Annotated in this window: 50 protein-coding genes (2 of these 50 only partly in view); 28 read left to right on the top strand and 22 right to left on the bottom strand. The window is 54.4% G+C overall.

The features are described from left to right. From ACLGE8_RS07085 to nagB, 7 genes are all read right to left on the bottom strand, one after another. Positions 1 to 636 carry the 5' portion of an oligogalacturonate-specific porin KdgM family protein gene (locus ACLGE8_RS07085; RefSeq protein ID WP_410997474.1) on the bottom strand. The gene continues 69 nt to the left of window position 1, outside the view, so only the first 636 of its 705 coding nucleotides appear in the window; the start codon lies at positions 634 to 636; its stop codon lies off the left edge, out of view. Positions 637 to 704: 68 nt separating this feature from the next. Next, positions 705 to 2174 carry an MFS transporter gene (locus ACLGE8_RS07080; RefSeq protein WP_410997471.1) on the bottom strand — a complete coding sequence of 490 codons (1470 nt, stop codon included), beginning with the start codon at positions 2172 to 2174 and terminating at the stop codon, positions 705 to 707. An 83-nt stretch (positions 2175 to 2257) separates the two neighbouring features. Further along, a complete protein-coding gene (locus tag ACLGE8_RS07075) occupies positions 2258 to 4279 on the bottom strand; it encodes an alpha-glucuronidase (RefSeq protein WP_410997468.1) in 2022 nt (673 codons plus the stop codon). 283 nt (positions 4280 to 4562) lie between these two features. After that, complete coding sequence (locus ACLGE8_RS07070; protein WP_106924677.1) at positions 4563 to 5315, bottom strand: HAD-IIA family hydrolase; 753 nt, start codon at positions 5313 to 5315, stop codon at positions 4563 to 4565. Between the two features lie 68 nt (positions 5316 to 5383). After that, positions 5384 to 6604, bottom strand: a complete 1221-nt coding sequence (locus ACLGE8_RS07065) for an N-acetylglucosamine repressor (RefSeq protein ID WP_410997466.1) — start codon at positions 6602 to 6604, stop codon at positions 5384 to 5386. Positions 6605 to 6612: 8 nt separating this feature from the next. Continuing rightward, entirely contained in the window at positions 6613 to 7761 is a 1149-nt protein-coding gene (nagA, locus tag ACLGE8_RS07060) for an N-acetylglucosamine-6-phosphate deacetylase (RefSeq protein WP_410997464.1), read from the bottom strand. Positions 7762 to 7818: 57 nt separating this feature from the next. After that, positions 7819 to 8619 (bottom strand): glucosamine-6-phosphate deaminase, encoded by an 801-nt coding sequence (gene nagB, locus ACLGE8_RS07055; RefSeq protein ID WP_185669358.1) that lies wholly within the window; start codon positions 8617 to 8619, stop codon positions 7819 to 7821. Positions 8620 to 8960: 341 nt separating this feature from the next. On the opposite strand from nagB, the gene nagE reads away from it, so the two are divergent. The 4 genes from nagE to chiQ all read left to right on the top strand — a co-directional run bounded on the left by nagE (position 8961) and on the right by chiQ (position 15012). Then, positions 8961 to 10910, top strand: coding sequence for a PTS N-acetyl glucosamine transporter subunit IIABC (gene nagE, locus ACLGE8_RS07050; protein ID WP_185669357.1), 1950 nt, complete (start codon positions 8961 to 8963; stop codon positions 10908 to 10910). A 186-nt stretch (positions 10911 to 11096) separates the two neighbouring features. Next, entirely contained in the window at positions 11097 to 12755 is a 1659-nt protein-coding gene (gene glnS, locus ACLGE8_RS07045; RefSeq protein WP_270501505.1) for a glutamine--tRNA ligase, read from the top strand. A gap of 465 nt (positions 12756 to 13220) precedes the next feature. After that, the gene (gene chiP / locus ACLGE8_RS07040) at positions 13221 to 14627 is read left to right on the top strand and encodes a chitoporin ChiP (protein WP_410997461.1); all 1407 of its coding nucleotides are present in this window, start codon (positions 13221 to 13223) and stop codon (positions 14625 to 14627) included. A 49-nt stretch (positions 14628 to 14676) separates the two neighbouring features. Beyond that, a complete protein-coding gene (gene chiQ / locus ACLGE8_RS07035) occupies positions 14677 to 15012 on the top strand; it encodes a ChiQ/YbfN family lipoprotein (RefSeq protein ID WP_035892691.1) in 336 nt (111 codons plus the stop codon). 113 nt (positions 15013 to 15125) lie between these two features. Here the strand turns inward: chiQ and fur are convergent, their stop codons facing one another. The 4 genes from fur to ybfF form a co-directional block, all read right to left on the bottom strand. Further along, complete coding sequence (gene fur, locus ACLGE8_RS07030; protein ID WP_035892692.1) at positions 15126 to 15578, bottom strand: ferric iron uptake transcriptional regulator; 453 nt, start codon at positions 15576 to 15578, stop codon at positions 15126 to 15128. A gap of 291 nt (positions 15579 to 15869) precedes the next feature. Continuing rightward, entirely contained in the window at positions 15870 to 16400 is a 531-nt protein-coding gene (fldA, locus tag ACLGE8_RS07025; RefSeq protein WP_061283436.1) for a flavodoxin FldA, read from the bottom strand. Positions 16401 to 16550: 150 nt separating this feature from the next. Beyond that, entirely contained in the window at positions 16551 to 16844 is a 294-nt protein-coding gene (gene ybfE, locus ACLGE8_RS07020) for a LexA regulated protein (protein WP_185669352.1), read from the bottom strand. Positions 16845 to 16973: 129 nt separating this feature from the next. Further along, positions 16974 to 17738: an esterase gene (ybfF, locus tag ACLGE8_RS07015; protein WP_410997459.1), complete on the bottom strand. Its 765-nt coding sequence runs from the start codon at positions 17736 to 17738 to the stop codon at positions 16974 to 16976. A 182-nt stretch (positions 17739 to 17920) separates the two neighbouring features. Here ybfF and seqA point away from each other — a divergent pair, with 182 nt between their 5' ends. Then, positions 17921 to 18493: a replication initiation negative regulator SeqA gene (seqA, locus tag ACLGE8_RS07010; RefSeq protein WP_410997457.1), complete on the top strand. Its 573-nt coding sequence runs from the start codon at positions 17921 to 17923 to the stop codon at positions 18491 to 18493. 38 nt (positions 18494 to 18531) lie between these two features. Continuing rightward, positions 18532 to 20172: a phosphoglucomutase (alpha-D-glucose-1,6-bisphosphate-dependent) gene (pgm, locus tag ACLGE8_RS07005; protein ID WP_410997455.1), complete on the top strand. Its 1641-nt coding sequence runs from the start codon at positions 18532 to 18534 to the stop codon at positions 20170 to 20172. A 161-nt stretch (positions 20173 to 20333) separates the two neighbouring features. On the opposite strand, the gene potE is transcribed toward pgm, so the two are convergent. From potE to kdpF, 9 genes are all read right to left on the bottom strand, one after another. Next, positions 20334 to 21650: a putrescine-ornithine antiporter gene (gene potE, locus ACLGE8_RS07000; RefSeq protein ID WP_410997453.1), complete on the bottom strand. Its 1317-nt coding sequence runs from the start codon at positions 21648 to 21650 to the stop codon at positions 20334 to 20336. Continuing rightward, positions 21647 to 23842 (bottom strand): ornithine decarboxylase SpeF, encoded by a 2196-nt coding sequence (speF, locus tag ACLGE8_RS06995; protein WP_410997451.1) that lies wholly within the window; start codon positions 23840 to 23842, stop codon positions 21647 to 21649. Before speF ends, potE begins: the two co-directional genes overlap by 4 nt. A 368-nt stretch (positions 23843 to 24210) precedes the next feature. Then, positions 24211 to 24315, bottom strand: coding sequence for a leader peptide SpeFL (gene speFL, locus ACLGE8_RS06990; protein WP_106875989.1), 105 nt, complete (start codon positions 24313 to 24315; stop codon positions 24211 to 24213). Between the two features lie 278 nt (positions 24316 to 24593). Beyond that, positions 24594 to 25271, bottom strand: coding sequence for a two-component system response regulator KdpE (gene kdpE, locus ACLGE8_RS06985; protein ID WP_410997449.1), 678 nt, complete (start codon positions 25269 to 25271; stop codon positions 24594 to 24596). Then, complete coding sequence (gene kdpD, locus ACLGE8_RS06980; protein ID WP_410997546.1) at positions 25268 to 27955, bottom strand: two-component system sensor histidine kinase KdpD; 2688 nt, start codon at positions 27953 to 27955, stop codon at positions 25268 to 25270. Before kdpD ends, kdpE begins: the two co-directional genes overlap by 4 nt. A gap of 2 nt (positions 27956 to 27957) precedes the next feature. Beyond that, positions 27958 to 28533: a potassium-transporting ATPase subunit KdpC gene (gene kdpC / locus ACLGE8_RS06975; protein WP_410997447.1), complete on the bottom strand. Its 576-nt coding sequence runs from the start codon at positions 28531 to 28533 to the stop codon at positions 27958 to 27960. A gap of 10 nt (positions 28534 to 28543) precedes the next feature. Beyond that, positions 28544 to 30592: a potassium-transporting ATPase subunit KdpB gene (gene kdpB, locus ACLGE8_RS06970; protein ID WP_410997445.1), complete on the bottom strand. Its 2049-nt coding sequence runs from the start codon at positions 30590 to 30592 to the stop codon at positions 28544 to 28546. Positions 30593 to 30612: 20 nt separating this feature from the next. After that, positions 30613 to 32292, bottom strand: coding sequence for a potassium-transporting ATPase subunit KdpA (gene kdpA / locus ACLGE8_RS06965; RefSeq protein WP_410997443.1), 1680 nt, complete (start codon positions 32290 to 32292; stop codon positions 30613 to 30615). Then, positions 32292 to 32381, bottom strand: a complete 90-nt coding sequence (kdpF, locus tag ACLGE8_RS06960; protein ID WP_035892707.1) for a K(+)-transporting ATPase subunit F — start codon at positions 32379 to 32381, stop codon at positions 32292 to 32294. Before kdpF ends, kdpA begins: the two co-directional genes overlap by 1 nt. Before the next feature lie 306 nt (positions 32382 to 32687). On the opposite strand from kdpF, the gene ACLGE8_RS06955 reads away from it, so the two are divergent. Then, positions 32688 to 32894, top strand: a complete 207-nt coding sequence (locus ACLGE8_RS06955; protein ID WP_410997441.1) for a YbfA family protein — start codon at positions 32688 to 32690, stop codon at positions 32892 to 32894. Positions 32895 to 33122: 228 nt separating this feature from the next. Further along, a complete protein-coding gene (phrB, locus tag ACLGE8_RS06950) occupies positions 33123 to 34544 on the top strand; it encodes a deoxyribodipyrimidine photo-lyase (protein WP_410997440.1) in 1422 nt (473 codons plus the stop codon). A gap of 60 nt (positions 34545 to 34604) precedes the next feature. Here phrB and dtpD read toward each other — a convergent pair whose 3' ends face one another. Next, positions 34605 to 36086, bottom strand: coding sequence for a dipeptide permease DtpD (gene dtpD / locus ACLGE8_RS06945; protein WP_185669341.1), 1482 nt, complete (start codon positions 36084 to 36086; stop codon positions 34605 to 34607). Between the two features lie 281 nt (positions 36087 to 36367). On the opposite strand from dtpD, the gene ACLGE8_RS06940 reads away from it, so the two are divergent. The 6 genes from ACLGE8_RS06940 to nei all read left to right on the top strand — a co-directional run bounded on the left by ACLGE8_RS06940 (position 36368) and on the right by nei (position 40783). Further along, complete coding sequence (locus ACLGE8_RS06940) at positions 36368 to 37111, top strand: type 2 GTP cyclohydrolase I (RefSeq protein ID WP_333013137.1); 744 nt, start codon at positions 36368 to 36370, stop codon at positions 37109 to 37111. A 15-nt stretch (positions 37112 to 37126) separates the two neighbouring features. Further along, the gene (gene pxpB / locus ACLGE8_RS06935) at positions 37127 to 37783 is read left to right on the top strand and encodes a 5-oxoprolinase subunit PxpB (protein ID WP_410997438.1); all 657 of its coding nucleotides are present in this window, start codon (positions 37127 to 37129) and stop codon (positions 37781 to 37783) included. Further along, the gene (gene pxpC, locus ACLGE8_RS06930) at positions 37777 to 38709 is read left to right on the top strand and encodes a 5-oxoprolinase subunit PxpC (protein WP_410997436.1); all 933 of its coding nucleotides are present in this window, start codon (positions 37777 to 37779) and stop codon (positions 38707 to 38709) included. The genes pxpB and pxpC overlap by 7 nt, the downstream gene beginning before the upstream one ends. Beyond that, positions 38699 to 39433 (top strand): 5-oxoprolinase subunit PxpA, encoded by a 735-nt coding sequence (gene pxpA / locus ACLGE8_RS06925; RefSeq protein ID WP_410997544.1) that lies wholly within the window; start codon positions 38699 to 38701, stop codon positions 39431 to 39433. The genes pxpC and pxpA overlap by 11 nt, the downstream gene beginning before the upstream one ends. 274 nt (positions 39434 to 39707) lie before the next feature. Next, positions 39708 to 39845 (top strand): Hok/Gef family protein, encoded by a 138-nt coding sequence (locus ACLGE8_RS06920; protein ID WP_410997434.1) that lies wholly within the window; start codon positions 39708 to 39710, stop codon positions 39843 to 39845. Positions 39846 to 39991: 146 nt separating this feature from the next. Continuing rightward, positions 39992 to 40783: an endonuclease VIII gene (gene nei / locus ACLGE8_RS06915; RefSeq protein ID WP_410997432.1), complete on the top strand. Its 792-nt coding sequence runs from the start codon at positions 39992 to 39994 to the stop codon at positions 40781 to 40783. 156 nt (positions 40784 to 40939) lie between these two features. Here nei and gltA read toward each other — a convergent pair whose 3' ends face one another. Then, the gene (gene gltA, locus ACLGE8_RS06910) at positions 40940 to 42223 is read right to left on the bottom strand and encodes a citrate synthase (protein WP_410997430.1); all 1284 of its coding nucleotides are present in this window, start codon (positions 42221 to 42223) and stop codon (positions 40940 to 40942) included. A 636-nt stretch (positions 42224 to 42859) separates the two neighbouring features. On the opposite strand from gltA, the gene sdhC reads away from it, so the two are divergent. The 14 genes from sdhC to tolQ form a co-directional block, all read left to right on the top strand. Next, positions 42860 to 43264 carry a succinate dehydrogenase cytochrome b556 subunit gene (sdhC, locus tag ACLGE8_RS06905; RefSeq protein ID WP_185669335.1) on the top strand — a complete coding sequence of 135 codons (405 nt, stop codon included), beginning with the start codon at positions 42860 to 42862 and terminating at the stop codon, positions 43262 to 43264. Beyond that, on the top strand, positions 43258 to 43605 hold the full coding sequence (gene sdhD, locus ACLGE8_RS06900) for a succinate dehydrogenase membrane anchor subunit (RefSeq protein WP_410997428.1): 348 nt from the start codon (positions 43258 to 43260) through the stop codon (positions 43603 to 43605). The genes sdhC and sdhD overlap by 7 nt, the downstream gene beginning before the upstream one ends. Next, positions 43605 to 45371, top strand: coding sequence for a succinate dehydrogenase flavoprotein subunit (gene sdhA / locus ACLGE8_RS06895; protein ID WP_410997426.1), 1767 nt, complete (start codon positions 43605 to 43607; stop codon positions 45369 to 45371). Before sdhD ends, sdhA begins: the two co-directional genes overlap by 1 nt. 15 nt (positions 45372 to 45386) lie before the next feature. After that, positions 45387 to 46103: a succinate dehydrogenase iron-sulfur subunit SdhB gene (gene sdhB / locus ACLGE8_RS06890; RefSeq protein ID WP_035892722.1), complete on the top strand. Its 717-nt coding sequence runs from the start codon at positions 45387 to 45389 to the stop codon at positions 46101 to 46103. Between the two features lie 294 nt (positions 46104 to 46397). Then, entirely contained in the window at positions 46398 to 49199 is a 2802-nt protein-coding gene (sucA, locus tag ACLGE8_RS06885; protein WP_410997424.1) for a 2-oxoglutarate dehydrogenase E1 component, read from the top strand. A gap of 13 nt (positions 49200 to 49212) precedes the next feature. Next, the gene (gene odhB, locus ACLGE8_RS06880) at positions 49213 to 50433 is read left to right on the top strand and encodes a 2-oxoglutarate dehydrogenase complex dihydrolipoyllysine-residue succinyltransferase (protein WP_410997422.1); all 1221 of its coding nucleotides are present in this window, start codon (positions 49213 to 49215) and stop codon (positions 50431 to 50433) included. Between the two features lie 133 nt (positions 50434 to 50566). Beyond that, positions 50567 to 51733, top strand: a complete 1167-nt coding sequence (gene sucC, locus ACLGE8_RS06875; RefSeq protein ID WP_003022927.1) for an ADP-forming succinate--CoA ligase subunit beta — start codon at positions 50567 to 50569, stop codon at positions 51731 to 51733. Then, on the top strand, positions 51733 to 52602 hold the full coding sequence (gene sucD / locus ACLGE8_RS06870; protein ID WP_035892726.1) for a succinate--CoA ligase subunit alpha: 870 nt from the start codon (positions 51733 to 51735) through the stop codon (positions 52600 to 52602). The genes sucC and sucD overlap by 1 nt, the downstream gene beginning before the upstream one ends. 851 nt (positions 52603 to 53453) lie before the next feature. After that, on the top strand, positions 53454 to 55016 hold the full coding sequence (cydA, locus tag ACLGE8_RS06865; RefSeq protein WP_410997542.1) for a cytochrome ubiquinol oxidase subunit I: 1563 nt from the start codon (positions 53454 to 53456) through the stop codon (positions 55014 to 55016). 15 nt (positions 55017 to 55031) lie between these two features. After that, entirely contained in the window at positions 55032 to 56171 is a 1140-nt protein-coding gene (cydB, locus tag ACLGE8_RS06860) for a cytochrome d ubiquinol oxidase subunit II (RefSeq protein ID WP_410997419.1), read from the top strand. 14 nt (positions 56172 to 56185) lie between these two features. Beyond that, positions 56186 to 56299, top strand: a complete 114-nt coding sequence (gene cydX, locus ACLGE8_RS06855) for a cytochrome bd-I oxidase subunit CydX (protein ID WP_003858598.1) — start codon at positions 56186 to 56188, stop codon at positions 56297 to 56299. After that, positions 56299 to 56595, top strand: coding sequence for a cyd operon protein YbgE (gene ybgE / locus ACLGE8_RS06850; protein WP_035892729.1), 297 nt, complete (start codon positions 56299 to 56301; stop codon positions 56593 to 56595). The genes cydX and ybgE overlap by 1 nt, the downstream gene beginning before the upstream one ends. A gap of 145 nt (positions 56596 to 56740) precedes the next feature. After that, positions 56741 to 57145: a tol-pal system-associated acyl-CoA thioesterase gene (ybgC, locus tag ACLGE8_RS06845; RefSeq protein ID WP_035892730.1), complete on the top strand. Its 405-nt coding sequence runs from the start codon at positions 56741 to 56743 to the stop codon at positions 57143 to 57145. Next, positions 57142 to 57671, top strand: partial view of a Tol-Pal system protein TolQ gene (tolQ, locus tag ACLGE8_RS06840; protein ID WP_185669329.1) — the 5' portion only. Its footprint extends 163 nt past the window's final position; only the first 530 of its 693 coding nucleotides appear in the window; it begins with the start codon at positions 57142 to 57144; the stop codon falls past the right edge of the window. The genes ybgC and tolQ overlap by 4 nt, the downstream gene beginning before the upstream one ends.

Here is a 57671-nt window from a genome sequence, read left to right as displayed (position 1 = left end):
GGCGACATCAATGTACGGTGTGAAATGGTCGTCAATTTTGTAGCTCAGGGCGACCGTATGCTCGTAGTTTTCCGTTGAACCGTTGCCGTAGCGATAGTCCTCATCGCGTTTATGGTAGGTAAAGTTGTACTCCATCCAGATGCGGTCGGTGACGTTCAGATCGGCCCAGATGTTCACTTCCTGGTTGGAATCCTCCGTGTAGTTACCGTTATAGTCATAGCTCTGGTAGTTGTTCTGGTTATAGCGGTAGCCGGCAATCAACATAAAGTTATCGGTGACCTGCACACCGAGCTTCACATAGGGGTCAAAGGCGCTGCCGTTAGCCCCCCAGTTAAAGACAAAACCCGGCCAGAAGAAGAGTCGCGAGGCGAGTGGAATTTTGTAGTTGCTTTCAATCTCGTTGTAACGGTTATTAAATTCGTCAAAATGCTTACCCTGCCCGGAGGTATTCTGGATGCTGAAATAGAGGTCGTTATCCAGCTTCATGCCGTATTCCATTTTGGTCTGAAACTGTTCGCTGCCTGACATATAGGCTTCACGGAAATTAACCCAGGAGTCGGTAATTGTCATTGCCGGGACGGAGGTGCTGACGAGGGCTAACCCCACGGCGGTTGATAACCAGGAGATTTTATTCATTTGATTTATCCATTATTAATTTGAATTATATTTCCGATACGGCTTAATTCGGGTAAGAAGCATTATCGTTATTTTTCAGGCCACAGTTTTTCGTGTGGAATACCGGTTAATGTGTGGAGCACGGATTTTGTTTCAGGATCCGTCTCGGTTAATGAGCCTCCATTTTTCAGTCGGGCAATTTCGTTTTTGACAAGCTGATGGTTTTCTTTCGAGAGCTTAAAGCGAAAGGCAATGAGCGTGCTGAACAGCAGCAGCATGACGTTGCCGAAGAAGAACAGGCTGGTAATGCCGTGGATGGTGGTGACCGATTGAGTGGTACTGGCGGCATCGAAATGCACAAACTGCAGCACTACCCCAATTAGCATACCGGCGAGCGCTGAGGTGCTTTTACGGGCGAGTGTCATCACGCCAGCAAAGACCCCTTCACGACGCTGGCGGGTTACCAGTTCATCGACATCGGGAATAAACGGATAAATATTCCAGATGATATAGACGTAGCCGCCCTTAAAGAATTGATAGACCAGCGAGGTGGCGTACATGATGGGCAGCATCAGCAGCGGCTTCCAGAAATAGAAACCGGCAAAGACGAAGAAGCACAGCATACTGATGGTCAGGCAGATCCTCAGGCACCAGGTCTGGCCGTAGCGGATCACCATCCACGCCATCAGCGCGTTGCTCCACCCGGTCAGGAAGATACCCACCGCCAGCAGGTTTGAGGCCATAACGGCGGTGCTGTTAAGAGAGTAGATAATGAAATAGATAAAGACGGTGTAGAACAGGTCGAGTGAGGTAAACGACAGTACGTACATCGTCAGATGCTGACGGAAGCAGCGAACACGCAGCGTTGAGGCCATATCGGTGAAGATATGCTTTATATTGAACCCGCGCGGTTTGGGGCCTTCCTCCGTAACGTCCTGCTTACGCTCCCAGGTGGTAGACCAGGTTACCAGCAGCGCAAACATAAAGATGATGGAGAAGATTACGCCGTTGATGAAAAAGACTTTACTGTCGGAGGTGCCGAAATGAGCAAACAGGCGGCCTGGAAGAAAGGTGGCAAGCCAGGTGCTAAAGCCGCCATAAAACAGACGCATCGCGGAAAGAATGCTGCGTTGCTTATAGTCGTCGGTCATCTCTGAGGCCAGTGTTTCCCAGGGGATAATCACCAGCGCCGCGATGATCTCGACGGAAATATAAACCACCAGATAGTAGAGGTAGGGCATGCCGGGGATCCACAGCAACGAATAGATGTAGACCAGTACCGCCCCTAGTAGTAAAAAAAGGCGGCGGCGGCCAAACTTGCGGCCAAGTCGGGTGTTGCCAATATTATCGGTCAGGTACCCTACGCAGGGGCTAACAAAGGTATCAATAATTTTGGCAACAAAAAGAATTGATCCTGCTTCAATCGGCGTTAGCCCCGAGAAATTGGTAAAAAAATACATTAACCAGGCAGCAATAATAGCGAAGGCTCCGCTGGAAAATAGATCGGTCATGCCATAACCGATATAAGTTTTGAGTTTAATAGGTATAGGGGTGCTCATAGGGTATCTCCAGGAATACACCATATCAGTGAAGTAATTGATGGGCTGACGTCTGTATAAACGTCAGCTTTGTTTTTTATTTATCAGGGGTAAATGTTTCTGTTACGAGAGTCTTTAATTCCAGATTTACGGTAAAAATAGGTATTAACCTGATCGCGCCATTCTTGAGCGTTATTCAGCTGTTTATTGAGGCGTGTTTTAACCTCGTTGAAAATACATTCTGGAATTTGGCTGTCCGCAGAAAGCGCATCCCACTGTTGGATAAAGTCCTGCACCTGATTAACTCCGTTAAAGTGGCTATCGTAGATATGCTGGATAACGGTTTTACCGGAAGGCAACACGTGGCGATATTTCAGGTGATGGAAGAACAGTAGCAGTTCCTGTGGGCAGCGGTTAGGGTTGTTGTACATCTGGCAGTTGATCGGGTGATATTGTTTAACGTAGCCCGTGCCGCTGGCCTGACTGCGGTCAACGCCCAGACCAAAGCGGTTGGCGTAATGGTAGGTTCCCCAGCTGTCATATTCGTAACCGTCGATTGACGGGCCATAGTGATGATGAGGCTGCACCATCCAGCCTACGCCGAGCGGGGCGGTGTAATTTTCATATACCTGCCAGCTGCTAAGCAGCATCTGGGCAACCGTTTCAATGGTTTTTGGCTCGCTGGAGAGCGTCAGCCTACACCACTCTTCGGCAAGTTCGCGCTCATCAATGTCCGGCTCCCACAGCAGGCGTCCATAGCCGTAGAGGTTCGCCTGCGCTAGCGGGTGCCCGGTCCACAAGGGGTGGTCGCCAACGTTCACTACGGCGGTGATTCCGCTGTGGCGCATCCGCTGCTGCTGACAGCGCCCGGCGAGAATATCGCTAATGAGCGCATCGTGTCGGCCGGGCTGAGTGTCGAAGTTCAGGATGGTTTTCCACTGTGGTACCAGCCAGCAGAGGTCGACTTGTTGACCGGTGTACTCCTGAGTTATCTGCAATTCCATGACTTTGTTGGTATCAGGCATGGCGCCGAGCAGCGGCGATACAGGCTCCCGGACCTGGAAATCCATCGGGCCGTTTTTAATCTGCAGGATCACATTGTCATCGAACTGCCCGTCCAGCGGCGAAAAATGGTCCCAGGCGGCTTTTGCCCGATCGGTGCTACGGTCGTACCATTTCTGCTGGCAGTTGTAGACGAAGCAGCGCCAGTACAGTAATCCACCGTGTTTATTGAGGGTACGAGCAAGCATATTGGCCCCGTCGGCGTGCGTGCGCTGATAGGTAAAAGGGCCTGGGCGGTGCTCTGAATCGGCTTTGACCACATAGCCGCCGAAATCGGGAATGTGCTGATAAATGCGCTCTGCCCGCAGCTCCCACCAGGTGATAACATCCGGGTCGAAGGGGTCTGCTGTGGTGAGGTCGCCAGTTTCTATCGGTGCAGCGAAGTTGACGCTCAGGAAAAGCTGAATGGCGTATTGGCGAAAAATGGCCGCAATGCGTGCGACTTCGGCAAGATGTTCATCACCAATCAGCGCCGTTTCGTGGTGATGGACGTTAACGTTATTGATAGTGAGCGCGTTAATGCCCACGCTGGCAAGCAGGCGTGCGTATTGATGCAGACGCGAGGCATCATAGGCGATTTTATTATCTGCAAAGAACAGCGAGCGCCCGGCATATCCACGCTCGATTGAGCCATCCATATTATCCCAGTGGTTAATCATGCGGATGGAAAAGGTCGGTTTTCGTTTTTTCGCGGTAATAAAATATTCAGGATGGTGCCTATTCCGTAAAAGATGGAACCAGGCGTAGAGAAATCCCCGCCAATCGCAGGCGGTAATAGTTATGGAGTGACTATCCTGCGTAATAAAATATTCTCCGGGCACGGCATCGTTATTGGTTTCAGCCAGTAGCGTAAATCGCAGTGTGGCATTCTCTGCTGATGTTAATGCGACTGGGGAATTCGCTAATTGTTTGATCTCCGCAAGTAATGTTTCGCGTAAAACGTTATCATCTTGTGGAATATGGACTGCATGTAAATAGCGTATGAGCCACGTCTCATCGAGGCTGGAAGGCAGCCAACAATCTGCAACATGACCAGTGGTGTTCGCGCTAAGGTTGGCATTCATTAATGACCCCTATTATTACCATACAAGTATTTAATTGAGGGTAATTAGCCGCAGAAAAGAAATCTATTATAAAAATCGACTGCGGGTTTACGAGAATTCCTTTTTACTCAGTGGATCACATTTTTAATCGTTGCTGGATGAATGTGTTGCGGACGATGGTATATAAGTCGCGCGGGTGCGGTGAGGAAAGCGGGGGATTTACGAATAGTTACGAATTTATTGATTTGATGGGTGAATGAATGTAACGATTGGCGACGCTCATTCACCCTCTGCGGATTGGCATTTAGATAATATCAATTTCCGCCACGGACGGATAAATCCACGACGGCCGGAACGGCATATTATCGATGTCATCAACGGTGGAGACGCCGGAAAGAACCAGGATCGTCTCCAGCCCCGCCTGGAAGCCTGCCAGAATATCGGTGCGCAGGTTATCGCCGACGATCACCGTCTGCTCTGAGTGCGCCTGCATTTTGTTCAGTGCGGCACGGATGATCCACGGGCTTGGCTTGCCCACGACAAACGGTTTGCGGCCAGAGATTTTTTCAATGCCGGCGCACAGTGCGCCACAGGCTGGATAATAGCCGCGGCCGTGCGTGTCCGGGTTGGTCGCGATGAAGCGAGCGCCATTAGCTACGAAAAATGCCGCTTTGTGCATCATTTCCCAGTTAAAGGAGCGTGTTTCACCCACGATAACGAAGTCAGGGTTGACGTCGGTGATGGTGAATCCGGCTTTATAGAGTTCGTGGATCAATGCCCCTTCGCCAACAACATACGCTTTTTTTCCTTCCTGGCGACGCAGAAAATCGGCAGTTGCCATGGCGGAGGTATAAAACACGCTGTCAGGCACGTCGATGCCTGCGGTAGCGAAGCGGTTCGCCAAATCCTGACCCGTCTGTGAAGGGTAGTTGGTCAGACAGAGGAACGGCATACCTTTATCCAGTACGCGGGCGACGAATTCTGCCGCGCCCGGCACGGCAACGTTGTCGTGCATCAGCACGCCGTCAATATCACAGATTACATTCTGAATGGTCATGGACTACCTGGCGTTTGTTTTTAAAGAGGCGTAATTATACACGTTATCCCCGGCATTGCCTCTTAGGTCTAACCTTCCAACAAATGTTGCAGCAGGATACCGTTGAGCATCGCGCGCTTAACCAGCGCGAAAGCGCCGATCGCGGAACGGTGATCGAGGGTCGAGCGCACCACCGGCAGGTTCTTGCGGAAAGCCTTTAAAACCTGAGTGTTGATGCAGCCTTCAATAGCGGGTAGCAGCACACGGTCAGCCTCGATGATTTCACCGGCAATCACCACTTTCTGCGGGTTAAACAGGTTAATGGCGATAGCGATGGTTTTACCGAGATGACGGCCGACGTGCTCAATCACTTCGGTAGCCAGCGCATCGCCTTTATTGGCGGCTTTGCAGATGGTTTTGATGTGGCAATCATCAAGCGTAACGCGGCTATGGTAACCCTGCTCCAGCAGGTGGCGCACGCGCTGCTCGATGGCGGCATTGGCAGCGACGGTTTCCAGACAGCCAAAGTTACCGCAGTGGCAGCGTTCGCCGAGCGGGTCGACCTGAATATGACCAATTTCCCCGACGTTGCCGTTACGGCCGATAAAAATACGCCCGTTAGAGATGATTCCCGCGCCGGTGCCGCGGTGTACGCGCACCAGAATGGAGTCTTCACAATCCTGACTTGCACCAAAGTAGTGCTCCGCGAGCGCCAGGCTGCGGATATCGTGGCCGACGAAGCAGGTCACTTTGAAGCGTTTTTCCAGCGCTTCGACCAAACGCCAGTTTTCCACTGGGATGTGCGGCATGTAACGGATGACGCCGCTCTCCGGGTCAACCAGACCAGGCAGAATCACTGAAATGGCGATCAGTTCACGGATTTTACGCTGGCACGATTCAATAAAGGTGCCGATAGTGTTCAGCAGGGCGTGCTCCAGCGTCTCTTGCGTGCGTTCTGGCAGCGGATAATGCTCTTCAGCAACCGCTTTACTGCTCAGGTCGTACAGCGTGAGGGTGGTGTCGTGACGGCCCAGACGAACGCCGATGGCGTGGAAATGGCGGGTTTCGGTGACAATCGAGATAGCGCGGCGGCCCCCGGTGGAGGCCTGCTGATCGACTTCTTTGATCAATCCGCGCTCAATGAGCTGACGCGTGATTTTAGTCACGCTGGCGGGAGCAAGCTGGCTCTGCTCGGCAATCTGAATACGCGAGATTGGCCCATGCTGGTCAATCAGGCGGTATACGGCCGCGCTGTTAAGCTGTTTTACGAGGTCAACATTACCAATTTGAGCTTGTCCGCCTGGTGTCATACTTTCTCTTACTCAGTAACGACCTCGTTGCCATTAACGATGGTCTTGATGATTTTATAATCGTGCGTGAATGCGGTCAGGTTGGCGACCTTGCCAGGCGCGATGCTACCAAAATGTTTTTCAACGCCAATCGCGCGAGCAGGGTAGAGCGTTGCCATGCGCAGCACTTCGTCCAGCGCAATATTGGCATGCTCAACCAGGTTACGAACGCCTTCGATCATCGTCAGTGATGACCCGCTCAATGTGCCGTTTTCATCAACACAGAGTCCATTGCGGTAGTATATTGTTTTACCAGCAAAAATGAACTGATCAATATTGGCACCCGCCGGAGCGGTGGCATCGGTCACCAGACACAGCTTATCGCCTTTCAGGCGTTTGGCGTTACGGATATTGATGTAATCCACGTGCAGGCCATCAGCAATAATGCCGCAGTAGATTTCGTTCGCATCCAGGATAGCGCCGGTCAAACCAGGTTCGCGGCCCGACATATAAGGCATGGCGTTAAACAGGTGCGTCGCAAAGGTGATACCCGCGCGGAAACCTACGCGTGCTTCTTGCGCCGTGGCGTTGGAGTGGCCCGCAGAAACCACGATGCCGGCATTCGCCAGCGCGGTGATAACTTCCGGTGCGACCATTTCTGGTGCCAGGGTCACTTTGGTGATGACGTCTGCGTTATCGCAGAGGAACTTCACCAGTTCAGCGTCGGGTTTACGCACGAAGCTTGGGTTGTGAGTGCCTTTTTTCACCAGATTCAGCCACGGCCCTTCAAGGTGCAGACCCAGCGCCTGGTTAGGATGCTTCGCCAGGTATTCACGCATCACGCGTACGCCCTGTTTCATCAGGTCGTCGCTGGTGGTGATAAGCGTTGGCAGATAGTTGGTGCAGCCCGATTTCTCGTTAGCTTTCTGCATGATTTCCAGCGTTTCAACGGTGACGGCTTCAGCGGTATCGTTAAACTGCACGCCGCCGCAGCCGTTGAGCTGAACGTCGATAAAACCAGGGGCGAGAATGGCGCCATTAACGGAACGTTGTTCGACGTTCGCTGGTACATCGGCCAGTGGGCAAATACGTTCAATAAGGCCATTGGCGATGATAATCGCATGGTCATCCAGAATTTCGTGGCCGGTATAAATTCGGCCATGGGTTAATGCATACATTACGACCCCCGGTGTTCTAAAATTTTGTCCCGCAGCAGGCCACGGGACGGTAAGACATTACAGACCTTTAATATTTTCAGCTTCTAATTCATTGAAATATTTCAGGGTCTTGACCTTCAACTCCATGGTAGAAGGTTCATCGCAGACGATCAGCGATTTTGGATGCAGTTGCAGACAGGTGATGGTCCACATGTGGTTGACGTTACCTTCAACCGCTTGCTGCAGCGCCAGCGCTTTTGTCGCGCCCTGCACCAGAATCATCACTTCTTCCGCATCCAGCAGCGTACCAACGCCAACGGTCAGCGCGTATTTTGGTACCAGCGCAACGTCGCCGTCAAAGAAACGGGAGTTAGCGACGCGGGTTTCATGCGTCAAGGTTTTGATACGGGTACGGGAAGACAGTGAAGAGGCCGGTTCGTTGAACGCGATGTGACCATCGTTGCCTACGCCACCCATAAACAGGTGAATTTTGCCGTAAGAGCGAATTTTTTCTTCATAACGGCGACATTCTGCGTCAACATCCGGCGCGTTGCCGTTCAGCAGGTTGATGTTTTCTTCTGGGATATCAATGTGGTCGAAGAAATTGCGGTGCATGAAGCTGTAGTAGCTTTCCGGATGCTCTTTTGGCAACCCAACATATTCGTCCATATTGAAGGTGACGACGTGCTTAAAGCTCACCTGGCCCGCTTTATGCATTTCAACTAAAACTTTATAGGTCGCCAGCGGAGTACCGCCGGTTGGCAGGCCGAGGACAAACGGACGGTCCGCGGTAGGTTTAAAGGCATTGATGCGGTTAACGATGTGGCGGGCAGCCCATTTGCCGACTTGTTCAGCGTTAACGAGAGGAATCAGTCTCATTCTTCACCTCAAAATGTAAAATATAAGAAGTTGGCGGATGGCATCTCCGTGCACTCTTTAAGCGTAACCTGTTTGCATCGTCAGGGAGCAATCCGTTTTGATTTTTTGAATGATAAAATAAGTTTTCATGGTTAGCCAGTGGAAGGGAGTGGTGAGAACAATATTTGGTGACTATAGTCACAAAAAACACGTGTTTAATTTGCGATACGAATTAAACTTCCACACACTCATAAGCCTTAGAGTTGTGATTGCAGTTTACAAGACATCGCAGTGTCATGCTTTTTTGCACAATAAAAAAATGGCTTAAATGAGCCGTATCGGGGTCTCGTAGGGGGAATAAGATGAATATTTTAGGTTTTTTCCAACGGTTAGGTAGGGCGTTACAGCTCCCTATCGCCGTGTTGCCAGTGGCGGCGCTGTTGCTGCGATTTGGTCAGCCAGATTTACTGAACGTGCCTTTCATCGCGCAAGCGGGTGGGTCCATTTTTGATAACCTGGCGCTGATTTTCGCCATCGGTGTGGCATCCAGCTGGTCTAAAGACAGCGCGGGTGCGGCAGCACTGGCGGGCGCAGTCGGTTATTTCGTACTGACTAAAGCAATGGTCACCATCAACCCAGCCATTAACATGGGTGTCCTGGCGGGTATCATTACCGGTCTGGTCGGCGGTGCCGTTTATAACCGTTGGGCGGGTATCAAACTGCCTGACTTCCTGAGCTTCTTCGGCGGCAAACGCTTTGTGCCAATCGCCACCGGCTTCTTCTGTCTGGTGCTGGCAGCCATCTTTGGCTATGTCTGGCCACCGGTACAGAACGCCATCCACGCAGGTGGTGAATGGATCGTAGGCGCTGGTGCGCTGGGTTCCGGTATCTTTGGTTTCATCAACCGTCTGCTGATCCCAACCGGTCTGCATCAGGTGCTGAACACCATCGCCTGGTTCCAGATTGGTGAGTTCACCAACGCGGCCGGTGCGGTCTTCCACGGTGACATCAACCGCTTCTATGCGGGTGACGGCACTGCGGGTATGTTCATGTCCGGCTTCTTCCCAATCATGATGTTTGGTCTGCCGGGTGCGGCGCTGGCGATGTACTTCGCAGCACCGAAAGCGCGTCGTCCAATGGTTGGCGGTATGCTGCTGTCCGTTGCTATCACCGCGTTCCTGACAGGTGTTACCGAGCCGCTGGAATTCCTGTTCATGTTCCTGGCTCCGTTACTGTACCTCCTGCATGCGATTCTGACCGGTGTGAGCCTGTTTATCGCGACGCTGCTAGGTATCCACGCTGGCTTCTCCTTCTCCGCAGGTGCTATCGACTACGTGTTGATGTACAGCCTGCCGGCAGCAAGTAAGAACGTCTGGATGCTGGTGGTAATGGGTCTGGTCTTCTTCGTTATCTACTTCGTGCTGTTCAGCGTAGTTATCCGCATGTTCAACCTGAAAACGCCGGGTCGTGAAGATAAAGACGACAGCGTGGTAACGGAAGAAGCGAATAGCAACACCGAAGAAGGTCTGAATCAACTGGCAACCAACTACATTGCAGCGGTCGGCGGTACTGACAACCTGAAAGCGATTGATGCCTGTATTACCCGTCTGCGTCTGACCGTAGGCGACTCCGCGAAGGTCAGCGACGCGATGTGTAAACGTCTGGGCGCTTCCGGTGTGGTGAAACTGAACAAACAAACCATCCAGGTTATTGTGGGTGCGAAAGCCGAATCTATCGGTGACGCGATGAAGAAAGTGGTTGCGCGTGGCCCGGTTGCCGCCGCAGCAGCGGAAAGTGCAGCACCAGCAGCGCCAGCGGCGGCAAAACCTCAGGCTGTGGCTAACGCCGCGACCGTAGAAACCCTGGTTTCTCCAATTACCGGTGACGTGGTTGCGCTGGAGCAGGTTCCTGATGAAGCCTTCGCTAGCAAAGCGGTCGGTGACGGCGTAGCGGTAAAACCAACGGATAAAACCGTGGTTTCCCCAGCGGCGGGCACCATCGTGAAAATCTTCAACACCAACCACGCGTTCTGCCTGGAAACGGATAAAGGCGCGGAAATCGTTGTCCACATGGGTATCGATACCGTTGCACTGGAAGGTAAAGGCTTCAAACGTCTGGTTGAAGAGGGTGCAGAAGTGAAAGCGGGTGAGCCAATCCTGGAAATGGATCTGGACTTCCTGAACGCCAATGCGCGCTCCATGATTAGCCCGGTTGTTTGCAGCAACAGCGATGATTTCGGTGGTCTGGTGATTAAAGCCGAAGGTCATGTGGTTGCCGGTCAAACGCCACTGTATGAGATTAAAGGTAAGTAACTGCTCCTGAGTAAAGTGAGTTAAGTGCCTTAAGCGGCGGGGGAGTTCCTCCGCCGCTTTTTTTTGCCGCAAATTCCCCCACATTCATTATTCCATCGCTTTTTTTGTGCAACTAATAGTTGTCTAGAAGCGCGGCTTATAAGATCATGTGCCGTTATACGTTGTTTACGCTTTGAGGAATCTACGATGAGTGAGGCTGAAGCCCGCCCGACTAACTTTATTCGTCAGATCATTGATGAAGATCTGGCTACCGGTAAGCACAACACGGTGCATACCCGTTTTCCGCCGGAGCCGAATGGCTATCTGCACATCGGCCACGCGAAATCTATCTGCCTGAACTTCGGTATTGCGCAAGATTATCAGGGCCAGTGCAACCTGCGTTTCGATGACACCAACCCAGTCAAAGAAGACATCGAATACGTTGAGTCCATCAAAAACGACGTCGAGTGGTTAGGTTTTCACTGGTCTGGCAACGTTCGCTACTCCTCTGATTACTTCGATCAGCTGCATGCCTATGCGGTTGAACTGATCAACAAAGGTCTGGCGTACGTTGATGAACTGACGCCTGAGCAGATCCGCGAATATCGCGGCTCGCTGACCGCGCCGGGCAAAAACAGCCCGTACCGCGATCGCAGCGTAGAAGAGAACCTGGCGCTGTTCGAAAAAATGCGTACCGGCGGTTTTGCCGAGGGCACGGCTTGCCTGCGCGCGAAAATCGACATGGCATCACCGTTTATCGTGATGCGCGATCCGGTGTTGTATCGCATTAAATTTGCCGATCACCACCAGACCGGTACCAAGTGGTGCATCTACCCGATGTACGACTTCACCCATTGCATCAGCGATGCGCTGGAAGGTATCACGCATTCCCTGTGTACGCTGGAGTTCCAGGACAACCGTCGTCTGTACGACTGGGTGCTGGATAACATCACCATTCCGGTTCACCCGCGCCAGTACGAATTCTCGCGCCTGAATCTGGAATACACCGTGATGTCCAAGCGTAAGCTGAACCAGCTGGTAATGGAAAAACACGTAGAAGGCTGGGATGACCCACGTATGCCGACCATCTCCGGTCTGCGTCGTCGTGGTTACACCGCCGCGTCCATCCGTGAGTTCTGTAAGCGCATCGGCGTCACCAAGCAGGACAACACCATTGAGATGGCTTCCCTGGAATCCTGCATTCGCGAAGATCTCAACGAAAACGCCCCGCGTGCGATGGCGGTTATCGACCCGGTTAAACTGGTTATCGAAAACTACCCGCAGGGCGAAAGCGAGTTGGTTTCTATGCCTAACCATCCGAATAAGCCGGAGATGGGTAGCCGTGAAGTGCCGTTTAGCGCTGAGATCTGGATCGACCGCGCGGACTTCCGTGAAGAAGCCAACAAGCAGTACAAGCGTCTGGTGATGGGTAAAGAAGTTCGTCTGCGTAACGCCTACGTGGTGAAAGCAGAGCGCGTAGAGAAAGATGCGGAAGGCAATATCACCACCATCTTCTGTACCTACGATGCCGACACTCTGAGCAAAGACCCAGCAGATGGCCGTAAAGTGAAGGGCGTGATTCACTGGGTTAGCGCAGCACATGCGCTGCCGGTTGAAATTCGTCTGTACGACCGTCTCTTCAGCGTGCCAAACCCAGGTGCCGCAGAAGACTTCCTGTCGGTGATGAACCCAGAGTCACTGGTTATCAAGCAGGGCTACGCTGAGCCTTCTCTGCAGGCCGCTGAGGCCGGTAAAGCGTTCCAGTTCGAGCGTGAGGGTTACTTCTGCCTCGACAGCCGTTATACCACCGCAGAGAAGCTGGTATTTAACCGCACCGTCGGTCTGCGTGATACCTGGGTAGGTTAATTCCTTACCCTGATAAAAACGCCGCGCTTGCGGCGTTTTTTTTCGCCTGCCGCCAGAGGTTCTCTTTCACTGAATGATAATGTTACTTTCGGATGAAAAATACGATCTCTTATAGTTTCGCGAAGCGAATTAATGCAATTATTCTACCTCTAAGTATCCCCGCGCTTTTAATCCCGCTTGTTACAAAAGTCTAATGTAAACGGTCTCATTCACATTTTTATCAGGCCCGGCAAGGCTTGGCGCGAAGATGTTGCAGTAACGCACCCTGTTACAAATGGAAACCAAATATGTGCGCTTTGTCATAATCCTGCACTCTCGTTGCGGAAAAGGATTGATAATTCGCGTCGCGAAAAATAGTCTGTAGGTGTAGTGAAACACAATTTCTTAGCAGTACCTTTTTATCAGTTTTATTTTTTTGCCTTCTGCTTTGCAGCGGCATTTTTAAAAGTCAAAGAGGATATAACTATGCGTACGTTTAGTGGCAAACGTAGTACGCTGGCGCTGGCTATCGCCGGTGTGACAGCAATGTCAGGCTTTATGATGACTCCGGAAGCAAAAGCAGAAGGCTTCATCGACGATTCTACACTGACCGGCGGCATCTATTACTGGCAGCGCGAACGTGACCGTAAAGACGTTACCGATCACGATAAATATAAAACCAACCTTTCTCACTCCACCTGGAATGCCAACCTCGACTTCCAGTCTGGCTATGCTGCCGACATGTTCGGTATTGATATTGCTGCGTTCACCGCGATTGAAATGGCGGAAGATAACGGCAGTGGTCACCCGAACGAAATTGCGTTCTCTTCTAAGAACAAAGGCTACAGCGAAGACTACAGCGGCGATAAGAGCGGTATCAGCCTGTACAAAGCGGCAGCTAAATTTAAATTAGGGCCAACATGGGCTCGCGCAGGTTACATCCAGCCAACCGGTCAAACGCTGCTGGCACCACACTGGAGCTTTATGCCTGGTACCTATCAGGGTGCTGAAGCCGGTGCTAACTTCGACTACGGCGATGCTGGCGCGCTGAGCTTCTCCTACATGTGGACGAACAACTACAAGGCGCCATGGCACCTTGAAATGGACAACTTCTATCAGAACGATAAGAAGACCAAAGTCGATTACCTGCACTCCATCGGTGCGAAATACGATTTCAAAAATGACCTCGTGCTGGAAGCCGCATTTGGTCAGGCGGAAGGCTATATCGATCAGTACTTCGCCAAAGGTAGCTACAAATTTGATATCCCTGGCGGCCCGCTGACCACCAGCTATCAGTTCTACGGTACGCGTGACAAGGTGAGCGATCACGGCGTCAACGATATCTATGACGGTACCGCGTGGCTGCAAGCGTTAACCTTCGGCTACAAGCTGCAAGAAGTGTTCGACTTCCGTCTGGAAGGGACCTGGGTTAAAGCAGAGGGTCAGCAGGGTTACTTCCTGCAGCGTATGACGCCAACCTACGCGTCCTCTAACGGTCGTCTGGATATCTGGTGGGATAACCGCTCTGACTTCAACGCCAACGGCGAAAAAGCGGTCTTCTTTGGCACCATGTATGATCTGAAAAACTGGGATCTGCCGGGTTGGGCGGTGGGTGCTTCTTACGTTTACGCATGGGATGCTAAGCCAGCGACCTGGCAGATGAGCCCGGACGAGTTCTACGACAAGAATAACAAGATCAAAGAGTCTGCCTACAGCCTCGATGTGGCCTACACCGTACAGGATGGCCGCGCAAAAGGCACGCTGTTCAAACTGCACTTCACTCAGTATGACAACCACTCCGATATTCCAAGCTGGGGCGGCGGTTACGGCAACATCTTCCAGGATGAGCGTGACGTGAAATTTATGGTTATCGCACCGTTCACTATTTTCTGATGCTAACGCGGCAGGGGGAGACCTCTGCCGCTGTTAAGAGGCTCATCGTATGAAAAAATTGATTATTGTTGCGCTGATGGCCGCTGGGTTAACCGCCTGTGCGCAATCACCTGCACCGAAGGAAGATAGCAAGCTGAAGGATGCCTACAGCGCCTGTATTAACACTGCAGAAGGCAACCCGGATAAAATTCAGGCCTGCCAGAGCGTGCTAAATGTGCTGAAGCAAGAGAAAGCGCACGAGCAGTTCGCAAACCAGGAAAGCGTGCGCGTTATTGATTACCAGAAATGCATTAACGCCAGAAAAATGGGTAATGACGAAGCGGTAGCGAAGAACTGCGATAAGATTTGGCAGGAAATTCGCAGCAACAACACGCCACAGAAATAAGCTTATGCTGACAACAAAAAACCGCTGCTTGCAGCGGTTTTTTTATGGATATCGTAAAGCAGGGCATAAAAAAACCAGCGCTTAGGCTGGTTTTCGAGACGCACACAGTACGCTTATTTTGCTACCGCGTCATGCGCGTGTTCATCTTCACGGCAGTCGCCTTCAGCGCAGTGACCGTAAAGATAAAGACTGTGGTTCGTTAAGCGGATACCGTGCTTCGACGCGATTTCACGCTGGCGAGCTTCAATGGAATCATCGCTGAACTCGATCACTTTGCCGCAGTCGAGGCAGATCAGGTGATCGTGGTGATGCTGTTGGGTCAGCTCGAAAACGGATTTACCGCCTTCAAAGTTGTGACGGGTGACGATACCGGCGTCATCAAACTGGTTCAATACGCGGTAAACCGTGGCTAAACCAATCTCTTCACCCATGTCGATCAGGCGTTTGTATAAGTCTTCCGCGCTGACATGGTGGTTATCCGGTTCCTGAAGGACTTCCAGAATCTTTAACCGTGGAAGTGTGACTTTCAGGCCAGCCTTCTTTAATGCGGTGTTATTGTCAGTCATGCGGAATCTGTCCTGTTGCTAAACGATTAACTTCCATCAGCGAAAGTATCACAGAGAATGCACCCGAATTAATGCGTCTCATTATAGAATGACCCTATTGAAATGAAAACAGCAAGAGCCGGGTAAACTAAGCTTTCAAAAACGAGGCTTCACCGACAAACTGACGATGAGACCGCGCTAAATCAGAAGATATTGTACAGGTATGCGCTCAAAAGTTAAAAAATTGTAGCTATTATTTTAATTGCTTTTACCTATTAATGCGGCACGATTTATCATCGTGCCGCAGGATAATCAGGCGTTTTTGATCTCATCCAGGTGCAGCTCTTCTGCAACCTGCTTAACCCATTTTTCAACGCGCTCGGCGGTCAGTTCTGGCTGACGGTCTTCATCGATAGCCAGACCCACAAAGTGGTCGTCATCTGCCAGACCTTTAGACGCTTCGAAATGGTAGCCCGCGGTCGGCCAGTGGCCTACGATAGTCGCGCCGCGTGGTTCAATGATGTCGCGAATGGTGCCCAGTGCGTCGCAGAAGTATTCCGCGTAGTCTTCCTGGTCGCCGCAGCCAAACAGCGCAACCAGCTTACCGTTGAAGTCCACTTCTTCTAGCGTAGGGAAGAAGTCATCCCAGTCGCACTGCGCTTCACCGTAGTACCAGGTTGGGATACCCAGCAGCAGAATGTCGAATGCTTCCAGATCTTCCTTGCTGCTCTTGGCAATGTCGTGAACGTCAGCGACATCTTTACCAAGCTGTTTTTGAATCATTTTTGCGATATTTTCGGTGTTCCCGGTATCGCTACCGAAAAAGATGCCAACGATTGCCATGAGTAAAATAACCTCTTGAAACTTAATGATATGGTGGTGGCTTATTGCCCACAGATAAGGGCAATCATAGCAGAACAGAGAGGTGCGCGGAAACCGCTATCGTGCCGGACTGCACACTCTGCTACATGAAAGCGTATTTTGGGGGATTTTTCAGACTTTCCCCTGTCCGTGCAGTTGGGCCAGTTGGCTCATCAGAATCTCTTCGATGAGTTCACTCCGGCTCATATCACGGGCAGTCGCCAGCTCGTTGAGTGCATCAACGGCTTCGTTGTTCAGCTTCAGCTCCACGCGCTTCAGACCGCGCACTTTGTCGCGTTTTAACTGATTACGCTTATTAATGCGCAGCTGTTCGTCACGCGAAAGCGGATTGGTTTTTGGTCTTCCCGGCCGACGCTCATTTGCGAACAAATCTAAGGTCGTACGGTCCGTTTGTTCTTTTGCCATGGTTCTGAGTGACTTCGGGGAAACAAGCTACCGGGCGGTGCCCGGTGCAGACAGCGCGCAATCATACATCAGTGGGGCCCACACGCCAACGACCACGGCCATTCTGGCGCGCGGTCGATGCATTTTTAATCACTCGGCGAGGTAGCGACGAATCGCTCGCAGCACCGCTTCCGGTTTTTCGGCATGAACCCAGTGGCCCGCGCCGGCAATAACATGCGCTTTTGCCTGCGGGAACTGAGCCAGCAGCGTGTCACGATAGGCTTCGGTCACGTACGGCGAATTGCCGCCAGGGATGAACAGGGCAGGGTGGTCCCAGGCCGGGATAGTCTCCCAGCCAACGATATGCGGGTACTGTTCCCACAGCACAGGCACGTTAAATCGCCAGGCACCGTCAACAAAGGATTTCAGCAGGAACTGAATCACGCCTTCTTCTTTAAGGTACTCGCGCATCACCGTGGCGGCCTGCTGGCGGGTTGCCACGCCCGCGTTAGTCACCGCATTAATGGCGGCAAAAATCTCATCGTGACGACGGACCTGATAATTCACGGGGGCAATATCAATCGCCACTAGTCGGTCGATGCGTTCTGGGGCCAGCGCGGTGAGCGCCATCACCGCTTTACCGCCCATGGAATGGCCGATAACCGTCGCTTTCTCAATGCCGTTAGCATCGAGGGTATCGAGCAGATCCTGCGCCATTGCGGAGTAGGTCATCTCATCGGCACGCGGCGACAAACCGTGGTTACGCATGTCTACCTGGAGGATATCGTGGTCGGAGACCAGGTCGCGCGCCAGGATGCCAAGATTGTCCAGACTACCGAACAGCCCGTGGACGAGAACGATGGGAGAATTATTGTGCAGGTTTTGTGCAGATTGCGCTCGGACATTCAATTTCATAGCAAAGTTCTTTTTTTCGCATTGTCGGGTTAGGGTATCATGTTGGACATTCTAACGCTCAGGGGCAAGAGAGGAACTCCTCCGAATTTTGCCGTCTTCCTGGTTTGGCGCTACCCGCTGTTGGGTTTTGACTTTATAATCCCAATGAATTGTATTCAGAAAAATTATCGCACCGGATTAAGATGAAAACGATCGAAGTTGATGACGAGCTCTATCGCTATATTGCGGCTCACACTCTGCACATTGGCGAGAGCGCGTCCGACATTTTACGGCGTATGCTGAAATTCTCCGCCGCTTCCCAGCCCGTGGCTGCTGCCGCTGCGCCGGTCGTCAAAGCAGAACCGGCTCCCGCTCCGGCCCCGGCTGCTGCTCCCGTTGCTGACGTGAAAACGGTAAAAACCGCCAAAGATAAAGTTCGTGCTATGCGTGAGCTGCTGCTCTCTGATGAGTATGCAGAACAGAAGAAAGCGGTTAACCGCTTCATGCTGGTACTGACCACGCTGTACGCTCTGGACAACAAGGCGTTTGCCGAAGCTACCGAATCCCTTCACGGGCGTACCCGCGTCTATTTTGCTGCTGATGAGCAGACTCTGCTCAAAAACGGCAACCAGACAAAACCAAAACAGGTTCCGGATACGCCATACTGGGTCATTACCAATACTAATACAGGCCGTAAATGCAGCATGGTCGAACACATCATGCAATCAATGCAATTCCCAACGGAATTGATTGAGAAGGTTTGCGGTACTATCTAATACTGACAATCTAACCCTTGCATAAGAAGGACCAGGCAATGGCAAACCATACCCGTGCAGGACAACCTGCACAGCAGAGTGATTTGATCAACGTCGCCCAACTGACGGCTCAGTACTACGTGCTGCAGCCTGACGTGAGCAACCCGGAACATGCGGTGAAGTTCGGTACATCCGGCCACCGTGGGAGCGCGGGTCGTCACAGCTTCAACGAAAAGCATATTCTGGCCATTGCTCAGGCGATCGCGGAAGAGCGCGCGAAAAATGGAATTACGGGCCCATGCTATGTCGGGAAGGATACTCACGCGCTCTCTGAGCCGGCGTTTATCTCCGTTCTCGAAGTGCTGGCAGCAAACGGGGTGGATGTCATTGTTCAGGAAGACAATGGCTTTACGCCGACTCCGGCGGTATCCAACGCTATCCTGGTACACAACAAAAAAGGCGGTAAGCTGGCCGATGGGATCGTGATTACGCCATCCCACAACCCACCGGAAGACGGCGGCATCAAGTACAACCCACCAAACGGTGGCCCGGCTGATACCAACGTCACCAAAGTGGTTGAAGACCGCGCGAATGCGCTGCTGGCAGCCGACCTGGCGGGCGTGAAGCGCATTGCTTACGACGCTGCGCTGGCTTCCGGTCACGTGAAAGCAGTCGATCTGGTTCAGCCGTTTATTGAAGGGCTGGCGGATATCGTCGATATGGCCGCTATCCAGAAAGCTGGGCTGACCCTGGGCGTTGACCCACTGGGTGGCTCTGGTATCGAATACTGGAAGCGTATCGCCAAGCACTACAACCTGAACCTGACCATCGTGAACGATCACGTTGACCAGACCTTCCGCTTTATGCACCTCGATAAAGATGGCGCGATCCGTATGGACTGCTCCTCCGAGTGCGCGATGGCGGGGCTGCTGGCGCTGCGCGATAAGTTCGATCTGGCGTTTGCCAACGACCCGGACTATGACCGTCACGGTATCGTCACGCCGGCTGGCCTGATGAACCCGAACCACTATCTGGCGGTAGCGATCAACTACCTGTTCCAGCATCGCCCGCAGTGGGGCAAAGATGTCGCCGTGGGTAAAACGCTGGTCTCTTCTGCAATGATTGACCGCGTGGTGAACGATTTGGGCCGTAAGCTGGTAGAAGTGCCGGTTGGCTTTAAATGGTTCGTTGACGGTCTGTTCGACGGCAGCTTCGGTTTCGGCGGCGAAGAGAGCGCGGGTGCTTCCTTCCTGCGCTTCGACGGTACGCCGTGGTCTACCGATAAAGACGGGATCATCATGTGCCTGCTGGCAGCGGAAATCACCGCCGTCACCGGTAAGAACCCGCAGGAGCACTACAACGAACTGGCTGCCCGTTTCGGTGCGCCAAGCTACAACCGTCTGCAGGCCAGCGCAACTTCCGCACAGAAAGCGGCGCTGTCTAAGCTCTCTCCAGAAATGGTGAGCGCCAGCACGCTGGCGGGTGACCCGATTACCGCACGTCTGACGGCGGCACCGGGTAACGGGGCTTCTATCGGCGGTCTGAAAGTGATGACCGACAACGGCTGGTTCGCGGCGCGTCCATCTGGCACCGAAGATGCCTACAAGATTTACTGCGAAAGCTTCCTCGGTGCTGAACACCGTAAGCAGATTGAGAAAGAAGCGGTAGAGATTGTCAGCGAAGTGCTGAAAAACGCCTGAGTGATTGGGTAAGAAAAAGGGAGCCGAATGGCTCCCTTTTTTATGGGTTTCGTGCTGCTCCGGGGTCGGCATAAATACCTCACCCGGGCTACACGCAACCCATCATTGTGGTCGTTGTAGGCCGGATAAGCGAAGCGCCATCCGGCAACACCAGCACAGACTTAACTGTGCTTATTCTTCAATTCAAACCGCGGTGACACCAGACCGTACAGCGTCCAACCGAGGAACGTGACGATGGAACCGTACAGCATCGCTTCTTCGCCGGAAGAGTAGAGCGCATAGAAGCTATACATTGCCCCAATAAATGCCACGAAGTTGGCGACGCGCGCTTTGTTCATCGGCACGTTAGCCATACGTTGAATAATGACCAACGCCGCCATCGACAGAATGTAAGGAATAATATTGGTCACCACCGCCAGGTTCACCAGCACGTTGAACTGATTGTTCAGCGACGGGCTAATGGTCATCAACGACAGCCCTGACTGAATCACCACGATAACCAGCATCCCTTGAACCGGCGCGTCGGCACTGCTGACGCGAGAGAAGATTTTCGGGAAGTAGCCTTCGTCCGCCGAGGATTTGAACACCTGGGCAATAGTGAACTGCCAGCCGAGCAGCGAACCGCAGCAGGACATCACCATCAACGCCATGATCACTTTCCCGACTTCTGGGGTGAACATCTGCGCGAAGGCCAGACCGAACGGCGCGGTGGAGTTGGCCAGATCCATGTTTGGCACGATACCGGCAATCACGTTGGTAGAGATGATGTAAATCACCGCCGCCCCAAGCGTCCCGCCGAGCACGGCGATCGGCACGTTACGTTCCGGGTTTTCTACCACTTCGGCGTTGGCGCAGGCAGATTCCAGACCGAGGAATGCCCACAGCGTCATCGCAATAGAAGAACCGACGGCGCTAAAGAACGGCACGTGGTGCGGGTTCCAGGATTCGACGTACATCGTTGGGCTGAACCAGTACCAGCCGATAATGCACAGACCAACCACCGGAATAATGACCCCCCATACCGTGATGCTGCTGATCTGCCCGGTAATACGCGCACCACCGAAGTTAGCCACGGTACAGATCCACAGCACGCCGATGGTGGCGAGCCCGATCTGCACCGGGCTCAGTGCGGCACCGAACAGCTCGGTGCCGTAACCCACTGCCGAAATCGCGATAGCGACGTTGGCAATCAACAGCGAAACCCCGTAAGTATAGTTGGCCATAAAGTTGCCCGACTTACCAAAGGCATACTCCGCATAGCCGCCCATGCCGCCGGATTTCTTACTGAACATCCCGCATTTTGCAAAGGCCCAGGCCAGCGCCATCGAACCGACGGCGGTGACCAGCCAGGAGATAATGGAGATGGTGCCGACTTCAGCGAGTTTGGTGGGCAGCATGATAATCCCGGAGCCCATCATGTTCACCATCGTCAGGATGGTGAGCTGAACAACACCCATCTTATTGTTGGCTTTGCTCATAATTTCTCCCCTTTCAGCAGGGCAGGCTGCGGCTGCTGAGTCTCAATCACGTTGCACCACACTTCTTTGCGGCCGTCGTGCTCCTGGATATAAACCCCTTGCAGCTCTGGCGCGAAGCCCGGCAGCAGGTTGATGCCTTCTTCCAGCGCTTTGAAGTAACGCAGAACGGAGTCACCCCAGATTTCACCAGGAACAACGCACAGCACGCCTGGAGGATACGGCAGAGCACCTTCGGCGGCGATTTTGCCTTCCGCCATCGACAGCGGCACCAGCTCAACCTGACCACGAAGATAAGCGTAGTTGGCATCCTGCGGGTTCATGCTGACGCGTGGGAAGTGTGACTTACGGAACATCTCTTTTTGCAGCTGTTTCACGTTGTGGCGAGCGTACAGATCGTGCATTTCCTGACACAGCTGGCGCAGGGTGTAACCCGCGTAGCGGTCTTTATGCTGGCCGTAGAGCGATGGCAGCACCTCTTGCAGCGGCGCATCGGCTTCCAGCAGCGTTTCGAAACGTACCAGCAGGGCCACAAGCTGCTGCAGCTTGGCCATATCTTCCGCTGGCGTCAGCAGGAACAGGATGGAGTTGAGGTCGCATTTTTCCGGTACCACGCCGTGTTCACGCAGGTAGTTCGCCAGAATGGTGGCCGGTACACCAAAGGTGTCATATTCACCTTCACCGTTGATGCCCGGCGTGGTCAGCAGCAGTTTGCATGGGTCGACAAAGTACTGATGCTCGGCATAGCCTTCAAAACCGTGCCAGCGCTCGCCTGGAACAAAGTGGAAGAAACGCAGATCGTTAGCGATGCTCTCGGTCGGCCATGACTGCCATGGTTTACCGTCAATGTCGGCTGGCACGAACGGACGAATATGGTGGCAGTTGTCGAGGATCAGCTTACGCGCTTCGATACCGTTGGAGACGCAGTCCATCCACATATTGCGGCCTGCCTGACCTTCGTGCATGCGGGCGTTAACGTCCAGCGCAGCAAACAGCGGGTAGAACGGGCTGGTGGAGGCGTGCATCATAAAGGCGTTATTGAGACGTTTATGCGGAACATAGCGCTGCTGGCCTTTGATATGGCTATCCTTCTTGTGGATCTGCGAGGTCTGAGAGAAGCCCGCCTGCTGTTTGTGAACGGATTGCGTGACCAGAATCCCTGGATCGTTTTCGTTGAGTTCAAGCAGCAGCGGCGAGCAGTCGGCCATCATCGGAATAAACTGTTCGTAGCCGACCCAAGCGGAGTCGAACAGAATGTAGTCGCAAAGATGACCAATTTTATCAACCACCTGACGGGCGTTATAAATCGTGCCGTCGTAGGTGCCGAGCTGAATGACCGCCAGGCGGAACGGACGCTGATTACGCGCGCGGTTTGGCGCGACTTCGGCAATCAGTTCACGCAGATAGCTTTCTTCAAAGCAGTGGGCATCGATACCGCCAATAAAGCCGTACGGGTTACGTGCGGTTTCCAGATAAATTGGCGTGGCACCCGCCTGTAACAGTGCGCCGTGGTGGTTGGATTTGTGGTTGTTACGGTCAAACAGCACCAGGTCGCCCGGGGTGAGCAGGGCATTCAGCACCACTTTGTTTGAAGAAGAGGTGCCGTTCAGGACGAAGTAGGTTTTATCAGCGTTAAACACTTTGGCCGCGTGCTGCTGCGCAATGCACGGCGCGCCTTCGTGGATCAGCAGGTCACCCATTGCCACGTCGGCGTTGCAAAGGTCAGAGCGGAACAGGGTTTCGCCAAAGTATTCAACAAACTGGTTGCCGGAAGGGTGGCGACGGAAGAATTCACCACCCTGATGCCCCGGGCAGTCAAACGCGCTGTTACCCTGCGCGACGTAATCGACCAGCGCGCTAAAGAATGGTGGACGCAGATTCACTTCATACTTGTGTGCCGCCGATTCCAGCTGGCGACCATAGAAGTCGTTGCGGGTTTCGTCATGCTCAAATACCCCTTGAATACGTGAGAGATATTCGGCGGGAACAATTTGGTCTTTATTAATAGCAATAAATACTGGCAGGTTATAACCCGTGGCGTCTATTTCATCGAGTTTACCGCACTCAACGTCTTCAATAGATAATACGGCAGCAGCAACATCAATAAAGTGAGTGTCGCAGGTATTGATAATACTACGCTGGGTAGTAAAACAGTCCGGGCAAGTACGGCTTACGGCAATTTTTAATTCAGACATTTTTCATCTCTTTATTTTTAGGTAATAGCAGTCCCTCAATTTCCCGAATGAGAAATTGATATCGCCGGAAAAAAAGCAAAACGATCTCGCTGACAATAACGTCAGGGCGTGAGCTTTTTTTGAATGTGGCAAACCCAGCCGGTCCGGTGGCCGGAAGCTTTATACCCGTCAGACTTCAAGTTGTAGGTGCGTTGGCTGTGCGCGTTCACCCGAATCACTTACTAGAGTAAGCTCATTGGGATTCACTCCCTTGCCGCCTTCCTGTAACTCGAATTGTTTAGGGTATAGGTTTGTCAGAGCGAGCGCTGGCTACAGGCGTAAGCCCGTATTAGCAGGGAATAACTGCGAGGCGCCCGAAGTCGGGAGACTTATCGGGCGTTAAAGAAGTGAAAATCGAAACTATTGCGATGGGCAAACATCATAATATGTGTTGTCCGTCGAATATGAGGCATCAATCGGTTATTGTTTTCCATTTCGTATACCTTCGATGAATATCTTATGGCGGAGTCATTTTATCTCTGAATGGTCTTAAAACTGTGAGGATGATCAACATAACAAGATCAATAATGAAATTTTCCATTATTGGTAGGAGTGATGCCAGGATTAAATGCTGTTTTGTTTCAATATTGTAAATGAGCTGTTTAATATTTAGTTTAAATAAGGATGGTGACGCCGCGGTAATATTTTGCGGCGTATAGTTAATATTGCGGTGAAATAATAAATGAAGAAACGAGTGATTATGAATAAGTATTCACAACATAAACCGATAGCCAATTCCGGTTTCGGTTAATAAATGCTGAGGGCGCGCGGGATCTATTTCCAGCTTCTGGCGAAGGTGACCCATATAAATGCGCAAATAGTGACTATGTTCTACGGCATTGGGTCCCCAGACCTGGTTAAGCAACTGGCGCTGGGTGAGCACTTTTCCCGCGTTGTTGAGCAACACCGCCAGCAGACGAAATTCAATCGGGGTCAAGTGGATCTCTTCGCCGCCGCGTGTGATACGACGCGCGGCGAGGTCGACGGTGGTATCTGAAAAGTTCACGATAGGGTCATTTGGCTGGCTGCCCGCATGGCGGCGTAGCGCAACGCGAAGACGAGCCTGTAACTCGCCAATGCCAAACGGCTTACTGAGGTAGTCATCCGCGCCCGCATCAAGCGCGGCAATCTTATCGCTCTCTTCGCTGCGCGCCGACAGCACAATAATCGGTACCGGGCTCCACTGACGAATGTCGCGGATAAAATCCAGCCCGTCACCGTCGGGAAGGCCGAGGTCGAGAATGATCAGGTCAGGCTTGCGCGTGGCGGCTTCCAGCAGGCCTCGCTGGAGCGTAGGGGCGTCAAAAACGCGCAGGTCTTCAGCCTCCAGCGCGGTGCGCAGAAAACGGCGGATGGCTTGTTCATCTTCAACAATTAAAACGCTGGTCACAGGCCGTCGTGTCCCTCATCAAGTTCAGGTGGTTGTTCTAACGGAAGTGTAACACGAAAACAGGCGCCGCCTTCCGGGCGGTTGCTGGCGGTGAGCGTCCCGCCGTGAATATCGACAATCGCCTGGCAGATCGCCAGCCCCAGCCCGACGCCGGGGATCGCAGACTCTTTATGCCCACGGGTAAACTTGGCAAAAATATGTTCTTCCTGCCCACCGGGAATGCCCGGACCGCTGTCCCAGACGTCGAGCAGCAGATGGTCATCTTTGGTGACGGCGGCGATACCTATCCCGGCGTCGTGACCGGCATACTTCACGGCGTTTTCCAGCAGGTTAATCAGCACGCGTTCAAACAGTGGGCCGTCGATGTGGACCAGCATCAGCGGGTCGGGCAGGGAGAGGGCGATATGCCGACCGTTAAGGCTCGGCTCCAGCATGCGCAGCGCGCTGCCGACCACTTCTTCGAGCGTCAGCCACTCTTTATTCAAATTAAAGCCGCCCGACTGCAGACGCGCCATATCCAGCAAATTGTTTACCAGTCGCGTGGTATTGAGCACGTGCTGGCGAATTTCGTTGGCCTGCGGGGCGTACGGCGAGCCGCTGCTGGCAAGGTCAAGCGTCAGGATTTCCGCCTGGCCAAACAGTACCGTCAGCGGCGTACGTAGATCGTGAGAAAGCGCGGCCAGCAGGGAGTTGCGCAGGCTTTCGCGGGCGCTGATAAGCCGCGATTGTTCCTCACTTTCGGTCAACGCCAGGCGCTCCAGCGCGCTGGCAACCAGCAGGGTGAAGGTTTCCAGCAGGCGCTGCTGCTCTGGGATCATCAGCTGACGCAGGTTATTGGGCTCGACCACGATAAGCCCGTGAGTTTTATCGGCGCTACGTAGCGGCAGGATCAGGTACGGTACGCCGGGCAGAGTATCGGTTCCCGCCCCGGCCGGTAGCCCTTTATCAAAGCTCCAGTGGGCGATGGCGTCATCCAACGGTGTCATACCGTCCTGATGGGTCAGCGACGTCAGCTTTCCCTGCTCATCCGGCATCAGCACCTGGCTGCACGCGTGGAAAGTGCTGCGAATGTACTGCTCGCAGGTGTGGGCGATATCGTAAGCGTTGCGGCCCACGGCAAGCGCTTTGGACATTTCATAGAGATGACGGGTGCGCTGTTCGCGATAGCGGGCCACGCGCGCCTGATAGCGCACGCCCGCGGTGAGATTACCGATAACCAGACCCACGGTGAGCATCACGCCAAAGGTGAGCAGATACTGCACGTCGGAGACGGCGAGCGTCCCGCGCGGGGCAATGAAAAAGAGATCGAAGCTGACTACGTTAATCACCGTGGCGAGCACCGACGGCCAGCGGCCGTAAAACAGCGCGACGATCACCACGCCCAGCAGATACAGCATCACCAGGTTGGCGGCCTCAAAGGCCATCAGCCATTGATCGGCAATCAGCGTAATACCGGCGCACAGACCCAGCGCCACCAGGCAGCCGCGAATCTGCACCCGCCACTTATCCATAAATGGACGCTGATCGCGCGCCCGCTCCGGCAGGGGAAGGGGCGATTCATCAACGCCGACGACCAGCAGATCCAGCTCTGGCGCATGGCGGGAAATTCGTTCGCCAAAGCGTTCGCCTCGCCACCAGTGACGTTTTTTCTGGCGACCAATCACGATTTTGCCGAGGTTGTGCTCGCGCGCGTAGCGGATCACCGCCGCCTCTTCCGATGGCTCAGAAAGCGTGGCCGTTTCGGCGCCTAACTCCTGCGCCAGGCGCAAGGCGTTGAGAATGGCCCGGCGCTGCGGCTCTGGCAGGCGGTGTAGGGTCGGGGTTTCCACATAGACGGCATGCCAGGCGCTGCCAAGGCGGGCCGCCAGTCGGGCGGCAGAACGTACCAGCTTTTCGCTGCCGCTGTGGTGGCCGATGCACAGCAAAATGGCATCGCGGGTGTGCCAGACTTTTTCTTGCCCCTGTCCATCGCGCCAGGCGCGCATCTGATCGTCCACACGGTCGGCTGTGCGGCGCAGCGCCAGTTCACGCAGGGCAATCAGGTTGCCTTTGCGGAAAAAGTTCTCGATGGCGCGTTCGGCCTGCCCGGCAAGATAGACCTTACCTTCGTTCAGGCGCTGGCGCAGATCGTCCGGGGGAAGGTCGACCAGCACCACCTCATCGGCAGCATCGAAAAAGGGGTCGGGTACCGTTTCACGCACCTGAATGCCGGTGACGCCGCTGACAATATCGTTGAGGCTTTCCAGGTGCTGAACGTTAACGGTGGTGAAAACATCGATGCCCGCCTCCAGCAGTTCATCAATGTCCTGCCAGCGCTTCGGGTGGCGCGAGCCGGGCGCATTGCTGTGCGCCAGCTCGTCCATCAACACCAGTGCCGGACGGCGGGCGAGGGCGGCATCAAGGTCGAACTCATAAACGTAGCGGCCGCGATAGGCGCTACGCTTTGGCGGCAGAAGGGTGAGACCGCTGAGCATCGCGGCAGTCTCCTCACGCCCGTGCGTCTCCACTACGCCCGCCAGAATATCCAGCCCTTGCGACCGCAGACGCTGCGCCTCGGCCAGCATCGCCCAGGTTTTCCCCACGCCGGCGCAGGCACCGAAGAAAATCTTCAGCTTGCCACGGTGGGCTTCAGCGGCTTGTTCCAGAAGGCGATCCGGGTTGGGACGCAGCGGCTCGTCGGTCATCATCAGTTATCCTTGTGGGCATCCAGCGCCATATTCAGCTTAGTAATATTTACCACAGGTTGTCCGAGAAAGCCGAGCAGCGGAGAATGTGTGGCGGCTTCTACCTCTTTACGCAGCCACTCTGCCGGGACGTTGCGCGCTTTGGCGATACGCGGTACCTGCCACAGCGCGGCGGCTGGCGTCAGGTTAGGGTCCAGTCCGCTGGCGGAGGCGGTAACCAGTTCCACCGGGACCTCGCGGCTGGCATTCGGGTTAGCGGCACGCAGGGCGGTGATGCGGTCAGTAAACAGTTTATCCAGCGCCGGGTTGCTGCCCGCCAGGTTGCTACCGCCGGATGCCATCGGGTTATCCGGGGAGTCTGATGTCGCCGATGGACGGCCCTGGAAATAGCGGGGATCGGTAAAGTTCTGCCCGATCAGGTACGATCCGCGAATCTCATGGTTTTCGATAATCAACGACCCTCCCGACTGCGCCGGAAAGAACCACTGCCCCAGCGCGGTAGTCAGCAGCGGGTAGAGCCCCCCAGTGATAAGCGCCAGGAACAGAAAAATCACGATAGCAGGACGTAATGCAGACATGTCTATTTCCTCAGACCAGACCCAACAGGGTCAGCAGTAAATCGATAGCTTTAATGCCGATAAATGGCACAACCAGACCACCTGCACCGTAAATCCATAGGTTACGGCGCAGCATCGCCGAGGCGGAGAGTGGACGGTAGCTCACCCCTTTCAACGCCAGCGGCAACAGGAAGACAATGATCAGGGCGTTGAAGATCACCGCGCTCAGGATTGCCGAGTTTGGCGAGTGCAGGTGCATGATGTTGAGCACGCCCAGCTGCGGCCAGCTTGCTGCGAACGCCGCCGGAATAATGGCGAAGTATTTGGCGACGTCGTTGGCGATACTGAAGGTGGTCAGGGAACCACGGGTCATCAGCATCTGTTTACCGATATGCACCACTTCAATCAGCTTGGTGGGGTTCGAGTCCAGATCCACCATGTTGCCAGCCTCTTTCGCCGCCTGGGTCCCGGAGTTCATCGCCACCGCCACGTCGGCCTGCGCCAGCGCCGGGGCATCGTTGGTGCCGTCGCCGGTCATCGCCACCATGCGGCCTTCGGACTGATACTGACGAATCAGCGCCAGTTTTGCCTCCGGCGTGGCTTCGGCCAGGAAGTCATCCACGCCCGCTTCGGCGGCGATGGCGGCGGCGGTGAGGCGGTTGTCGCCAGTGATCATCACCGTCTTGATACCCATTTTGCGCAGCTGCGCGAAGCGTTCTTTAATGCCGCCTTTAACGATATCTTTCAGCGAAATAACGCCCAGCACCCGCGCGCCTTCGGCCACCACCAGCGGGGTAGCGCCCAGGCGGGCAACGCTTTCTACTTTTTGCTCCACGTCCTGCGGGAAGCTGCCGCCGTTGCTCTCGATATGTCGGCGAATGGCATCGACGGAGCCTTTGCGGATCAGTCGGTTGTCAATGTTGATCCCGCTCATACGGCTTTGGGCGGTAAACGGCACAAAGGTGGCGTGCAGCGTTTGCAAATCCCGCTCGCGCAGATTGAAGCGTTGTTTAGCCAGCACCACGATGCTGCGGCCTTCCGGCGTTTCGTCCGCCAGCGATGAGAGTTGCGCAGCATCGGCCAGCGTTTTTTCGTCCACGCCATCGGCTGGCAGGAACTGGGAAGCCTGACGGTTGCCGAGGGTGATGGTGCCGGTTTTATCCAGCAGCAGTACGTCCACGTCGCCGGCGGCTTCTACCGCTCGACCGCTGGTGGCGATCACGTTGGCGCCGAGCATCCGGCTCATCCCGGCCACGCCGATGGCGGAAAGCAGGCCGCCGATGGTGGTCGGAATCAAGCACACCAGCAGGGCGACCAGCACGGTGACGCTAATCGGCGTGCCGCTCCAGGCCGAGAACGGCCAGATGGTGGCGGTAGCCAGCAGGAACACGATAGTCAGCGCGACTAACAGAATGGTCAGGGCAATCTCGTTAGGTGTCTTACGACGCTGCGCACCTTCGACCATGGCGATCATCCGGTCAAGGAAGGTTTCGCCAGGGTTTACGCTGCAGCGCACGACCAGCCAGTCGGAGAGGATGCGCGTCCCGCCGGTCACCGAGGCAAAGTCGCCGCCGGACTCACGGATAACCGGCGCAGATTCGCCGGTAATGGCGCTTTCGTCCACCGACGCGCCGCCCTCAATCACTTCGCCGTCACAGGGAATGATATCCCCGGCTTCCACCAGCACGACGTCGCCTTTACGCAACTCGTCTGCCGGGACGTGATCCATCGCGGCCCCGTAGCGGGCCTCGCGCAACTTACGGGCAAACGCCGTTTTCTTCACCCCTTTCAGGCTGTTGGCCTGTGCTTTGCTGCGGCCTTCCGCCATCGCTTCGGCAAAGTTGGCGAACAGCACGGTAAACCACAGCCACAGCGCGATAGCACCGCTGAACCACGCATTACCGGGCAGGGTTCCTAGCGCCATGGCGACGGCCAGTGCGCTGGTGAGCACGCTGCCTACCCAGACGATAAACATCACCGGGTTGCGCCACTGAATGGTCGGGCTCAGTTTTTTTACGGCATCGATCAACGCCTGGCGAACCAGAGAGGGTTCGAACAGGGCCAGTTGTTTACGACTCATAACCAATAGCTCCGCATCACTCAAAACAGGGAAAGATGTTCCGCAACAGGGCCAATCGCCAGCGCGGGAATAAAGGTCAGGGCGCCGACCAGCAGCACGGTCCCCATCAGCAGGCCGATAAACAGCGCATCGTGGGTCGCCAGGGTGCCTGGGGTGGTGGGCTGAATTTTTTTGCTCACCAGCGAACCGGCAATCGCCAGCACCGGCACAATCACCCCGAAGCGGCCGAAGAACATGCACGCGGCCAGCAGACAGTTCCAGAACGGCGTGTTGGCGCTAAGGCCGGCAAAGGCGCTACCGTTGTTGTTTGCCGCCGACGACACGGCGTACAGCACTTCGCTAAAGCCGTGCGAACCGGGGTTCGCCATCGCACTGCGACCTGCATCGGTCATCATCGCCAGCGCCGTGCCCAGTAGCACTAACGTCGGAGTGACCAGAATCGCCAGCGCGGTCATCTTCATCTCCGGCACGTCGATTTTTTTACCGAGGTATTCCGGGGTGCGGCCAATCATCAGCCCGGCGATAAAGACCGCCAGCAGGACGAACAGCAGCATGCCGTAGAGGCCAGAACCGACGCCGCCGAACACCACCTCACCAATCTGCATCAGCCACAGCGGGATCATGCCGCCGAGCGCAGTAAAGGAGTCGTGCATCGCGTTGACTGCACCGCAGGAGGCGGCGGTGGTCACCACGGCGTAAAGGCTGCTGGCAAGAATGCCAAAGCGGCTCTCTTTACCTTCCATATTGATACTGCTGTCGGCACCGAAGGCCAGCAGGTGCGGGTTACCGCGGGTTTCAGCCCACATCACCACCGCGACGCAGATGATGAAAATAAGCGTCATTGCCCATAGGATGGCGCGGCCCTGACGGTTATCACCCACCGCTTCGCCAAAGGCAAAACACAGCGCGGCGGGGATGAGGAAAATCGCCAGCATCTGCACAAAGTTGGTCAGCGCCGTCGGGTTCTCAAACGGATGTGAGGAGTTGGCGTTAAAGAAGCCGCCGCCGTTGGTGCCGAGCATTTTAATGGCTTCCTGCGAAGCAACCGGCCCCATTGGCAGCAACTGATGCGCGCCCTCAATAGTGGTAAACGGCTGGTAGGACAGGAAGTTTTGCAACGCGCCTTGCTGGATGAAGAACAGTGCCAGCAGCAGGGAAATGGGCAGCAGCAGCCACAGCGTGATGCGGGTGATATCGACCCACGCGTTGCCCAGCGTGTTCACGCTATGGCGGGCAAAAGCACGCACCAGGGCAAACAGCACGGCAATCCCGGTGGCAGCAGAGAGGAAGTTCTGCACCGTCAGGCCCGCCATCTGGCTGAAGTAGCTCAGGGTGGTTTCACCGCTATAGGATTGCCAGTTGGTGTTGCTGACAAAGCTAACGGCGGTATTGAGCGCCAGATGCCATGACAGCCCCGGAAGGTTTTGAGGGTTCAGCGGCAGCACGCCCTGCAGCATCAGCATGGCGAACAGCACCAGCAACCCGACCAGGTTTAGCAGCAGGATGGCAATGGTATATCTCCCCCAGCTCATCTCCTGGCCGGAAATGCCCATGACGCGCCAGAGCCCGCTTTCACAGCGGGCAAGCCCCGGCAGTGGCGTGTTGTTAATCATCCCGGCCAGTACTTTGCCAAGCGGGCGGGCGAGAACAAACAGCACCAGCAGAAAGCTGGCAACGAGTAAAAATCCTTGAGCAGCCATTACAGCGCCTCCGCCTTGAAAAGGGCATAAACCAGATACGCCAGTAACAGGAACACCAGCACCGTGCCGGCTATTACGCCTGTAGTCACAATCCACCTCCGGATGGTTCAGTTGATGCGCTAAGCGTAGGTTTTTGGGTGCAAAGATTTCGCAAAAATAGAATGGCAGGGTGTAAAAAAAGTATAAAAATGACCGTAATCCACAATTTAACTAATGGTTAGTATTAATTTAACAATCACGTAACTAAGTTACGGCGTGAATGTAAATAAACACTAAATGCACAAAAATTAGTGGTCGGATGAGTAGTAAAATTACACAAATAACGGTACTCTTTTAGTCAGATTACTGAGCTTCATTTTCCGGCGTGCGTTGCCGGCCAACTTAGGGGAGAGAATATGGACCTGTATAGAAAATATCCTGCACACATCATATTGTTACGTCGTACTTTCGCCGTGGTGGCGGGGATCGTCGCATTACCGGTGATGCTGTTCTGGAAAGACCGCGCCCGCTTCTACAGCTACCTGCACCGCGTCTGGTCGAAGACCAGCGATAAGCCGGTATGGATGGCACAGGCTGAAGAGGCCGCCTGCGACTTCTATTGATAGTGTCGCGGTAAATGAATAAACGGAACCGCTCCTGCAAAGGGGCGGTTTTTTGTTTTGTAGGCCTGATAAGCGCAGCGCCATCAGGCAGCCGAGCCGCACATTGCCGGATGGCAGCGTAAACGCTTTATCCGGCCTGCCGGTTACAGCTCTATCAGGCAGTCGGGCCGCGCGTTGCCGAATAATTGTGTAATATGAATGTATTAGACAAATACATTCAGGATACATATGCCCACCCATCTGGTCTGGTTTCGCGCCGATCTCCGACTGCACGACAATTTTGCCCTTGCTGCCGCCTGCCGCGATCCCAATGCGCGGGTGCTGGCATTGTTTATCGCCACCCCTGAACAGTGGGCCGCGCACAACATGGCTCCCCGTCAGGCTGCCTATATTGCAGCCCAGTTGAACGCGCTGCGTCTGGCCCTGGCTGAGAAAAATATCCCGCTGATTTTTCTCGAAGTAGCCGATTTTGCCGCCAGCGTCGAGGGGGTTAAAACGGTCTGCCAGCAGCACAAGGTGACGCAGCTTTTTTATAACTACCAGTACGAATTCAACGAGCGTCAGCGCGACGCCGCCGTAGAGCGAGCGCTGACCGACACGGTGTGTCAGGGCTTTGATGACAGCGTGATCCTGCCGCCCGGCGCGGTGATGACCGGCAATCACGAAATGTATAAAGTGTTTACGCCGTATAAAAACGCCTGGCTGCGGCGCTTAAAAGAGCATATGCCCGAATGCGTCCGCGCCCCCGAGGCGCGTCTTGCTTCGGCGGAGGCCGACTCAACAACAATCCATTTTCACTATCCCCAGCAGCCGTTTGACCCGGCGCTATTTCCGTCCGATGAAAAGGCGGCGATTGGCCAGCTTCGCCGTTTTTGTCAGGAAGGGGCGGGTGAATATGAGGCCCAGCGTGACTTCCCATCAATTGAAGGCACCAGCCGCCTGTCGGCTTGTCTCACGGTCGGCGTGCTTTCACCTCGCCAGTGCCTGTACCGACTTCTGGCAGAACAGCCAGAGGTGCTGAACGGGGGGGCGGGCAGCGTCTGGCTGAACGAACTTATTTGGCGCGAGTTTTACCGCCACCTGATGACTTATTATCCCCGGCTCTGCAAACATCGCCCGTTTATCGACTGGACCGATCGCGTGCGCTGGCGTGAGCCGTCGGAAGCGCTTATCGCCTGGCAAGAAGGACGTACCGGCTACCCGATTGTCGATGCGGCGATGCGGCAGCTTAATGCAACCGGCTGGATGCATAACCGGCTACGGATGATTGTTGCCAGCTTCCTGGTTAAAGATTTGCTGATCGATTGGCGGCAGGGCGAACGCTACTTTATGTCGCAGCTGGTGGACGGTTGTCTGGCGGCTAACAACGGCGGCTGGCAGTGGGCGGCCTCAACCGGAACGGATGCGGCGCCCTATTTTCGTATCTTCAACCCCACAACGCAGGGCGAGCGCTTTGATAAGCGTGGGGCGTTTATCCGCGAGTGGTTACCGGAATTAGCCGAGGTGCCGGATAAGGCGATTCACCAGCCATGGGGGTGGGCAGAAAAGCAGGGCATTGAGATTCACTATCCGCGACCGATTGTCGATCACGCTGAGGCGAGGGTGGCGACGCTTGCTGCCTATGAAGCGGCGAAAAAGAACGAGGTGTGATAGGCGGGAGGAAATCCCGGAGTCGGCGCTGGCGCGCCTCGTCCGGGTTACAGGATGTTGTTACGCTTCTGCTGCCAGGCGGCGGGAGCGGACTTTCATCGAATGGTACAGCCAGATAACCAGCACCACGGCGACGCAGGCCAGCGCGCCCCAGGTGATTTCGCTGAACACATCAATGTAGGCGTTGATGGAGTAATCCACCGCGCCTGCAGAGTCGAACGAACCCTGAGAGGTCTGGTCGGCAATAATCCCCGCCACGTAGTTTGCCACCGCCCCGGAGAGCAGCATATAGATGCCGGTCAGCACGCCGGTGACACCCGGGATCTGGATGCGGGTGATCTGCGACATTGCCACCGGGTCGATAAACAGCTCGGCAAAGCCCATCACCGACAGCCCCAGCAGCATCAGCGGCATGGAGGAGTGGCCGTAGCTTGCGGACAGACGTGCGCTCAGGGTCAGAATGCAGAAGCCTGCGCTCATCAGGCCAAGGCCCAGCGCGTATTTGCCCCACAGGCGCAGATCGCGGTTGTTGGTCACTTTTTCTTTAATCAGCCAGGCCAGCACGATCCCGCACAACATCACGGCAAAGGCGTTCACCGATTGGAACATCGCAGTCGGCACTTCATAACCCAGCACATTACGATTAACGAAACGGTCGATATAGAGGCTGATGGAGCTGCCGCCCTGCTGAGCAAACGCCCAGAACAGCAGGCTGAAGAAGGTCAGCACGACAATCAGACGCAGGTCTTTACGCTGCTCGGCGGTTTCTGCTCGACGATAAATTTTTGCCAGCACCACCAGGCCGATGATAGAGGCGACGATCAGCGCATAGACCGACCACTCTTTCCAGAACAGTACGGTGATAAACAACGGTGCAACGACCAGCAGAACCAGCAGCCAGCCCCAGTTCGGCAGCAGGAATTTCTTCGCGCACAGCACTTCTTTGTTCACACCGGCGGTGTGGGCAAAGTGGCGGCGGCCGCTGATAAAGATAACCAGACCCGCCAGCATACCTACCGCGGCAAGGGTGAAGCCCATTGCCCAGCTATACTGTTCCTGGGCGAAACCACAGGCGATAGGGGCGACGATAGAGCCGACGTTACCTGCCGCATAAAGCAGCGAGAAACCGCCATCGCGACGTGGGTCGGTAGGTTCATAGAGCTCGCCCAGCAGGCAGCTGATGTTCGACTTAAACAGCCCGTAGCCGCAGACGATAATCGCCAGCGACAGGTACAGGAACATCGGTGCCACTTCGCTGGCCCCGAGCACCATATGGCCGATAACCATCAGCAGCGCGCCCAGCATGACCGCCATGCGGTTGCCGAGGACTTTGTCCGCCAGATAGCCGCCGAGGATTGGCGTCACATAAACTAATGAACAGTAGGCGCTGAACAGCTCGTAAGCGTGGGTGTCGTTGTATTTCAGTTGATTGGTGAGATACAGGATCAGCAGCGCGCGCATGCCATAGAAACTAAAGTATTCCCAAATTTGCAGCGCGACGACGTAGTAAATTGCCTTTGGCTGCGATTGTGATTTATTCATTGCACATTTGACCTCGAAACCCGGCAACATCACGCTACGCAAGGCTTTGTTTCATTTATGTAATAATACGAAGAGAATCGTATTATCTTTGTAATATGCGATATGGTTGCATAAATATACATGATTTCAGTCACACAAAAACAGACAAATCGTGTTACTTAAGCATTTATTGCGCGTAGTTAAGCGGTATCGGGTAGAGGTTAACGAATTGTATATCGACGTAACGCGTCGGTGACGCTATTTTATCCTGTGGGAAGGCATCCATATTGAAGAGAGCGATGATGAAAAATACTGAACTAGAACAACTGATTAATGAAAAACTCAACAGCGCCGCCTTCAGCGATTACGCCCCTAACGGCCTGCAGGTCGAAGGGCGTGAAACGGTACAGAAGATTGTGACTGGCGTGACCGCCAGTCAGGCGCTGATTGATGAAGCCGTGCGCCAGCAGGCGGACGCGGTGATTGTGCACCATGGTTACTTCTGGAAAGGGGAGTCTCCGGTCATCCGCGGCATGAAACGTAATCGCCTGAAAGCGCTGCTGGAGAACGACATCAACCTGTATGGCTGGCACCTGCCGCTGGATGCGCATCCAGAGCTGGGTAACAACGTACAGTTGGCGCAGCTGCTCGGTATCAACGTGATGGGTGAGATCGAACCGCTGGTGCCGTGGGGCGAACTCTCTATGCCGGTATCTGGCCTGGAGTTGGCCTCATGGATTGAAGCCCGACTGGGGCGAAAACCGCTGTGGAGCGGGGACACCGGGCCGGATAAGGTCTCACGCGTGGCCTGGTGTACCGGTGGCGGTCAGGGCTTTATCGACAGCGCGGCGCGTTTTGGCGTCGATGCGTTTATTACCGGTGAGGTTTCAGAGCAGACCATACATTCTGCCCGTGAGCAGGGGCTACACTTTTATGCAGCGGGCCACCACGCCACGGAGCGCGGCGGTATTCGCGCGCTGAGCGAGTGGCTCACCGAAACGACCGATCTGGATGTGACCTTTGTAGACATCCCCAATCCAGCATGATGATGAGGGAATAAAGTGCAGCGAGCGCGTTGTTATCTGTTAGGTGAAACGGCTGTCGTATTGGAGCTGGAGCCGCCGGTGACGCTGGCGGCGCAAAAGCGGGTATGGCGTTTGGCCCAGCGAGTGGCGACGCTACCGGAGGTGGTAGACGTCATTCCTGGTATGAATAATATCACGGTGACATTGGGTGATCCGCAGACCCTGGCGCTGGATGCCATTGAACGGCTCCAGCGCTGGTGGGAAGAGAGTGAAGCCCTGGAGCCGGACTCTCGGTCGATCGATATCCCCGTTATTTATGGCGGTGAACAGGGGCCGGATCTTACCGAAGTCGCCCGTCTTAGTGGCTTTACCCCGAAGCAGGTGGTGGAGCTGCATGCGTCGGTGGACTACGTGGTGTGGTTCCTCGGCTTTCAGCCGGGCTTTCCCTACCTTGGCGGGCTGCCAGCTTCGCTGGTCATGCCGCGCCGTGCGGAGCCGCGTTTAAAGGTGCCCGCCGGGTCGGTGGGCATTGGCGGCCAGCAAACCGGAATTTACCCGCTGTCCACGCCGGGCGGCTGGCAGCTGATTGGCCGCACGTCACTGCCGCTGTTCTCGCCCAATCGTGAAGAACCGATATTGCTGCGTCCCGGTGACACAGTGCGCTTCGTGCCGCAAAAGGAGGGCATATGCTGAAGGTGATTCGTGCCGGCATGTATACCTCGGTGCAGGATGCGGGGCGTGATGGGCTACGGCAGTTCGGCGTGAGCCGCTGCGGGGCGCTGGATAAACCGGCGCTGATGACCGCCAACCTGCTGGTGGGCAACGATGCCAATGCTGCGGCGTTAGAGATAACCCTCGGCATGGCGACGTTTACCTTTGCCCGTGACGGTTGGTTTGCACTGACGGGCGCTGGCTGCGAAGCGACGCTGGACGGTGAGGCGGTATGGAGCGGTTGGCGACACTGGGCTAAAGCCGGCCAAACGCTCACGCTCAAGCGCCCGCAGCACGGTATTCGTAGCTATCTGGCGCTGGCGGGGGGGATTGATGTCCCTGCCGTGATGGGCTCGCGCAGCACCGATCTTAACGTTGGCATGGGCGGCTTTGAAGGCCGTCGTCTGCAGGATGGCGATGTGCTGCCGCTGGGTAAACCTGCGCGCACGTTCCGCGAGCCGCGCGGCGTCAAGCCGCTTATCGCCAGCAACCGCATTCGTGCTTTGCCAGGGCCGGAGTATCACGAATTTGATACGACCTCCCAGGAGACCTTCTGGCGCTCGCCGTGGCAATTGAGCCCGCAGAGCAACCGGATGGGCTATCGGCTGAAAGGGCAGCCTCTGGTGCGAGAAAATGCCCGTGAACTGGTGTCTCATGGCCTGGTGCCCGGCGTGGTACAGGTGCCGCATAACGGCCAGCCTATCGTGCTGATGAACGATGCCCAGACCACAGGCGGTTATCCGCGTATTGCCTGCATTATTGAAGCGGATATGTTCCAGTTGGCACAAATTCCCCTCGGGCAGCCCATTCACTTCATCCGCTGTACGCTGGAAGAAGCGCTCAAGGCGCGTCACGACCAGCAGCGCTATCTGGAACAGCTCACCTGGCGGCTCCATGATGATGATTGATCTCAACGCCGACCTCGGTGAAGGCGCGGCGAGCGATGCTGAACTGCTGACGCTGGTTTCTTCGGCCAACATCGCCTGTGGCTTTCACGCAGGCGATGCCGGGATGATGCTGACCTGCGTGCGGGCGGCGCTGCATAATGGCGTCGCCGTGGGGGCGCATCCGAGCTTCCCCGACCGGGAGAATTTTGGCCGTACCGCAATGCAGCTACCGTCGGAAACGGTCTACGCCCAGACGCTGTATCAAATCGGCGCACTGTCGGCGATTGTCCAGTCTGAGGGCGGCGCGTTACGCCACGTGAAGCCGCACGGCATGCTCTATAACCAGGCCGCAAAAGACCCGGCATTAGCGGATGCTATTGCTAAAGCGGTGTTTGCGGTTAATCCGGCGCTGATGCTGGTCGGTCTGGCGGGAAGCGAACTGATTCGCGCCGGAGCGCGTTACGGGCTGACCACGCGCCAGGAAGTGTTCGCCGACCGGGGCTATCAACCTGATGGTACTCTGGTGCCCCGTAGCCAGCCGGGTGCGCTGATTAGCGATGAAGATAGGGCGCTGGCACAAACGCTGGAGATGGTGCAGCGTGGGCGGGTGAGAACCGTGGACGGTCAGTGGGCCGAAGTGACGGCGGAAACGGTTTGTCTGCACGGCGACGGCGCGCATGCGCTGGCGTTCGCTCGCCGTCTGCGGCGCGAATTTACCGCGCAGGGTATTCAGATAAGGGCGTGATGTTGTTGAACGAGTGCCGACAAACCCGCCGGTAATTCGGAATTCATCAAGGCTGAAATGGATAGGTATTGCAGTACACTTTCGGCGGGTGCTTGAGGCTATTTGTCTCAGGCGTTAGCCGAAAGGCAGATAGAGAAAAGCCCCAGTTAACCTTCAACGTCTTGCAGGACGTTAAACATTAATCTGAGGCCATCTACTATGAAGCAACATCATAAAGATAGTCTCTTACCGACCTTCGGGTCAAGGAGTAGCAGGCTATGAAACAGGAAAGGCGATGGTTATCGCCCTGATTGTTATCTGTATCACTTTCATTCTGGTGGTGCTGGTCACAAGAGAAGATCTCTGCGCGGTACGGCTCCGAACCGGCCACGCGGAGCTCGCTGTCTTCACTGCCTACGAATCTGTTAAGTAAGAGCGCTGGCGGGGAGTTATCCCCGCCACTTTGCGATGTGGTTGCTATCCTCATGCACCCGTTCTTTTTTATTCGACGCGCCGTGTGCGAGCCAAACGTATTATTGATAATATTGCTCCCTAGACGATCGAAAGGGAGTAATCACTATGCCTGAAGGTCCAGAGATCCGCCGGGCGGCGGACAGCCTGGAAAAGGCAATTCAGGGCAAACCGTTGACCGAGGTCTGGTTTGCATACCCCGAATTATCCTCTTATGCCCCCACTCTGATCGGCCAGCACGTCACCCACGTTGAAACCCGCGGTAAAGCCCTGCTGACCCATTTTTCCGGTGGACTGACGCTCTATAGCCACAATCAGCTCTACGGCGTGTGGCGAGTGGTTAACGCCGGGGAGATGCCGGACACCACGCGGGTGCTGCGGGTAAAATTACAAACGGCGGATAAAGCCATTCTGCTTTACAGCGCGTCCGATATTGAGATGCTGACGCCAGAGCAGGTGAAAACGCACCCGTTTTTACTGCGCGTTGGGCCAGACGTGCTCGATATGACCTTAACGCCCGAGGCGGTAAAAGCGCGGCTGCTGTCGGCAAAATTCCGTAATCGTCAGTTCTCCGGTTTGCTGTTGGATCAGGCGTTTCTTGCGGGGCTAGGGAACTATTTGCGGGTTGAGATCCTCTGGGAGGTTGGCTTAACCGGCAATCATAAAGCGTCGCAGTTGGATGAAAAGCAGCTCGAGGCGCTGTCGCATGCGCTGCTCGATATTCCTAGACTCTCCTACAACACGCGAGGCAAGGTGGATGAGAATAAGCACCACGGCGCGCTGTTCCGCTTCAAGGTGTTTCATCGCGACGGCGAAACGTGTGAACGCTGCGGTGGGGTGATTGAGAAGACGATGCTCTCTTCAAGGCCGTTTTATTGGTGTCCGGGGTGTCAGCGTTAAGTAGGCCGGATAAGGCGTAGCCGCCATCCGGCAATGTGCGCTGATATTGCCTGATGGCGGCTACGCCTTATCAGGCCTACAAGATGGGCAAGCGGCTTCGGAGTTACAGCCATAAAAAAAGCGCCCGCAGGCGCTTTTTTACACTCAAACTCTCGATTATTTCTTGAGGTCTGATTTGAAATCACGCTGCTCGTAGCCGGTGTACAGCTGACGAGGACGCGCAATCTTCATGCCGTCGGTGTGCATTTCGTTCCAGTGAGCAATCCAGCCAATAGTACGCGCCATCGCGAAGATAACGGTAAACATGGACGATGGAATACCCATCGCTTTCAGGATGATGCCGGAGTAGAAATCGACGTTCGGATACAATTTCTTCTCGATGAAGTACGGGTCGTTCAGCGCAATGTGCTCAAGCTCCATCGCCACTTCCAGAAGGTCATCTTTAGTACCCAGCTCTTTCAGCACTTCGTGACAGGTTTCACGCATTACGGTCGCACGCGGGTCGTAGTTTTTGTACACGCGGTGGCCGAAGCCCATCAGGCGGAAAGAGTCGTTCTTATCTTTCGCACGACGCACGAACTCAGGGATGTGCTCAACGGAACTGATCTCTTCCAGCATCTTCAGTGCCGCTTCGTTGGCGCCACCGTGTGCTGGCCCCCACAGAGAAGCGATACCGGCAGCGATACAGGCGAACGGGTTAGCACCAGAAGAGCCTGCGGTACGGACGGTAGAGGTGGACGCGTTCTGCTCGTGGTCCGCGTGCAGGATCAGAATACGATCCATTGCGCGTTCCAGAACCGGGTTCACTTCGTAATCTTCACAAGGGGTCGCAAACATCATACGCAGGAAGTTACCGGCGTAGGAGAGGTCGTTACGTGGGTAGACGAACGGTTGACCGATGGAATATTTGTAGCACATCGCGGCCATGGTCGGCATTTTCGACAGCAGGCGGAATGCGGCAATCTCGCGGTGACGTGGGTTATTCACATCCAGAGAGTCGTGATAGAACGCTGCCAGCGCGCCGGTAATCCCGCACATCACCGCCATTGGGTGAGAGTCGCGACGGAACGCATGGAATAAGCGGGTGATCTGCTCGTGGATCATGGTGTGGCGAGTCACGGTGGTGGTGAACTCGTCAAACTCAGCCTGGGACGGTTTTTCGCCGTACAGCAGGATGTAGCACACTTCGAGATAGTTAGACTCTGTGGCTAACTGATCGATAGGGAAGCCGCGGTGCAGCAAAATCCCTTCGTCGCCATCAATAAAAGTAATCTTAGACTCGCAAGATGCGGTAGAGGTAAAACCAGGGTCAAAGGTAAAAATGCCTTTCGAACCCAGACTACGGATATCAAGAACATCCTGACCGAGCGTGCCTTTTAGCACATCCAGTTCAATAGCAGCATCACCCGGTAGAGTGATTTTTGCCTTCGTATCAGCCATTTACGGTCTCCTTAGCGCCTTTTTGCTTAAGACTGCTGGATGCCGGATTTGCAATTCAAAAAATATTTCGACGTTGCCAGTTTGTTATTTGGCTCACGGCTCTGCTGTAAAGATAACGCGAGGGTACAGAGCAAGGGCGCTTGACGGTGCACGTCTAATCTACAGTGAAACAACAGCAAATCAGGGTCTTAGCAATCCGATGATTCAAACCTGTACAACACTAATAACTGTCCTGATAAATTCGGTCAATACCGTCACACTGTTACATAACTTATTATCAGGTGAAAGAGTGACCCCATAACTTTTGAGCATTATATGCTTTTACAGGTGATGGTTGTAACAATAATGTTTAATATTTGTCAAATCACGTGATTAATTTTTAAAAAATTGTTTTAATCGTGAGCATGATCACTGTTCTGCATAAAACCGGACAAACTATATGTAGGTTAATTGTAATGATTTTGTGAACAGCCTATACTGCCGCCAGGTCTCCGGAATACCCTGCAATCCCGAGCCACCCAGCGTTTTAACGTGTCGATTTAGCATCTGTGAGCAGATTTAACCATGACGCGAAGTTATAGAAAGGACGCTGCTTGACCCGCCTGCGGACCGGAGGAAGGAAATAATAAGAACAGCATGTGGGCGTTATTCATGATAAGAAATGTGAAAAAACAAAGACCTGTCAATCTGGATTTGACAACAATCCGGTTCCCTATAACAGCGATAGCGTCCATTCTCCATCGCGTATCCGGTGTGATTACGTTTGTGGCGGTCGGTATTCTGCTATGGTTGCTGGGCACCAGTCTCTCCTCCCCGGAAGGCTTCCAGACCGCTTCCTCCATCATGAGCAGCTTCTTCGTTAAATTCATTATGTGGGGCATCCTCACTGCGCTGGCGTATCACGCGGTTGTGGGTATTCGTCACGTGTTAATGGATTTTGGTTATATCGAAGAAACCCTCGAAGCTGGTCAGCGCTCTGCGAAAATCTCTTTTGTTATTACTGTCGTGCTTTCAATTCTTGCAGGAGTCCTCGTATGGTAAGCAACGCCTCAGCATTAGGACGCAACGGCGTACATGACTTCATCCTCGTCCGCGCCACCGCGATTGTCCTGACTCTGTACATCATCTACATAGTTGGCTTCTTTGCGACACACGGTGAAGTGACCTGGGAAATCTGGAGCGGTTTCTTTGCCTCTGCGTTCACCAAAGTGTTCACCCTGCTGGCTCTGGTCTCAATCTTGATTCATGCCTGGATTGGCATGTGGCAGGTGTTAACCGACTACGTTAAACCACTGGCTCTGCGCCTGACGCTGCAACTGGTTATTGTTGTGGCCCTGTTGGTTTACGTTATCTATGGATTTGTTGCGGTGTGGGGTGTGTGATGAAACTGCCAGTCAGAGAATTTGATGCTGTTGTGATTGGTGCCGGTGGCGCAGGTATGCGCGCGGCGCTGCAAATTTCCCAAAGCGGCCAGACTTGTGCGCTGCTGTCTAAAGTGTTCCCGACCCGTTCCCATACCGTATCTGCGCAGGGTGGTATCACCGTTGCGCTCGGTAATACCCATGAAGATAACTGGGAATGGCACATGTACGACACCGTAAAAGGGTCGGACTACATCGGTGACCAGGACGCCATTGAATATATGTGTAAGACCGGCCCGGAAGCAATTCTGGAGCTGGATCATATGGGCCTGCCGTTCTCCCGTCTGGAGAATGGGACCATCTATCAACGTCCGTTTGGCGGCCAGTCGAAAAACTTCGGCGGCGAGCAAGCGGCACGTACCGCAGCGGCAGCCGACCGTACCGGTCACGCTCTGCTGCACACGCTTTATCAACAGAATTTGAAAAACCACACCACTATTTTCTCCGAGTGGTATGCGCTGGACCTGGTGAAAAACGCCGATGGCGCAGTGGTGGGTTGTACTGCGCTGTGCATCGAAACCGGTGAAGTGGTTTACTTCAAAGCCCGTGCAACCGTGCTGGCAACCGGCGGGGCAGGGCGTATTTATCAGTCTACCACTAACGCCCACATCAATACCGGTGACGGTGTAGGTATGGCTATCCGTGCCGGTGTTCCGGTGCAGGATATGGAAATGTGGCAGTTCCACCCAACCGGTATCGCCGGCGCGGGCGTTCTGGTGACAGAAGGCTGCCGTGGTGAAGGTGGTTACCTGCTGAACAAACACGGTGAGCGCTTTATGGAGCGCTATGCGCCGAACGCCAAAGACCTGGCGGGTCGTGACGTGGTGGCGCGTTCCATCATGATCGAAATCCGTGAAGGTCGCGGCTGTGACGGCCCGTGGGGCCCACACGCCAAGCTGAAGCTGGATCACCTGGGTAAAGAAGTGCTGGAATCCCGTCTGCCGGGTATCCTGGAACTGTCTCGTACCTTCGCACACGTTGACCCGGTTAAAGAACCAATCCCGGTTATCCCAACCTGCCACTACATGATGGGCGGTATTCCGACCAAAGTTAGCGGCCAGGCGCTGACCGTGAACGAGCAGGGCGAAGATGTGGTGATTCCTGGCCTGTTCGCGGTAGGTGAAATTGCCTGCGTATCCGTTCACGGTGCGAACCGTCTGGGCGGCAACTCACTGCTTGACCTGGTGGTCTTTGGTCGTGCGGTTGGCCTGCATCTGCAGGAATCTATCGCCGAGCAGGGCGATCTGCGCGACGCTACCGAAGAAGAGATTGACGCTTCTCTGGAACGTCTGAATCGCTGGAACGGCAACCGTGACGGTGAAGACCCGGTCGAAATTCGCAAAGCGCTGCAGGAATGTATGCAGCATAACTTCTCGGTATTCCGTGAAGGCGAGGCGATGGCCAAAGGTCTTGAGCAGCTGAAAGCGATTCGCGAGCGTCTGAAAAATGCCCGTCTGGATGACACCTCAAGCGAATTCAACACCCAGCGCGTTGAGTGCCTGGAGCTGGATAACCTGATGGAAACGGCTTACGCCACCGCGGTGTCTGCAAACTTCCGTACCGAAAGCCGTGGCGCGCATAGCCGCTTCGACTTCCCGGATCGTGATGATGAAAACTGGCTGTGCCATTCCCTGTATCTGCCAGAGTCGGAGTCCATGACGCGTCGTAGCGTCAATATGGAACCGAAACTGCGTCCGGCATTCCCGCCGAAGATTCGTACTTATTAATGCGGAGACAGGATTATGAAACTCGAGTTTTCAGTTTATCGTTATAACCCGGACGTTGACGATGCTCCGCGCATGCAGGATTACACCCTGGAAGCGGAAGAAGGTCGCGACATGATGCTGCTCGATGCATTGATGCAGCTGAAAGAAAAAGATCCAAGCCTGTCGTTCCGCCGCTCCTGCCGTGAAGGGGTGTGTGGTTCAGACGGCCTGAACATGAACGGGAAAAACGGTCTGGCGTGCATCACGCCGATCTCCGCGCTGAATCAGCCGGGCAAGAAAATTGTTATCCGTCCACTGCCTGGTCTGCCGGTTATCCGCGATTTGGTGGTAGACATGGGGCAATTCTACGCACAGTATGAGAAGATTAAGCCTTACTTGTTGAATAATGGGCAGAATCCTCCGGCTCGTGAGCATCTGCAGATGCCAGAGCAGCGTGAGAAACTCGATGGTCTGTACGAGTGTATTCTCTGCGCATGCTGTTCGACCTCTTGCCCGTCGTTCTGGTGGAACCCGGACAAGTTTATCGGCCCGGCAGGCCTGCTGGCTGCGTATCGCTTCTTAATTGATAGCCGCGATACCGAAACCGACAGCCGCCTGGAAGGGTTGAGTGACGCTTTCAGCGTATTCCGCTGCCATAGCATCATGAACTGCGTCAGTGTATGCCCTAAGGGGCTGAACCCGACGCGCGCCATCGGCCATATTAAGTCGATGCTGCTGCAACGTAGTGCGTAAGTAGTCATTGTTGCCGGATGGCGACGTACCGTCTTATTCGGCCTACATCCCCCGTAGGCCTGATAAGCGAAGCGCCATCAGGCAACAAACATGCAGGAAACCTTTAAAAACTGCCAAATCTGCTTTCTCTCATGAGAAAGGGTGAGCGCAAAGCGCTTAAGACAGTTTCTAAAGGTTCCTTCGCGGGCCAGTGCAAATACAAGAGCTCGCAAGTGAACCCTGGGACGTGTGCTATATCGGCGTACGTCGTAGTTATCCACGGCGAAATAAGCATAAGATGCTTAAGGGATCACGATGCAGAACGGCGCAATGAAAGCCTGGCTGGACTCTTCTTACCTCTCTGGCGCGAACCAGAGTTGGATAGAACAGCTCTATGAAGACTTCTTAACCGATCCTGACTCTGTCGACGCTCACTGGCGTTCAATGTTCCAGCAGTTACCTGGTACCGGAGTCAAACCGGATCAATTTCATTCCAAAACACGTGATTATTTCCGTCGTCTGGCGAAGGATGCCTCACGTTACTCTTCTTCGATTTCCGACCCTGACACGAATGCGAAGCAGGTTAAAGTCCTGCAGCTTATCAACGCTTATCGCTTCCGTGGTCACCAGAACGCGATCCTCGATCCGCTGGGACTGTGGCAGCAGGATAAAGTGGCTGATTTAGATCCCGCTTTCCACGATCTGACTGAGGCCGACTTCCAGGAGAGCTTTAACGTAGGTTCTTTCGCCATCGGCAAAGACACGATGAAGCTCGGCGATCTGATTGATGCTCTCAAACAGACCTACTGCGGCCACATCGGCGCGGAATACATGCACATCACCAATACCGAAGAGAAACGTTGGATCCAACAGCGTTTTGAAGCGGGGCATGCCACCTTCACTGCAGAGGAGAAAAAACGCTTCCTGAGCGAACTGACAGCGGCAGAAGGTCTGGAACGCTATCTGGGTGCGAAATTCCCAGGGGCAAAACGCTTCTCGCTGGAAGGCGGCGATGCGCTGGTACCAATGCTCAAAGAGATGATCCGCCATGCGGGCAAGAGCGGTACCCGTGAAGTGGTGCTGGGTATGGCGCACCGCGGCCGTCTGAACGTGCTGATCAACGTTCTGGGTAAACAGCCTCAGGAACTGTTCGACGAGTTCTCCGGCAAGCATAAAGAGCACCTCGGCACCGGTGACGTGAAGTACCACATGGGCTTCTCCTCCGACATCGAAACCGAAGGCGGCCTGGTACACCTGGCGCTGGCGTTTAACCCGTCACACCTCGAAATCGTCAGCCCAGTGGTTATCGGTTCCGTGCGTGCGCGTCTGGATCGTCTGGACGAGCCAAGCAGCAATAAAGTTCTGCCGATTACTATTCACGGCGACGCCGCGGTAACGGGTCAGGGTGTGGTTCAGGAAACCCTGAACATGTCCAAAGCGCGTGGTTACGAGGTGGGCGGTACCGTTCGCATCGTGATCAACAACCAGGTGGGCTTCACCACCTCTAACCCGCTGGATGCGCGTTCAACCCCATACTGTACCGACATCGGTAAGATGGTGATGGCACCAATCTTCCACGTGAACGCGGATGACCCGGAAGCTGTGGCTTTCGTTACCCGTCTGGCGCTGGACTTCCGTAACACCTTCAAACGCGATGTATTCATTGACCTGGTGTGCTACCGCCGTCACGGCCACAACGAAGCCGACGAGCCAAGCGCAACCCAGCCGTTGATGTATCAGAAAATCAAAAAGCATCCGACCCCGCGTAAAATCTATGCTGACAAGCTGGAAGCGGACAAAGTCGCGACGCTGGAAGATGCCACCGAGATGGTTAACCTGTATCGCGACGCGCTGGACGCGGGCGAATGCGTGGTGAAAGAGTGGCGTCCGATGAACCTGCACTCCTTTACCTGGTCGCCATACCTCAACCATGAGTGGGACGAAAGCTACCCGAACAAGGTTGAGATGAAGCGCCTGCAGGAGCTGGCTAACCGTATCAGTACCGTACCAGACGCCATCGAAATGCAATCTCGCGTAGCGAAAATCTACGGCGACCGTCAGGCGATGGCGGCAGGCGAGAAGCTGTTCGATTGGGGCGGCGCGGAAAACCTGGCGTACGCCACGCTGGTCGATGAAGGCATTCCAGTCCGTCTGTCCGGTGAAGACGCCGGTCGCGGCACCTTCTTCCACCGTCATGCGGTTATCCATAACCAGTCTAACGGTTCCACCTACACCCCGCTGCAGCACGTGCATAACGGGCAGGGCGTATTTAAGGTGTGGGACTCCGTACTGTCTGAAGAAGCGGTTCTGGCATTCGAATACGGTTACGCGACGGCTGAGCCGCGCACGCTGACCATCTGGGAAGCGCAGTTCGGCGACTTCGCCAACGGTGCCCAGGTGGTTATCGACCAGTTCATCTCCTCCGGCGAGCAGAAATGGGGCCGTATGTGCGGTCTGGTGATGCTACTGCCACACGGTTATGAAGGTCAGGGTCCGGAGCACTCCTCCGCGCGTCTGGAACGTTATCTGCAGCTTTGCGCACAGCAGAACATGCAGGTTTGCGTCCCGTCCACCCCGGCACAGGTTTATCACATGCTGCGTCGTCAGGCGCTGCGCGGAATGCGCCGTCCGCTGGTGGTCATGTCGCCGAAGTCTCTGCTGCGTCACCCGCTGGCGGTCTCTACGCTGGACGAACTGGCAAACGGCACCTTTATGCCGGCCATCGGTGAGATTGACGAACTGGATCCGCAAGGCGTGAAACGCGTGGTGCTGTGCTCTGGTAAGGTCTACTACGACCTGCTGGAACAGCGTCGCAAGAACGACCAGAAAGATGTCGCTATCGTGCGTATCGAACAGCTGTATCCGTTCCCGCACCAGGCGGTACAAGAAGTGCTGAAAGCTTATGCTCACGTGCATGATTTTGTCTGGTGCCAGGAAGAGCCGCTCAACCAGGGCGCATGGTACTGCAGCCAGCATCATTTCCGTGATGTGATTCCATTTGGGGCCGGTCTGCGTTACGCAGGTCGCCCAGCCTCCGCCTCGCCGGCGGTAGGGTATATGTCCGTTCACCAGAAGCAGCAACAAGATCTGGTCAATGACGCGCTGAACGTCGATTAATTAAGGATACAAAATGAGTAGCGTAGATATTCTGGTCCCTGACCTGCCTGAATCCGTAGCAGATGCGACCGTGGCCACCTGGCATAAAAAACCGGGCGATGCGGTAGTTCGTGATGAAGTGCTGGTAGAAATCGAAACTGACAAAGTGGTACTGGAAGTACCGGCGTCGGCGGATGGCATTCTGGATGCCGTTCTGGAAGATGAAGGTACTACCGTCACCTCCCGTCAAATCCTGGGTCGCCTGCGTGAAGGCAACAGCGGTGGTAAAGAAACCAGCGCGAAAGCTGAAAGCAAAGAGTCTACCCCGGCTCAGCGCCAACAGGCTTCACTGGAAGAGCAGAACAACGATGCGCTGAGCCCGGCGATCCGTCGCCTGCTGGCTGAGCACAGCCTCGATGCCAGCGCGATTAAAGGCACCGGTGTTGGCGGCCGTCTGACCCGTGAAGACGTTGAGAAACACCTGGCGAAAGCACCAGCGAAAGCCGCTGCTGCACCGGCTGCGGCAGCTGCAGCGCCGGTTGCACCGCTGGCTGGTCGCTCCGAGAAACGTGTTCCTATGACCCGTCTGCGTAAGCGCGTAGCCGAGCGTCTGCTGGAAGCGAAAAACTCTACCGCGATGTTGACGACCTTCAACGAAGTTAACATGAAACCAATCATGGACCTGCGTAAGCAGTACGGTGACGCGTTTGAAAAACGTCACGGTATCCGTCTGGGCTTCATGTCCTTCTACGTGAAGGCGGTGGTTGAAGCGCTGAAACGCTACCCAGAAGTGAACGCGTCTATCGATGGTGAAGACGTGGTTTACCACAACTACTTCGATGTGAGCATGGCGGTGTCTACGCCGCGTGGCCTGGTGACCCCAGTACTGCGTGACGTTGATGCGCTCGGCATGGCTGACATTGAGAAGAACATTAAAGAGCTGGCGCTGAAAGGCCGCGACGGCAAACTGACTGTCGAAGATCTGACCGGTGGTAACTTCACTATTACCAACGGCGGCGTCTTCGGTTCCCTGATGTCTACCCCGATTATCAACCCGCCTCAGAGCGCGATTCTGGGTATGCACGCCATTAAAGACCGTCCAATGGCGGTTGATGGCAAAGTGGAAATTCTGCCGATGATGTACCTGGCTCTGTCCTATGACCACCGTCTGATCGATGGGCGCGAGTCTGTAGGCTTCCTGGTGGCAATTAAAGAGCTGTTAGAAGATCCAACCCGTCTTCTGCTGGACGTGTAGTTTTGAGTTAACCCTGGCGTCGCTTTCACTCAGCCGGGCTACGAACCTGTAGCCCGACCGAATGAAGTGACGCCGGGAAGCTCCCGAGTTCCAGACAACAACTCAACAACATTTTATAGGATGGATAGAACACATGAACTTACATGAATATCAGGCAAAACAACTCTTTGCCCGCTATGGCTTACCGGCTCCGGTGGGTTATGCCTGTACTACTCCGCGTGAAGCAGAAGAAGCCGCTTCAAAAATCGGCGCTGGCCCGTGGGTAGTAAAATGTCAGGTTCACGCTGGTGGCCGCGGTAAAGCGGGCGGTGTGAAGGTCGTAAACTCTAAAGAAGATATTCGCGCTTTTGCAGAGCATTGGCTGGGCAAACGCCTGGTAACCTACCAGACGGATGCACACGGCCAGCCGGTTAACCAGATTCTGGTTGAAGCCGCGACCGACATCGGTAAAGAACTGTACCTGGGCGCGGTTGTTGACCGTAGCTCCCGTCGCGTGGTCTTCATGGCCTCTACCGAAGGCGGCGTAGAAATTGAAAAAGTGGCGGAAGAAACCCCGCACCTGATCCACAAAGTAGCGCTGGATCCGCTGGCAGGCCCAATGCCTTACCAGGGTCGTGAACTGGCGTTCAAACTGGGCCTGGAAGGTAAACAGGTTCAGCAGTTCACCAAGATCTTCATGGGGCTGGCGACCATTTTCCTCGAGCGCGATCTGGCGCTTATCGAAATCAACCCGCTGGTGGTAACCAAGCAGGGCGACCTGATCTGCCTCGACGGCAAACTGGGCGCTGACGGCAACGCACTGTTCCGCCAGGCTGATCTGCGCGAAATGCGCGACCAGTCTCAGGAAGACCCGCGTGAAGCGCAGGCTGCACAGTGGGAACTGAACTACGTTGCGCTTGATGGCAACATCGGTTGCATGGTTAACGGTGCGGGCCTGGCTATGGGCACCATGGACATCGTTAAACTGCACGGCGGCGAACCAGCGAACTTCCTGGACGTTGGCGGCGGCGCAACCAAAGAGCGCGTGACCGAAGCGTTCAAAATCATCCTCTCTGATGACAATGTTAAAGCCGTTCTGGTTAATATCTTCGGCGGTATCGTACGTTGCGACCTGATCGCTGACGGTATCATCGGCGCGGTAGCAGAAGTGGGCGTTAACGTCCCGGTTGTTGTTCGTCTGGAAGGCAACAACGCCGAACTCGGCGCGAAGAAACTGGCTGACAGCGGCCTGAATATTATTGCAGCGAAAAGTCTGACGGACGCAGCACAGCAGGTTGTTGCCGCAGTGGAGGGGAAATAATGTCCATTTTAATCGATAAAAATACCAAGGTTATCTGCCAGGGCTTCACCGGTAGCCAGGGTTCTTTCCACTCCGAACAAGCGATTGCTTACGGCACGCAGATGGTTGGCGGCGTAACCCCAGGCAAAGGCGGCACTACTCACCTGGGCCTGCCAGTGTTCAACACCGTGCGTGAAGCGGTAGAAGCGACCGGCGCGACCGCCACCGTTATCTACGTTCCAGCACCGTTCTGCAAAGACTCCATCCTGGAAGCTATCGATGCAGGCATCAAACTGATCATCACCATCACCGAAGGTATCCCTACGCTGGATATGCTGACCGTGAAGGTGAAACTGGATGAAGCCGGCGTGCGCATGATTGGCCCGAACTGTCCAGGCGTTATCACCCCAGGCGAATGCAAAATCGGCATCATGCCGGGTCACATTCACAAACCAGGCAAAGTGGGTATCGTCTCCCGTTCCGGCACCCTGACTTACGAAGCGGTTAAGCAGACTACTGACTACGGTTTCGGCCAGTCCACCTGTGTGGGCATCGGCGGTGACCCAATCCCAGGCTCTAACTTCATCGACATCCTGAAGCTGTTCCAGGAAGACCCGCAGACTGAAGCGATCGTCATGATCGGTGAAATCGGCGGAAGCGCAGAAGAAGAAGCCGCTGCTTACATCAAAGATCATGTGACCAAGCCAGTTGTTGGCTACATCGCAGGCGTTACCGCGCCAAAAGGCAAGCGTATGGGCCACGCAGGCGCCATCATTGCCGGTGGTAAAGGTACCGCTGATGAGAAATTTGCTGCCCTGGAAGCCGCTGGCGTGAAGACCGTTCGCAGTCTGGCTGACATCGGTGAAGCGCTGAAGTCCGTCATTAAGTAATCCTCTCTGCTCCCTCACTGAATTCCCGTTGCATACAGGGAAAGAGGGAGCCTTATATGTCTTGTTTCGACATGGTTGGCCGCCCCTGGGTGGCCTTTTTTTTGCGTTTTTTTCCTTACTGAGCGTTGCGGCATCGCGCATGCACCCACCATCGGCTTCTTTGCCTGTTTTTTACGCAAAAAATAGCAAAACAAAATCATTCGACGGCAGGAGAAAACCGCATTGATAGGACTGGTTGTTAATTTATTAATATTTAAAGTAAATGAAATGTTATTTCCATCAGGTGGCAATGTGCGAGGTGGAAAAAAATGACGGACGGTCTACTTTAAACTATACGGGGGGTTTATAGGTTTTCGTGCGTGGTAAGGTTAAATTCAATTACCTCTCAGCTCAATCTCACTTCATTTGATAACCATCAAGGTCAAATTAAAAACACATTGTTAACATTTCGTTCATCATAATATTCAATTAAAAACATAATTAACAATCTCACGTTAAGTTGATTTAAATCAATATGTAATCACTGGCTATAAGCGACTAAAACGGCTAAATTGTCGTGGATCAAACTGGCTGGATATTGCTTGATTCGCTATAAATTGATCACCGTCGAAAAACGTAAAACTTCTCCAATAAAAACCTGTTTATTGTAAGGGTTTTACAGCGTAATATATTTTAGGGATCAATTGAGTTTTTTATTAACACGTTTGTAACTTTCACTTATCGCTGTTTCCGGTGCTCACCAAGGGGCGGCTGTAGGGAAGGGGACAAATCAATTTGTATTGGGGCATGTGTTTGAATCCCGGTCTACGGGTTCATTCTCGGAGTCTTCATGCGATGAGCAAGGAGTCATGATGTTAGATATAGTCGAACTGTCGCGCTTACAGTTTGCCTTGACCGCGATGTACCACTTCCTGTTTGTTCCGCTAACGCTCGGTATGGCGTTCCTGCTGGCAATCATGGAAACGGTCTACGTCCTTTCCGGCAAACAGATTTATAAAGATATGACCAAGTTCTGGGGCAAGTTGTTTGGTATCAACTTTGCGCTGGGTGTGGCTACCGGTCTGACCATGGAGTTCCAGTTCGGGACTAACTGGTCGTACTATTCCCACTACGTGGGCGATATCTTCGGTGCGCCGCTGGCCATCGAAGGTCTGATGGCCTTCTTCCTCGAATCTACCTTTGTAGGTCTGTTCTTCTTCGGTTGGGATCGTCTGGGTAAAGTCCAGCACATGGCGGTGACCTGGCTGGTAGCCCTGGGCTCCAACCTGTCTGCGCTGTGGATCCTCGTCGCGAACGGCTGGATGCAGAACCCGATTGCATCTGATTTCAACTTCGAAACCATGCGTATGGAAATGGTCAGCTTCTCCGAGCTGGTCCTGAACCCTGTCGCGCAGGTGAAATTCGTCCATACCGTGGCATCTGGTTACGTCTGTGGCGCGATGTTCGTTCTCGGTATCAGCTCCTACTATATGCTGCGCGGCCGTGACTTCGCCTTCGCTAAGCGTTCCTTCGCCATTGCAGCCAGCTTCGGCATGGCGGCTATCCTCTCCGTTATTGTTCTGGGTGATGAATCCGGTTACGAAATGGGTGACGTACAGAAAACCAAACTGGCTGCTATTGAAGCCGAGTGGGAAACGCAGCCAGCACCGGCTGCCTTTACCCTGTTTGGTATTCCTGACCAGGATGCGCAGGAAAACCACTTCGCCATTCAAATTCCTTACGCGCTGGGCATCATCGCGACCCGTTCTGTTGATAAGCAGGTTACCGGTCTGAAAGATCTGATGGTGCAGCACGAAGAGCGTATCCGTAACGGTATGAAGGCGTATGCACTGCTTGAGCAACTGCGTAGCGGCTCTACCGACCAGGCCATTCGCGATGAGTTCAACCATGTGAAGAAAGACCTGGGTTACGGCCTGCTGCTGAAGCGCTATACGCCGAACGTGTCTGATGCGACCGAAGCGCAGATCCAGATGGCAACCAAAGATTCTATCCCACGCGTGGCGCCGCTGTACTTTGCCTTCCGTATCATGGTGGGCTGCGGCATCTTGATGCTGCTGATTATTGCGGCCTCCTTCTGGACGGTCATTCGTAACAAGATTGGCGAGAAAAAATGGCTGCTGCGCACCGCGCTGTATGCGATTCCGCTGCCGTGGATTGCTATCGAATCCGGCTGGTTTGTGGCGGAATACGGCCGTCAACCGTGGGCGATTGGTGAGGTGCTGCCGACGGCAGTGGCTAACTCCAGCCTGACCGCGGGCGACCTGATCTTCTCGATGGTGCTGATTTGCGGCCTGTACACCCTGTTCCTCGTGGCGGAGCTGTACTTGATGTTCAAATTCGCTCGCCGTGGACCTAGCAGCCTGAAAACCGGTCGTTACCACTATGAGCAGCCTACCGCTCAGCCGGCACGCTAAGACAGGAGTCGTCAAATGATCGATTATGAAGTATTGCGTTTTATCTGGTGGCTACTGATTGGCATTCTGCTGATTGGTTTTGCCGTCGCCGATGGCTTCGACATGGGGGTGGGCATGCTCACCCGCTTCCTCGGTCGTAACGACACCGAACGTCGAATCATGATTAACTCCATCGCTCCGCACTGGGACGGTAACCAGGTGTGGCTCATCACTGCCGGTGGCGCGCTGTTCGCCGCATGGCCGATGGTGTATGCCGCTGCCTTCTCCGGCTTCTACGTGGCGATGATTCTGGTGCTGGCGTCCTTGTTCTTCCGTCCGGTCGGTTTTGACTACCGCTCTAAGATTGAAGACACCCGCTGGCGCAACATGTGGGACTGGGGCATTTTCATCGGTAGCTTCGTGCCGCCGCTGGTGATTGGCGTTGCGTTCGGTAACCTGCTGCAGGGTGTACCGTTCCACGTTGATGAATATATGCGTCTGTACTACACCGGTAACTTCTTCCAGCTGCTGAACCCGTTTGGTCTGCTGGCGGGTATTGTTAGCGTCGCGATGATCCTGACGCAGGGCGCAACTTACCTGCAGATGCGTACCGTGGGCGAGCTGCACCTGCGCACTCGCACCGTCTCTATGGTGACGGCGCTGGTGACCCTGGTGTGCTTTGCACTGGCAGGCGTCTGGGTTTACTACGGCATTGATGGTTATGTGGTGAAATCGGTTCTGGATCACTCTGGCCCGTCTAATCCACTGACCAAAGAAGTAGCGCGTGAAGCCGGTGCATGGATGGTGAACTTCAACAACATGCCAGCGCTGTGGGCGATCCCTGCTCTGGGCGTGGTGCTGCCGCTGCTGACTATCCTGACCACCAAGGCGGATAAAGGGGCATGGGCGTTCCTGTTCTCCTCACTGACGCTGGCGTGCATCATCCTGACCGCTGGTATTGCGATGTTCCCGTTCATTATGCCTTCCAGCACAATGATGAACGCGAGCCTGACCATGTGGGATGCGACGTCTAGCCAGATGACGCTGAACCTTATGACCTACGTAGCCGCTGTCTTCGTACCGATTATTCTGGCCTACACCACCTGGTGTTACTGGAAAATGTTCGGTCGCATCACCAAAGAAGACATCGAACGTAACACCCACTCTCTGTACTAAGTAAGGAGCTGAATATGTGGTATTTCGCATGGATTTTGGGAACGCTTCTTGCCTGTGCATTCGGCGTGATCACCGCGCTGGCGTTAGAGCACGTCGAAGCGACCAAAGCGGGTGAAGAAAAGCACTGATGAAAAATGTTATCGCAATGTTGTACGCGATAATGGATAAGCGCCCCTTGCGGGCGCTTTCCCTTGTAATGGCCCTGCTGCTGGCAGGCTGCATCTTCTGGGACCCGACGCGTTTTGCGGCGAAGACCAGTGAACTGGAAATCTGGCATGGTTTTCTGTTGATGTGGTCAGTGTGCGCGGGGGTGATCCACGGCGTAGGCTTCCGTCTGCGTACGGTTCACTGGCAGGGGATTTTTTGTCCGCTTATCGCCGATCTGGTACTGCTGGCTGGTTTGATTTTCTTCTTCTATCGTTGAAAATTATCGCCTGATGATAATGGGCTTGCACAAGCCCATAAAAATTTACTCTCCGTTTACTTCCCCCCATTCCAAACCATCTTTCCCGCGCGTATAGTAGCGAAGTTCAAAAACCCAAAAATTTTTTGTATTACTGGGATGTAAAGTGAATACAACGCTGTTTCGATGGCCGGTTCGGGTCTACTACGAAGATACCGACGCCGGTGGTGTGGTTTACCACGCCAGCTATGTCGCTTTCTATGAAAGAGCACGCACAGAGATGCTGCGTCACCATCACTTCAGCCAGCAGGTGCTGTTGGCTGAGCGGGTGGCCTTTGTTGTGCGTAAAATGACGCTGGAGTATTTTGCAGCTGCCCGACTCGACGATATGCTCGAAGTCCAGACAGAAATTACATCAATGCGTGGTACCTCCATGGTATTCACGCAGCGAATTGTCAACGCTGAGAATAAGGTGCTGAACGAAGCAGAAGTCCTGATTGTCTGTGTTGATCCACTCATCATGAAGCCTCGTGCGCTTCCCAAGTCTATTGTCGCGGAGTTTAAGCAGTGACTGACATGAACATCCTTGATTTGTTCCTGAAGGCTAGCCTTCTGGTTAAACTTATCATGTTGATTTTGATTGGTTTTTCAATCGCCTCCTGGGCCATCATCATCCAGAGAACGCGCATCCTCAACGCGGCAAGCCGCGAAGCTGAAGCGTTTGAAGATAAGTTCTGGTCCGGTATCGAGCTGTCTCGCCTGTATCAGGAGAGCCAGGGGCGCCGCGAAAACCTCGCAGGATCGGAGCAGATCTTCTACAGCGGCTTTAAAGAGTTCGCACGCCTGCATCGTGCCAATAGCCATGCGCCGGAAGCGATTGTGGAAGGGGCCTCGCGCGCGATGCGTATCTCCATGAACCGCGAACTGGAAACGCTGGAAACGCACATTCCGTTCCTTGGCACCGTGGGTTCCATCAGTCCTTATATCGGCCTGTTTGGTACCGTATGGGGGATTATGCACGCCTTTATCGCGCTGGGCGCGGTGAAACAGGCTACGCTGCAGATGGTTGCACCAGGGATCGCGGAAGCGCTGATCGC

The organism is Kluyvera sp. 142486 (assembly GCF_046569695.1).
In the GTDB taxonomy this organism is placed as follows: Bacteria; Pseudomonadota; Gammaproteobacteria; order Enterobacterales; family Enterobacteriaceae; genus Kluyvera.
This window is presented reverse-complemented; position numbering and strand designations above follow the sequence as displayed.

Excerpts from the sequence above, each read along its gene's own strand:
- chiQ (WP_035892691.1), top strand. The coding sequence starts at position 14,677 with ATGAAAAAATTGATTATTGTTGCGCTGATGGCCGCTGGGTTAACCGCC.
- pxpC (WP_410997436.1), top strand. The coding sequence starts at position 37,777 with ATGCTGAAGGTGATTCGTGCCGGCATGTATACCTCGGTGCAGGATGCG.
- ACLGE8_RS07080 (WP_410997471.1), bottom strand. The coding sequence starts at position 2,174 with ATGAGCACCCCTATACCTATTAAACTCAAAACTTATATCGGTTATGGC.
- sucD (WP_035892726.1), top strand. The coding sequence starts at position 51,733 with ATGTCCATTTTAATCGATAAAAATACCAAGGTTATCTGCCAGGGCTTC.
- sdhA (WP_410997426.1), top strand. The coding sequence starts at position 43,605 with ATGAAACTGCCAGTCAGAGAATTTGATGCTGTTGTGATTGGTGCCGGT.
- potE (WP_410997453.1), bottom strand. The coding sequence starts at position 21,650 with ATGAGCAAAGCCAACAATAAGATGGGTGTTGTTCAGCTCACCATCCTG.
- ACLGE8_RS06940 (WP_333013137.1), top strand. The coding sequence starts at position 36,368 with ATGAAAAATACTGAACTAGAACAACTGATTAATGAAAAACTCAACAGC.
- ACLGE8_RS06955 (WP_410997441.1), top strand. The coding sequence starts at position 32,688 with ATGGACCTGTATAGAAAATATCCTGCACACATCATATTGTTACGTCGT.
- ybfF (WP_410997459.1), bottom strand. The coding sequence starts at position 17,738 with ATGAAATTGAATGTCCGAGCGCAATCTGCACAAAACCTGCACAATAAT.
- speF (WP_410997451.1), bottom strand. The coding sequence starts at position 23,842 with ATGTCTGAATTAAAAATTGCCGTAAGCCGTACTTGCCCGGACTGTTTT.
- cydX (WP_003858598.1), top strand. The coding sequence starts at position 56,186 with ATGTGGTATTTCGCATGGATTTTGGGAACGCTTCTTGCCTGTGCATTC.
- kdpA (WP_410997443.1), bottom strand. The coding sequence starts at position 32,292 with ATGGCTGCTCAAGGATTTTTACTCGTTGCCAGCTTTCTGCTGGTGCTG.
- fur (WP_035892692.1), bottom strand. The coding sequence starts at position 15,578 with ATGACTGACAATAACACCGCATTAAAGAAGGCTGGCCTGAAAGTCACA.
- gltA (WP_410997430.1), bottom strand. The coding sequence starts at position 42,223 with ATGGCTGATACGAAGGCAAAAATCACTCTACCGGGTGATGCTGCTATT.
- cydA (WP_410997542.1), top strand. The coding sequence starts at position 53,454 with ATGTTAGATATAGTCGAACTGTCGCGCTTACAGTTTGCCTTGACCGCG.
- fldA (WP_061283436.1), bottom strand. The coding sequence starts at position 16,400 with ATGGCAATCGTTGGCATCTTTTTCGGTAGCGATACCGGGAACACCGAA.
- seqA (WP_410997457.1), top strand. The coding sequence starts at position 17,921 with ATGAAAACGATCGAAGTTGATGACGAGCTCTATCGCTATATTGCGGCT.
- nagE (WP_185669357.1), top strand. The coding sequence starts at position 8,961 with ATGAATATTTTAGGTTTTTTCCAACGGTTAGGTAGGGCGTTACAGCTC.
- nei (WP_410997432.1), top strand. The coding sequence starts at position 39,992 with ATGCCTGAAGGTCCAGAGATCCGCCGGGCGGCGGACAGCCTGGAAAAG.
- ACLGE8_RS07070 (WP_106924677.1), bottom strand. The coding sequence starts at position 5,315 with ATGACCATTCAGAATGTAATCTGTGATATTGACGGCGTGCTGATGCAC.
- ybgE (WP_035892729.1), top strand. The coding sequence starts at position 56,299 with ATGAAAAATGTTATCGCAATGTTGTACGCGATAATGGATAAGCGCCCC.
- cydB (WP_410997419.1), top strand. The coding sequence starts at position 55,032 with ATGATCGATTATGAAGTATTGCGTTTTATCTGGTGGCTACTGATTGGC.
- speFL (WP_106875989.1), bottom strand. The coding sequence starts at position 24,315 with ATGGAAAACAATAACCGATTGATGCCTCATATTCGACGGACAACACAT.
- nagB (WP_185669358.1), bottom strand. The coding sequence starts at position 8,619 with ATGAGACTGATTCCTCTCGTTAACGCTGAACAAGTCGGCAAATGGGCT.
- kdpD (WP_410997546.1), bottom strand. The coding sequence starts at position 27,955 with ATGACCGACGAGCCGCTGCGTCCCAACCCGGATCGCCTTCTGGAACAA.
- sucA (WP_410997424.1), top strand. The coding sequence starts at position 46,398 with ATGCAGAACGGCGCAATGAAAGCCTGGCTGGACTCTTCTTACCTCTCT.
- chiP (WP_410997461.1), top strand. The coding sequence starts at position 13,221 with ATGCGTACGTTTAGTGGCAAACGTAGTACGCTGGCGCTGGCTATCGCC.
- phrB (WP_410997440.1), top strand. The coding sequence starts at position 33,123 with ATGCCCACCCATCTGGTCTGGTTTCGCGCCGATCTCCGACTGCACGAC.
- kdpC (WP_410997447.1), bottom strand. The coding sequence starts at position 28,533 with ATGTCTGCATTACGTCCTGCTATCGTGATTTTTCTGTTCCTGGCGCTT.
- kdpB (WP_410997445.1), bottom strand. The coding sequence starts at position 30,592 with ATGAGTCGTAAACAACTGGCCCTGTTCGAACCCTCTCTGGTTCGCCAG.
- ACLGE8_RS07075 (WP_410997468.1), bottom strand. The coding sequence starts at position 4,279 with ATGAATGCCAACCTTAGCGCGAACACCACTGGTCATGTTGCAGATTGT.
- dtpD (WP_185669341.1), bottom strand. The coding sequence starts at position 36,086 with ATGAATAAATCACAATCGCAGCCAAAGGCAATTTACTACGTCGTCGCG.
- sdhB (WP_035892722.1), top strand. The coding sequence starts at position 45,387 with ATGAAACTCGAGTTTTCAGTTTATCGTTATAACCCGGACGTTGACGAT.
- odhB (WP_410997422.1), top strand. The coding sequence starts at position 49,213 with ATGAGTAGCGTAGATATTCTGGTCCCTGACCTGCCTGAATCCGTAGCA.
- ACLGE8_RS07065 (WP_410997466.1), bottom strand. The coding sequence starts at position 6,604 with ATGACACCAGGCGGACAAGCTCAAATTGGTAATGTTGACCTCGTAAAA.
- ybfE (WP_185669352.1), bottom strand. The coding sequence starts at position 16,844 with ATGGCAAAAGAACAAACGGACCGTACGACCTTAGATTTGTTCGCAAAT.
- glnS (WP_270501505.1), top strand. The coding sequence starts at position 11,097 with ATGAGTGAGGCTGAAGCCCGCCCGACTAACTTTATTCGTCAGATCATT.
- pxpA (WP_410997544.1), top strand. The coding sequence starts at position 38,699 with ATGATGATTGATCTCAACGCCGACCTCGGTGAAGGCGCGGCGAGCGAT.
- pgm (WP_410997455.1), top strand. The coding sequence starts at position 18,532 with ATGGCAAACCATACCCGTGCAGGACAACCTGCACAGCAGAGTGATTTG.
- sdhD (WP_410997428.1), top strand. The coding sequence starts at position 43,258 with ATGGTAAGCAACGCCTCAGCATTAGGACGCAACGGCGTACATGACTTC.
- sucC (WP_003022927.1), top strand. The coding sequence starts at position 50,567 with ATGAACTTACATGAATATCAGGCAAAACAACTCTTTGCCCGCTATGGC.
- ACLGE8_RS06920 (WP_410997434.1), top strand. The coding sequence starts at position 39,708 with ATGGTTATCGCCCTGATTGTTATCTGTATCACTTTCATTCTGGTGGTG.
- sdhC (WP_185669335.1), top strand. The coding sequence starts at position 42,860 with ATGTGGGCGTTATTCATGATAAGAAATGTGAAAAAACAAAGACCTGTC.
- nagA (WP_410997464.1), bottom strand. The coding sequence starts at position 7,761 with ATGTATGCATTAACCCATGGCCGAATTTATACCGGCCACGAAATTCTG.